Source organism: Kitasatospora sp. NPDC058478, assembly GCF_042720345.1.
In the GTDB taxonomy this organism is placed as follows: Bacteria; Actinomycetota; Actinomycetes; order Streptomycetales; family Streptomycetaceae; genus Kitasatospora.
On record NZ_JBHXML010000048.1, the window covers coordinates 1 to 56,827 of the forward strand.

A 56,827-nucleotide genomic window follows, 5' to 3' on the forward strand; every position below is an offset into this window, starting at 1 on the left:
CTGATCACCACCGTGCCGGTGCTGTTCCAGGGCGTCGGGGCCCCCCGCACCCCCCCGCGGACCCCGCGGGTGGGCCCCCCGCGGGGGGGGGGCCCCCTTCCGTCGCATCGGTGTCAGAGCTTGCGCAGCAGCGCCCGGCGGACCTTGTGGTCCGCCCCCTTCTGGAGGATCAGGGTGGCCCGGCCGCGGGTCGGCAGCACGTTCTCCAGCAGGTTCGGCTTGTTGATGGTGCGCCAGACCTGCCGGCCGTACTCCATCGCCTCCTCCTCCGGCACCTCGGTGAAGCGGCGGAAGTAGGAGTTCGGGTCCTGGAAGGCGGTCTGCCGCAGCTTGCGGAAGCGGTCCAGGTACCAGTGCTCGATGTCGTCGGTGCGGGCGTCGACGTAGATCGAGAAGTCGAAGTAGTCGGCCACCGCCAGCCGGGTGCGCCCGTCGCTGCCGGGCAGGGCCGGCTGGAGCACGTTCAGGCCCTCGACGATCAGGATGTCCGGGCGCTCCACGGTGAGCCGCTCGCCCTGCACGATGTCGTACACCAGGTGCGAGTACACCGGCGCGGTGACCCGCTCCTTGCCCGCCTTCACGTCCGCGACGAAGCGCATCAGCGCCCGGCGGTCGTACGACTCCGGGAAGCCCTTGCGGGCCATCAGGCCCCGGCGGCGCAGCTCGGCGTTGGGCAGCAGGAAGCCGTCCGTGGTCACCAGCTCGACCCGCGGATGCTCGGGCCAGCGGGCGAGCAGGGCCTGGAGCAGGCGGGCCGTCGTCGACTTGCCGACCGCGACCGAGCCGGCCACCCCGATGATGAACGGGGTGCGGGTGCGCTCGGTGTCCGGCGTGTCCAGGAAGGTGCCCAGCGTGCCGCGCAGCTCGTGCGTGGCGTGGATGTACAGGTTCAGCAGCCGGGACAGCGGCAGGTAGACGTCGCGGACCTCGTCCAGGTCGAGGGCGGTACCGAGGCCGCGTAGCCGTTCCACCTCCTCGGCGGTCAGCGGCAGCGGCGTACGCTCGCGCAGTGCGCTCCACTCGGCCCGACTGAGGTCCACGTAGGGGGACGGCGACGGGCCGGGCGTGGCGGCGCCCCGCGTACAGAGTTCGGTCAGCACATGCTCCATTGTGAGCCGTGGCGGCGTTCACCGTGGTTGTGGTGTCGGTCACGCACTGTTCGCGGGAATCGGGAAAAGGGCCTCAGAACCGCCCTTATGCTGGCACGCATGTGCGGAATTGTTGGATACGTGGGCGCGCAGTCCGCCCTCGACGTAGTAATCGCAGGCCTGCAGCGACTGGAGTACCGGGGCTACGACTCGGCCGGTGTCGCGGTGCAGGCGCAGGACTCCGACGGGCAGTGGAGTCTGGTCACCGACAAGCGGGCCGGCAAGCTCGCCAACCTGGAGAAGTCGCTCGCCGAGACCCCTCTGCCCGGCGGCACCACCGGCATCGGCCACACCCGCTGGGCCACCCACGGCGGCCCGACGGACGCCAACGCCCACCCCCACCTGGACGACCACCTCCGGGTGGCCGTGGTGCACAACGGCATCATCGAGAACTTCGCCCAGCTGCGGGCCGAGATCGCCGAGCGCGGCCACACCCTCCGCTCCGAGACCGACACCGAGGTCGTCGCCCACCTGCTCGGCGAGGCCTACGACGGCGACCTCGCGGAGGCCATGCGCGTGGTCTGCCGCCGCCTCGACGGCGCCTTCACCCTCGTCGCCGTGCACGCCGACGCGCCGGACGTGGTCGTCGGCGCCCGCCGCAACTCGCCGCTGGTGGTCGGGCGCGGCGAGGGCGAGAACTTCCTCGCCTCCGACGTCTCCGCGTTCATCGCGCACACCCGCGAGGCCGTCGAGCTGGGTCAGGACCAGGTCGTCGAGCTGCGCCGGGACGGCGTCACGGTGACCAACTTCGACGGCACCCCGGCCGACGTGCGCGAGTACCACGTCGACTGGGACGCCTCGGCCGCCGAGAAGGGCGGCTACGACTACTTCATGCTCAAGGAGATCGCCGAGCAGCCGAAGGCCGTCGCCGACACCCTCCTCGGCCGGATCGGCACCGACGGCCGGCTCATCCTCGACGAGCTGCGCATCTCCGACGCCGACCTGCGCTCGGTCGACAAGGTCGTCATCGTCGCCTGCGGCACCGCCTTCCACGCCGGCATGATCGCCAAGTACGCGATCGAGCACTGGACCCGCATCCCCTGCGAGGTCGAGGTCGCCTCCGAGTTCCGCTACCGCGACCCGATCATGGGCCCGGGCACGCTGGTCATCGCCATCTCCCAGTCCGGCGAGACCATGGACACCCTGATGGCCCTGCGGCACGCCCGGGAGCAGGGCGCCAAGGTGCTGGCGATCTGCAACACCAACGGCTCCACCATCCCGCGCGAGTCGGACGCGGTGCTGTACACCCACGCCGGCCCCGAGGTCGCCGTCGCCTCCACCAAGGCGTTCCTGACCCAGCTGGTCGCCTGCTACCTGGTCGCCCTCTACCTGGGCCAGGTGCGCGGCACCAAGTGGGGCGACGAGATCTTCGCCGTCATCAAGGAGCTCGGCGACGCGCCCAAGCAGGTCGAGCAGGTCCTGGAGACCATGGAGCCGGTGCGCGAGCTGGCCCGCTCGCTCGCCGACGCGCGCTCGGTGCTGTTCCTCGGCCGTCACGTCGGCTTCCCGGTGGCCCTGGAGGGCGCGCTCAAGCTCAAGGAGCTGGCGTACATGCACGCCGAGGGCTTCGCGGCGGGCGAGCTCAAGCACGGCCCGATCGCGCTGATCGAGGAGGGGCTGCCGGTCGTCGTGGTCGTCCCCTCGCCGCGCGGGCGGTCGATCCTGCACGACAAGATCGTCTCCAACATCCAGGAGATCCGGGCCCGTGGCGCCCGCACCATCGTGATCGCGGAGGAAGGCGACGAGGCGGTCGTCCCGTACGCGGACCACCTGATCCGCATCCCGGTCACCCCGACCCTGCTCCAGCCGCTGGTCTCCACCGTGCCGCTCCAGGTCTTCGCGTGCGAGCTGGCGACGGCCAAGGGCCACGAGGTCGACCAGCCGCGCAACCTGGCCAAGTCGGTCACCGTCGAGTAGTACGGCGTGGTGCCCCTGCGGTGGCTGTGCCCTACCGCAGGGGCGCCGTGTCGAGCGTGAAGGAGAAGGGGGCGGGCAGGTCGATCGGCTTGCCGAAGGGGACCGGATCCTTGTCGGTGTAGTCGTTGTCCTCGGGTTGGGAGAACAACGTGACCATGCCTTCGCTGCGGTCGACCAGTAGGTAGCAGGGGATGCCAGCGGCGGCGTAGCCGCGACGCTTCTGCTCGCGGTCCAGGCGCGGGCTCGTGGACGTGATTTCGAAGACGAGCAGTACGCCGTCGGCGTCGGCCCACGAACCGGCGTTCAGGAAGTGGTTGACCGGGCAGACGGTTCCATCGGGGATGAACCGTCCGGTCGGTACGATCAGGCCCTTGTTGCCGAGGAGATCCAGGTCGATCGCGGCCTTGCGGAAGAACTGCTTGGCGAGCAGGGAAAACGCGGTCTCGTGCTCTCCGTCCGGCGGTGGCGTCACGACGATTTCCCCTTCGATGAGCTCTGCCTTGTAGCCGGGCGGGGTGTCCAACTCCAGGAACGCCTGGATGAGGTTGTCCCGGCCTCGCGGGCCCTCGACAGCTGGCATGGCGACCATGGCCCTTCTCCCTCCTGTGGGTCCGTGCCGAGCCACAAGGTAGGCGCGTGGACTGACACCGGTGGGGGATCGAAGTGGTTGTCACTCGAAAGTGTCCCGCAGCTCGGCCTGCCGTGGGGCGGTGGCGCGGGCTAGCGTCGGCGGTACGTCGACTGCTGAAGGAGCCCTCGCATGCGTCATGCCCATCGGGTGGAAGTCGTCCGGGCCGCCGAGGCCGCGCTGATGGCGCGGCTGCCGGAGGGGACGCTGATGCAGCGGGCGGCCGCCGGGCTGGCGGCGACCTGTGCCCGGCTGCTGGCGGGGCGTCGGGGGCGGGTGTACGGCAGTCGGGTGGTGGTGCTGGCCGGCAGCGGGGACAACGGGGGTGACGCCCTGTACGCCGGGGCGGCGCTGGCTCGGCGGGGCGCGCGGGTGACGGCGGTGCTGCTCGCGCCGGAGCGTGCGCACGCGGGCGGGCTGGCCGCGCTGCGGGCTTCCGGCGGGCGGGTGGTGCTGGATCAGGAAGTCGGCCTGGCCGACTTCTCGCGCGCCGACCTGGTGCTGGACGGCATCGTCGGCATCGGCGGCCGGGGCGGGCTGCGGGACGGGGCCCGGCCGTACGCGCGGGCCGGGCGGCGCGGGGTCGTGGTGGCCGTGGACCTGCCCAGCGGGGTCGACGCCGACACCGGCGAGGTGCCGGGCGAGGCGCTGCGCGCGGACGTCACGGTCTGCTTCGGCACGTACAAGCCGGGCCTGCTGGTCGACCCGGGAGCCTCCTACGCGGGCGCCGTCCAACTGGTCGGGATCGGACTGGAGCCGCCCGCGCCGGAGGTGACGGCCCTGCAGCACGCGGACGTGGCGGCGCTGCTGCCGCTGCCGGGCGCCGAGAGCGACAAGTACCGGCGGGGCGTGGTCGGGGTGGCGGCTGGTTCGGCGACGTACCCGGGCGCGGCGCTGCTGGCGGTCGCCGGGGCGCTGCACGGCGGTGCGGGTGCCGTCCGGTACGTCGGCACGGCGGCCGAGGAGGTGGTGCGGCGCTTCCCGGAGGTGCTGGTCACCGAGGGCGGGCCGGCCGGGGCCGGGCGGGTGCAGGCCTGGGTGGTCGGGCCGGGCGGCGGCGAGGGGGCGCGGCAGGCGCTGGCCGAGGCACTGTCGAGCGACGTCCCGGTCCTGGTGGACGCGGACGGGCTGACCGAGCTGGCCCGGCTCGGCCCGGACGCGCTGGCCGGCCGGACGGCCCCCACCCTGCTCACCCCGCACACCGGCGAGGCCGCCCGGCTGCTCGCGGGCGCCGACGGCGCCGCGCCGCCGCCCGCCGACTCGCTGGCCGCCGCCCGGCTGGCCACCGCCCGCCGGCTGGCGGCCGCCTACCGGGCGACGGTCCTGCTCAAGGGCTCCACCACGGTGATCGCCGACCCGGGCGGCGCCGTCCGGGTCAACCCGACCGGCACGTCCTGGCTGGCCACCGCAGGCAGCGGCGACGTCCTGGCGGGCCTGGCGGGCTCCCTGCTGGCGGCCGGCCTGGCGCCGCTGGACGCCGCGTCGGTGGGCGCCTACCTGCACGGCCTGGCGGGCCGCCACGCGGCGGGCGACCCGGGCGCGCCGGTGACGGCGCCGGCGGTGGCGCAGGCGCTGCCCGCGGTGTGGCGGGCGGTGCGGGAGGCGTAGGCCCGGGGCGGGCGGTGCGGCCGGGACGGGCGGTGCGGAACCGATCGGTCCTGCGTGCGCGTCCGGAACAGGGTGACGAGCGGTGCGCCGCAGGTCGGCGCGGTGCCGGGGGCCCTGGCACCGGCCGCCGCACGGACGGGCCGTTCGGCGAGGACTCCGGGATGTCTGGGAGACTGACCCTGATGACAACTGCGAACACGACCGGCACGGCCACCCTGACCGACGGCGTAAGGGCCGAGGCGACCATCGATCTGGCCGCCCTGCGCGGCAACCTCGCCGCGCTGCGCGAGCGCGTCGGCGGCTCGGCGGTGATGCTCGCGGTCAAGGCGGACGCCTACGGCCACGGCGCCGTCGAGTGCGCCCGCGAGGCGGTCGCGAACGGGGTCGGCTGGCTCGGCTGCGCGACGCCCGAGGAGGCGCTGGCACTGCGGGCCGCGGGCATCCGCCCGGAGCAGACCCGCGTCCTGTGCTGGCTGTGGACGCCGGGCGGGCCGTGGCGGGAGGCGCTGCGCGCGGACATCGACATCTCGGTGAGCGGCCAGTGGGCGCTGGACGAGCTGCTGCCGGCCGTCCGGGAGACCGGCATCCCGGCCCGGGTGCACCTGAAGGCGGACACCGGTCTGGGCCGCAACGGCTGCCAGCCGCACGACTGGCCGCACCTGGTGGCCGCCGCCCGCCGCGCCGAGGCGGAGGGGCTGCTGACCGTGGTCGGCGTCTGGTCGCACTTCGCCGCCGCCGACGAGCCGGGCCACCCGTCGATCCAGGCCCAGCTGGACTCCTTCCACGCGGCGCTGGCCCGGGCCGAGGCCGCCGGGCTGCGCCCGGAGGTGCGGCACCTGGCGAACTCGCCGGCCACCCTGCTGCTCCCGCAGTCGCACTTCGACCTGGTCCGCACCGGCCTGGCCGCGTACGGGCTGTCGCCGGTGCCGGAGGTCGGGTCGCCGGCCGACTTCGGGCTGCGCCCGGTGATGGCGCTGACCGCGCGGCTGGCGCTGGTCAAGCACGTTCCGGGCGGGCACGGGGTCAGTTACGGCCACCACTACGTGACGCCGGGCCCGACCACGCTGGGCCTGGTCCCGGTCGGCTACGGCGACGGCATCCCGCGGCACGCCAGCGGCACCGGCCCGGTGCAGATCGGCGGCAAGTGGCGCACGATCGCCGGCCGGGTCGCGATGGACCAGTTCGTCGTGGACCTGGGCGGGGACACCCCCGCGGTCGGCGACGAGGTGCTGCTGTTCGGCAACGGCGAGCAGGGCGAGCCGACCGCCGAGGACTGGGGCCGGGCCTGCGGCACCATCTCGTACGAGATCGTGACCCGGATCGGCGCCAGGGTCCCGCGCCGCTACCTGGGCGGCAGCCGCACCGAGGGCCCGGGCGAATGACGGAGGGACCGGCCGAGAGCGGCCCGGTCGCGGCGGTGGCCAAGGCGGCCGGCGCGGCCTCCGGGGTGAGCCGGGCCGGTGTGATCGGGATCTCGGTCGGCGTGCTGGCGGCCGGGGCGGCCGCCGGGGTGGCGATCGAGCGGCTGACCGTCGGCCGGGCGACCCGCCGCCGGGCCCGGGCCGAGCTGGACGCCGAGGCCCCGTACGGCTCGCTGCGCGGGCGCCCGCGGACGGTGGCCGCGCCGGACGGCACCGAGCTGTACGTCGAGCTGGACGGCACCGGCCCCGAGCCGGACGGCGGCACCTCCAACGACGAGCCGGACGGCGGCACCTCCAACGACGAGCCGGACGGCGGCACCTCCGGCGCCGAGCCGCTGACCGTGCTGTTCTGCCACGGCTACTGCCTCAACCAGGACAGCTGGCACTTCCAGCGGGCCGCGCTGCGCGAGGGACTGCGGCTGGTCTTCTGGGACCAACGCAGCCACGGCCGCTCCGAGCGCTCCCGCTCCTTCCTGGCCGGCGAGCCGGCCAGCATCGACCAGCTGGGCGGCGACCTCAAGGCGGTGATCGACGCCGTCGCGCCGACCGGGCCGCTGGTGCTGGTGGGCCACTCGATGGGCGGCATGACGGTGATGGCGCTGGCCGACCAGCACCCGGAGCTGTTCCGGGAGAGGGTCGCCGGGGTGGCGCTGATCGGCACGCTGGCGGGGGACTGGAACGAGGTCAGCCTCGGGCTGCCGTCGGCCGGCGCGAAGCTGTTCAAGAAGGTCGCGCCCGGGGTGATGCGGCTGCTGGGCCGTCAGGTCGAGCTGGTGGAGGCGAGCCGGCGGCTGGGTGCGGACGTCGCCGCCGTCTTCTACCGGAGGTTCTCCTTCGGCGGGCGGGACGTCGACCCGGGCGTGGTGCGGTTCGCCGAGCAGCTGCTGGACGCCACCCCGATCGACGTGGTCGCCGAGTTCTACCCGGTGTTCGCCGCGCACGAGAAGTACGCGGCGCTCGCCGCCCTGAGCGGCCTGCCGACGCTGGTGCTGGCCGGTACGAAGGACCTGCTGACGCCGTCGGCGCACAGCGAGGCGATGGCCGAGCGGCTGCCCGGCGCGGAGCTGGTGCTGGTGGAGGGCGCCGGGCACCTGGTGATGCTGGAGCGCCCGGAGCTGGTCGACCACGAGCTGGTGGCGCTGCTGCGCCGGGCCGCGGGCTTCGCCGCCGCCGCGCCGCCCCCGGCGGTCCTGGACGGCCCCTGACCCCTTCCGGCGCGCGCCGGGCCGGCGATGTGGCACGGTAGCGGTGGCGGCCGGCGGTCGGCACGCCGGTACGGACCGAAGGGCAAGACACGCGCATGGGCTCGCACGCCACTCTCACCGTCCCCACCCCGGAGCGGATGGGCCGGCTCGGCCGGGAGCTGGCCGCGCTGCTGAGGCCCGGGGACCTGGTGCTGCTCTCCGGTGAACTGGGGGCGGGGAAGACCACGCTGACCCGGGGCCTGGGGGAGGGACTGGGGGTCCGCGGGGCGGTGACCTCGCCGACCTTCGTGATCGCCCGGGTGCACCCGTCGCTGGTCGGCGGCCCGGCGCTGGTGCACGTGGACGCGTACCGGCTCGGCGGGGACCTGGACGAGATGGAGGACCTCGACCTGGACGTCTCGCTGCCGGAGTCGGTGGTCGTGGTCGAGTGGGGCGAGGGCAAGGTCGAGCGGCTGTCCGAGGACCGGCTGGAGGTGCGGATCGAGCGCGCCCTCGGTGACACCGCCGACGAGGACGACCTGGACCCGCGCCGGGTGGTGCTGACCGGCCTCGGTCCGCGCTGGGCGGGTGTCGCGCTGGAGGCGCTCGGCTGAGGCCCGCGCCCGGGTGTGCGCCGTTTTGCCGACGGGCTGTCGGGAAGTGTTGCGGGCGGGGTGCCGGGCGTGGTGGGATGGGTGCTGCGGTTAGGTCTGCCTAACTAGGGAGGCGCCATGTCGAGCACCACCCCCGCCCCGAAGCGCGCCGGGCACGGCGCCGGGGCCGGAGAGTCCGCCCGCCGCGTCCAGGGGGCGCCGATGCGGGCGCTGCTGGCCGCCTGTGCGGCCGCCGAGGCGGTGTCCACCCCGCCCGAGCCGGAGCCCCGGCGGGCCGAGGAACCGGAGACGGGCACACCCCGCGCGGCCTGACACGCCCGAGCCGGGCTCAGGCGACCACGACCACCTTGGTGCCGTTCGGCGCGAAGTCCCAGAGCAACTGGCCGTCCGGGCGACCGCTGCGGATGCCGCCGGTCTTGGCGTTCGGCTCGGCGGTCGGGGTCGCGCCGTCCACGGCGGCGCTGAAGCCGAACACCACGCCGTTCTGCTGCGCGAAGCGCACCACGTGCTCGATCTGCTTGCCGTCCGTCCCGGTGGTCGTCGGGGTGCGGCTGTAGACCGAGTAACTGCCCGGAGCCGGCTCGACCGAGCCCGGGGTGACCGGGAAACCGGGCGTGACCTGCGGGTTCTTCTTCGGGTCGATCAGCCAGACGTAGTGGCTGCTGATCGAGTAGACCACCCTGGTCCCGCTGCCCGAGATGGTCGGCAGCGGCGGGACCGTCGGGGTGGCCGAGGCGCTCGGCGTCGCGGAGGCGGCCGGCCCGCTGGACGTCGTGGTGCTGGCGGTCGGCTTGGCGCCGGCCGCCCGGTCCTGAGCGCCGTTGGCCTGGAAGGCCAGCAGGCTCACCACCGCCAGGGCCCCCAGGGTCAGCCCCGTGACCACCACACCAGGACCCATCTTCGCCACGTGCCGCTCCCGCCGCCGTCCCTTTACGTACGGCCCCATCGTGCCAGGTCCGTCCGGCCGGGTCGCGGCGCCCCGGATGTGTGTTCCTGGATGGCACACCTGGTCGATCGGCCGGTCGGACGAACGTCGGTCTAACCTTGACCCGTGCTGCTGCTCGCGTTCGACACCGCTACCCCCGCCGTCACCGCCGCCGTCCACGACGGCACGGCCGTCCTCGCCGAGACCCACCAGGTCGACGCCCGGCGCCACGGCGAACTGCTCCTGCCCGCGATCGACCGGGTCCTGCGGGCGGCCGGTGTCGACAAGCACCGGCTCACCGGCATCGCGGTGGGCGTCGGCCCGGGCCCGTACACCGGCCTGCGGGTCGGCCTGGTGACCGCCGCCGCGCTCGGCCACGCCCTCGGGCTGCCGGTGCACGGCGTCTGCACCCTGGACGCGATCGCCCACCAGGCCCGCGCCGATGGCCTGGCCGGGCAGCCGTTCACGGTGGCCACCGACGCGCGCCGCAAGGAGGTCTACTGGGCCTCCTACGACGCCGACGGCCACCGCACCGAGGGCCCCGGCGTGGACCGCCCCGCCGAGCTGGCCCCGCAGCCGCGCTCGGTCGGCGCCGGCGCGCTGCTCTACCCCGAGAGCTTCCCCGGCGCGCACGGCCCCGAGCACGTGTCGGCCGGCGCCCTGGCGGGCTTCGCCGCCGCCGAGCTGGCGGCCGGCCGCGAGCTGCTGCCGAACGTCCCGCTGTACCTGCGCCGCCCGGACGCCCAGGTGCCGGCCGCCTTCAAGAATGTTCTAGGGGGCAAGGCGGTGCTCCCGGCGTGAAGCACGGCACCACCCTGCGCCCGATGCGCTGGTGGGACATAGCGCCGGTGATGGAGCTTGAGCTGCGGCTCTTCCCCGAGGACGCCTGGTCCACCGGGATGTACTGGTCCGAGCTGGCCGAGACCCACCCCGGCGGCACCCGCCACTACACCGTCGCCACCAACGCGGACGGCGCCATCGTCGGCTACGCCGGGCTGATGGCGATCGCCGGCGAGGGCGACGTCCAGACCATCGCCGTCGACCAGCGCCACCAAGGCGCCGGCCTCGGCGCGGCGCTGCTCACCGACCTGATCCGGGAGGCCGCCCGCCGCGGCTGCGCCGAACTGCTGCTGGAGGTGCGGGTGGACAACCCGCGCGCCCAGCAGCTGTACGAGCGCTTCGGCTTCCAACCGGTGGGCATCCGGCGCGGCTACTACCAGCCCGCCAACGTCGACGCGCTGGTGATGCGCCTCGACCACCCCAGCACTGACCCGAAGGACCTTAAGGACACCCGCCATGGCTGACGAACCGCTCGTCCTCGGCATCGAGACCTCCTGCGACGAGACCGGCGTCGGCATCGTGCGCGGCACCACGCTGCTGGCCGACGCGGTCGCCTCCAGCGTCAACGACCACGCCCGCTTCGGCGGCGTCGTCCCGGAGATCGCCAGTCGCGCCCACCTGGAGGCGATGGTCCCGACCATCCAGCGCGCGCTGGACACCGCCGGCGTCAAGGCGAGCGACCTGGACGGCATCGCGGTCACCGCCGGCCCCGGCCTGGCCGGCGCGCTGCTGGTCGGTGTCAGCGCCGCCAAGGCGTACGCCTGGGCGCTGGACAAGCCGCTGTACGGGGTCAACCACCTCGCCTCGCACATCTGCGTCGACCAGCTGGAGCACGGCCGGCTGCCGTCGCCGACGATGGCGCTGCTGGTCTCCGGCGGGCACTCCTCGCTGCTGCTCAGCGAGGACATCACCAGCGACGTCCGCCCGCTCGGCGCGACCATCGACGACGCGGCCGGCGAGGCCTTCGACAAGGTCGCCCGGGTGCTCGGCCTGGGCTTCCCGGGCGGCCCGGTGGTCGACCGCACCGCCCGCGAGGGTGACCCCAAGGCGATCGCCTTCCCGCGCGGCCTGAGCGGCCGCAACGACCCCGCGTACGACTTCTCCTTCTCCGGCCTGAAGACCGCCGTCGCCCGCTGGGTGGAGGCCAAGCGCCGGGCCGGCGAGGAGGTGCCGATCGCCGACGTGGCGGCGTCCTTCCAGGAGGCCGTCACCGACGTGCTCACCCGCAAGGCCGTCAAGGCGTGCCGGGACAACGGCGTCGACCACCTGATGATCGGCGGCGGGGTGGCCGCCAACTCGCGGCTGCGCGAGATGGCCCAGCAGCGCTGCGACCGGGCCGGCATCCGGCTGCGGGTGCCCCGGCCGGGCCTGTGCACCGACAACGGCGCGATGGTGGCCGCGCTGGGCTCCGAGATGGTGTGGCGTGACCGCACGCCGTCCGCGCTCGACCTGTCCGCCGACTCCTCGCTGCCGGTGACCGAGGCGCACGTGCCGGCTGCGGACGTCCGGCACGGCGACGTCCACGGCCAGGCGTACCGGGCCCTCACCGGCGGCGCCGAGTGACCGTCGCCGCGATGTGGGAGGCCCGTGCCGCCACCGGCCGCGGGGCCGAACTCGCCTCCTGGGTGCGGGAGGTGGCGCTGCCTGCGGTGCGCGGTTCGGCCGGGCTGGTCCGCACCGAGCTGCTCGGCGCGCCCGGCGAACGGGTGCTGCTGATCACCTGGTGGACCGGCGAGCCGGTGCCGGTCGCCGACCCGCCGGCCGACCTGCTCGGCCGCCCGGTGCACCGCTGGTCCTTCACCAGCGAGCACGTCGAATAGGCGCTGTCCGGGAACCGCCGCCCCGACCGCTACCGTGCATAGCTGAGAAGAAGCTGGACGGGAACCGGGAGCGCGCTGCGGTGAACAGGGACGGTCGGAGCAGGACCAGGACGTACGCGGTGGGGGCGCTGGCCCTGCTGGCCCTGGCCACCGGATGCGGCGACAACGGGGGCGGCGCCGCCCCGGCGGCGGCCGGCGGCAGCTCGGCGGCCACGTCCCAGCCCGCCGGCGGCGGCGCCGTGCCGACCAGCCCGGCCGGCGCGCCCACCACCGCGGCCCCGGCCGGCGGGGACCCGGCGGCCTGGGCGAAGTGGAACCTCAAGCCGCTGGCGCCGGCCCCCGCGCCGCCCGCGGACAAGCCCATCAAGCTCGAACGGACCGGCCCCGTACCGGTGTTCAGCGAGGTGAAGACGAGCGACAAGGTCGTCTTCATCACCATCGACGACGGCGCCGAGAAGGACCCGAAGTTCGTCGAGATGCTGACCGAGCTCAAGGTGCCGATCTCGATGTTCCTGACCCGGGACATCGTCAAGAACGACTACGGCTACTTCAAGCCGCTCCAGGCGCTCGGCAACCACATCCAGAACCACACCGTGGACCACCCGGTGATGAGCAAGATCCCGGCGGAGAAGCAGAAGTCCGAGATCTGCGACGCGCAGTCCGCGCTCACCCAGCAGTACGGCACCGCCCCGCTGCTGTTCCGCCCGCCGTTCGGGGACGGCGCCAACACCCCGACGCTGAACAACTCGGTCCAGCAGTGCGGCCCGCGCGCGATGGTGCTCTGGCGCGAGTCGATGCAGATCCACGACATGCAGTACCAGGCGGCGGACAAGAAGCTGAAGTCCGGCGACATCATCCTGGCGCACTTCCGCGGCCCGAAGGAGCTCAAGGGCGCCACGATGACCCAGATGTTCGGCGACCTGCTGGCCCGGATCCAGGAGCAGGGCTTCTCGGTGGCCCGGCTGGAGGACTACATCCAGGCGCCCGCCTCGTAGTCGGTGCGCCCGCCTCGTAGTCCGGGCGCCCGCCCCGTGGCCGCCTCAGGCGGGCCGGCCGAGCATCATCAGCGGCCCGTTGTCGGTGCGGCTGAGGATCACCGTGACGGCGTTCGGCCCGGAGGGCTTGAGCTGGCGGCGCAGCTCCTCCGGGGTGATCGCCATCCCGCGCTTCTTGATCACCACCGTGCCGACCCCGCGCTCGCGCAGCAGCGCCTTCAGCCGCTTGATGTGGAACGGCAGCACGTCGGTGAGCTCGAAGGCGTGCGCGTACGGGGTGGCGACCAGCCGGTCCGAGGTGAGGTAGGCGATCTTCGGGTCGATCAGCCGGCCGCCCACCTGCTCGGCCACCTCGGCCACCAGGTGGGCCCGGATCACCGCGCCGTCCGGCTCGTACAGGTAGCGCCCGACCGGGCCGGCCGGCGGGTCGGGCAGGTCGCCGCCGGTGAGGCTGGCGGCCTGCGGCAGCAGGGTGGCGCGGTGCGGGCGGGCGGCCCCGGTGCCGAACCAGAGCACCGCCTCCTTCACGTCGCCGTGGTCGGAGACCCACTCCGCCTCGGCGTCGGCCGGGACGGCCTCGTGCGGGATTCCCGGGGCCACCTTCAGCGCGCCGATCGGGGTCCGGCGGCCGGCCTCGATCGCCCAGGAGAGCGGCGGGGCGTACGCCTCCGGGTCGAACACCCGGCCGCGCGCCGTGCGCCGCGCCGGGTCGGTGAACACCGCGTCGTAGCCGGTGACGTCCACCTCGGCGACGTCCGCGCAGCGCACCCGGACCAGGTCGGTCAGGCCCAGCGCGGCCGCGTTGGCGGCGGTGGCGGCGCAGGCCGCCGGGTCCTTGTCGACGGCCAGCACCTCGATCCCGGCCCTGGCCAGCGCCAGCACGTCCCCGCCGATGCCGCAGCACAGGTCGGCCAGCCGGCGGACGCCCAGCTCGGCGAAGCGGCGCGCCCGCCACTCGGCCACGCTGCGCCGGGTGGACTGCTCGACGCCGTTGGGCGTGAAGTACATCAGGTCGGCGTCCGCCCCGAACTTCGCCCGCGCCCGCTGCCGCAGCCGGGCCTGCCCGAAGGCCGCCGAGACCAGCTCGGCCGGGTGCTCCCGCCGCAGCCTGGTGGCCAGCGCCAGCTCCTCCTCGGGCGTGAACTCGCGCAGTTCGGCGAGCAGGGCCTGGCCCTCGGGGGTCAGCAGGGGCTGGAGGTTCTCGGTGTCCACGGGGCCATTCTGGCGGGTTGGCCGCCCCACCGGCTCCGACGGTGCCGGCGCGGTGGGGCGGGGCGGTCGCACGGGAGTACGGCTGCGCGCCCGCGGTTCGGGACGCCAGGGCGCGCCGTTGGCACTCTGGTTGACTGAGTGCTAACACCGGCCTATGGTCGTCCTTGGCACTCCCCACTGGGGGAGTGCTAACGCGAAGACGTGTGCCTGACCCCCGCGACGGCAGGCCCGCAGGTTCGCTCCTACCCGTTAGAAACCCCGTAATCTCCGAAGGGGAGCTCGGACGTGACCACCAGCAGCAAGGTTGCCATCAAGCCGCTTGAGGACCGCATCGTGGTCCAGCCGCTCGACGCCGAGACCACCACGGCCTCCGGCCTGGTTATCCCGGACACCGCCAAGGAGAAGCCCCAGGAGGGCGTCGTCCTGGCCGTCGGCCCGGGTCGCTTCGAGGACGGCCAGCGTCTGCCGCTCGACGTCGCCGTCGGTGACATCGTCCTGTACTCGAAGTACGGCGGCACCGAGGTGAAGTACCAGGGCGAGGAGTACCTGGTTCTCTCCGCTCGCGACGTTCTCGCCATCATCGAGAAGTAAGTCGTTCCGACCCGCCCCGGATCCGTGTCCCAAGTGACAGGGGCCCGGGGCGTGGTTGTTGGTTCACGTAGTCCGGCGGCCGGTGGGCCGGCCGAAGCCCCGAGGGAATAGGGAACATGGCGAAGATCCTGCAGTTCAACGAGGACGCCCGCCGCTCGCTGGAGCGCGGTGTCAACAAGCTGGCCGACACCGTCAAGGTGACCATCGGCCCCAAGGGCCGCAACGTCGTCATCGACAAGAAGTTCGGCGCCCCGACCATCACCAACGACGGTGTCACCATCGCCCGTGAGGTCGAGCTGGACGACCCGTACGAGAACCTTGGCGCGCAGCTCGTCAAGGAGGTCGCCACCAAGACCAACGACGTCGCGGGTGACGGCACCACCACCGCCACCGTGCTGGCCCAGGCCCTGGTCAACGAGGGTCTGCGCAACGTCGCCGCCGGTGCCGGCCCGGCCGCCCTGAAGAAGGGCATCGACAAGGCCGTCGCCGCCGTCTCCGAGCACCTGCTCTCGGTGGCCCGCGAGATCGAGGGCAAGGACGACGTCGCCGCCGTCGCGTCCCTCTCCGCCCAGGACACCCAGGTCGGCGAGCTGATCGCCGAGGCGATCGACAAGGTCGGCAAGGACGGTGTCATCACCGTCGAGGAGTCGAACACCTTCGGCGTGGAGCTGGACTTCACCGAGGGCATGCAGTTCGACAAGGGCTACCTGTCGCCGTACTTCGTCACCGACGCGGAGCGGCAGGAGGCGGTCCTGGAGGACCCGTACATCCTGATCAACCAGGGCAAGATCTCCTCCATCCAGGAGCTGCTGCCGCTGCTGGAGAAGATCCTCCAGGGCGGTGCCTCCCGGCCGCTGCTGATCATCGCCGAGGACGTCGACGGCGAGGCGCTGTCCACCCTCGTGGTGAACAAGATCCGCGGCACCTTCAACGCGGTCGCCGTCAAGGCCCCGGGCTTCGGCGACCGCCGCAAGGCGATCCTCGGCGACCTGGCCACCCTGACCGGCGGCACGGTCATCTCCGAGGAGGTCGGCCTCAAGCTCGACCAGGTCGGCGTGGACGTGCTGGGCACCGCCCGCCGCGTGACCATCACCAAGGACGAGACCACCGTCGTCGACGGTGCCGGTGACACCGAGGCCGTGGCCGGCCGCGTCGCCCAGATCAAGGGTGAGATCGCCGCCACCGACTCCGACTGGGACCGCGAGAAGCTGCAGGAGCGCCTGGCCAAGCTGGCCGGCGGCGTCTGCGTCATCAAGGTCGGCGCCGCCACCGAGGTGGAGCTGAAGGAGCGCAAGCACCGCCTGGAGGACGCCATCTCGGCGACCCGTGCCGCGGTCGAGGAGGGCATCGTCGCCGGTGGCGGCGCCTCCCTGGTGCACGCCGCCAAGGTGCTGGACGGCGGCCTGGGCCTGTCGGGTGACGAGGCGACTGGTGTCGCGGTGGTCCGCAAGGCGCTGCACGAGCCGCTGCGCTGGATCGCCCAGAACGCCGGCCTGGAGGGCTACGTCATCACCTCCAAGGTCGCCGAGCTGGAGATCGGCCAGGGCTTCAACGCGGCCACCGGCGAGTACGGCGACCTGGTGAAGGCCGGCGTCATCGACCCGGTCAAGGTCACCCGCTCCGCGCTGGAGAACGCGGCCTCGATCGCCTCCCTGCTGCTCACCACCGAGACCCTCGTGGTGGAGAAGAAGGAAGAGGAGACCGAGGGTGGCCACGGCCACGGTCACGGCCACTCGCACTGACGCCTGACGGTCGACCGGAGGCCCGGCCGCGCCCCTCGGGGTGCGGCCGGGCCTCCGGCGTGTCCGGCGTTTGAGGCTTCAATCATCAGTAGAATTTTGCCATTGGCAAAGATTGCCTTATAACTAAGGCATGATCGAGGCCCGTCACCTGCGCGTCCTGCGTGCTGTCGCCCGCACCGGCTCCTTCTCCGCCGCCGCCCGCGAGCTGGGCTGTACGCAGCCCGCCATCAGCCAGCAGATGAAGGCCCTGGAGAAGTCGGTGGACACCCCGCTGGTGGTCCGCTGCGGCCGGGGCATGCAGCTCAGCGAGGCGGGGCGGGTGCTGCTCAAGCACGCCACCGGGATCCTGGCCGGGCTCTCCGCCGCCGAGGAGGAGATCGCCGCGATCGCCGGGCTGCGGGCCGGCCGGGTGCGGCTGGTCTCCTTCCCGACCGCGAGCTCCACCCTGGTGCCGCCCGCGGTCGCCCGGCTGCGGGACAGCCATCCGGGGGTGCGCGTGTCGCTGGTCGAGGCGGAGCCGCCGGAGTCGCTGGCGATGCTGCGCGGCGGCGAGTGCGAGATCGCGTTGGCCTTCCGCTACCCGCAGTCCGACGGCGGCGCCGCGCTGCCGGCGCCTGCGCACGGGACGCCGCGCGAGGCGCGGGCCGAGGCCAACCTGGAGGCGCAGCAGCTGAGTGCCGGCTCCGACTGGTCCGATCTGGTGGTCACCCCGCTGCTGGACGACCCGCTGGTGGGCCTGCTGCCCGCCGCGCACCGGCTGGCGGGGCGCGGCAGGCCGGTGGAGCTGGCCGAGCTGGCGGGGGAGCAGTGGATCGCGGGCTGCCCGCAGTGCCGGGGGCACCTGGTGGAGCTGTGTGCGGCGGCGGGCTTCGAGCCCCGGATCGACTTCGCGACCGACGACTATCCGGCGGTGGTCGGCCTGGTGGCGGCCGGACTGGGGGTGGCGGTGCTGCCCCGGCTGGCGTTGCAGTCGGTGCGCCCGGACGGGGTGTCGACGGTGCCGGTGCGGACGGCCGCGGGGGCGCCGGCGGTGCGGCAGGTGGTCGCGCTGACCCTGCCGGATCTGGCCGAGGTGCCGGCCGTGGCGCTGATGCTGGAGCGGCTGGCGGGGTCGGCCGGGCGCTGACCTCTGGGGCCTGAGCGTTCTGGACCGGGCTTGAACAGCCCGAAACGCCGCGAGGAAACGTTTCTTCACGGCGCGCCGTGGAGGCGGGGTTAGCGCCGCGCGATCGCCGGCGGGGTCAGCGGGACCTCCACCAGCCGGTGCCGCGAACGCCCCAGCATCTCCTCGCGCTCGTCCTCGGTCATCCCGCCCCAGACGCCGTACGGCTCGCGGACCGCCAGCGCGTGCGCCGCGCACTCGGTGATCACCGGGCAGCGCATGCAGACCTCCTTGGCACTGGCCTCGCGTGAACTCCGCGCGGCCCCGCGTTCGCCCTCGGGGTGGAAGAAGAGCGAACTGTCCACGCCACGGCAGGCTGCGGAGAGCTGCCAGTCCCAGAGGTCCGCGTTGGGGCCTGGGAGGCGGGAGAAATCTGCCATGGCTCATTCCCTTCAGAGGCTCGTCGGCCGTGGGCCGGCGCTCAGCGGGCTGCTGCTGGGCGGCGCGGCGGGCGTCGATGCACTGGTGTGGACACCTGGAAATATGACTTACGGCAACTCCATGGACAAGTCACCCACAGAGTGGCACAACAGTCAATGACCATACGAAAGCTATAAAAACGGGCAAAGTGGGCAAGGGGTTCGGCGGGCGCGGGCGTGGCATTCGGGTGGCCGACGGGCGCGCGACACTCCGCACCGGTGTGCGGGTCGTGCGCCCACCGCGCGCGAGCTGGGCAAAAGTGCGGCGTGTGCACCGCGATGCGGCTGATCGGTAATGGGTTGGCCACGTACAGTGGTGGAGATGGCCCCGAAGGCCGTAACTCATTCGAGTGACGGTCGTTGGAAGTGCGGAGGCGGTTAGCGGGCGCCGGACGTCGGGAACGATCGCGGGGAATTTGAGGCGATCAGCACGGACTCTGTCGCCGATCGGCCGTGTCGGAGAGGTTCGTACCAGCCAGGAGGCTCAACGTGACGCGGATCAGCTGCGGAGGACGACGGTCATGACTTCCGTTCTCGTTTGCGACGATTCCCCGCTCGCCCGCGAGGCGCTTCGCCGCGCGGTCGCGACCGTACCCGGTGTGGACCGGGTCACCACCGCGACGAACGGGGAGGAGGTCCTCCGCCGCTGGGTGGCCGACCGCTCCGATCTCGTTCTGATGGACGTCCGGATGCCCGGCCTCGGCGGGGTCGAGACGGTCCGGCGGCTGCTGTCCGCCGATCCGGGCGCGCGGATCATCATGCTCACCGTCGCCGAGGACCTCGACGGGGTCGCGCTCGCGGTGGCCGCGGGCGCCCGCGGGTACCTGCACAAGGACGCCTCGCGCGCCGAACTGCGGGCCACCGTCACCCAGGCCCTCGCCGACCCGACCTGGCGGCTCGCCCCGCGCCGGCTGCGCAGCCCCGACATGGGCGCGGCGCCCACGTTGACGGCGCGTGAGATCCAGGTGCTGGAGGGCATGAGCCACGGCCGCAGCAACGCCGAGATCGGCCGCGAGCTGTTCCTGTCCGAGGACACCGTCAAGACCCACGCCCGACGGCTGTTCAAGAAGCTCGGGGCCTCCGACCGCGCGCACGCGGTGGCGCTGGGTTTCCGCTGGGGCCTGGTCCGCTGACCGCCGGTGGCGCCGCCGGCTGCGGCGCGCCGCCGGCGGTTCCCGGGACGGGCGCCGTCCGGGCGTGTGACGTTACGGTCCCGAGGTTGCACCATGGAGTAGTGGAGCACCTCGGGGACCAGCGGACAGGCACTGCGGCGAACCACACGGCCGCAGCACATTCGGCGGACGGCGCGAAGGACGGGACCACCGACGGCGGCGGGGCGGGAGGCGGCACGGTGCAGGAGGGGCCGGTGGTGCGCGGCGGCACGCCGTACGGCACCGCAGCGCATAACGTTCCGGTGCACAACTCCGGACGCGGTGCCGCGTTTTCCCGCGCGACCAGGCACCATGGACCGATGCGTGACGACGTCGCCGGTGCGGCCGGCCAGGCGGACCCGGTGGAGGCCGAGCCCTCCGGCCCGGGTGGCGATCCGTCGTACGCCGACCCCGGCGGCCCCGGCGCGGTGCCCGGCCCCGGTCGACCGCCGGTGCTCGGCGCGGGCGGCTCCCCGCTGGTGGGCGAGCTCGTCGCGGCCGCCGTCCGCGGTGAGGGCCCGGCCATCGACGCCCTGCTCGCCTACGTCCATCCGCTGGCGCTGCGCTACTGCCGCGGCCGGCTCGTGCGGCTGCCCGGCGGCGCCCGGCACCACGTGGACGACGTCGCGCAGGAGGTCTGCGTCGCGGTGCTGTGCGCGCTGCCCCGGTACAAGGACCAGGGGCGGCCGTTCGAGGCCTTCGTCTACGGCATCGCCGCACACAAGATCGCCGATCTGCAGCGGGCCGCGATGCGCGGGCCCGGCTCGACGGTCGTCCCGCAGGACGACCTGCCGGAGGTGCCGGACGAGGCGCTCGGCCCGGAGGAGCAGGCGCTGCTGAGCAGCGACGCGGCCTGGGCCAAGGAACTGCTCTCCAACCTGCCGGCCCGTCAGCGCGAACTGGTGCTGCTGCGGGTGGCCGCCGGGCTCTCGGCGGAGGAGACCGGCGAGGTGCTGGGGATGTCCCCGGGCGCCGTCCGGGTGGCCCAGCACCGGGCGCTCAGCCGGCTGCGGGCGCTCGCGGAGGAGTCCTCCTAGGTCCTGACCGGCAAGATCGGCCGGACAGGACCTAAGTCCTGACCGGCCGGAATGAGCCACGGGGGGCCGGTGTTGTCAAGGGCACACGAGGACACATTCGCCGTGCCAGTACCATGGGGTATCGGCGCCTGGGCGGGTTGCCAAAGTTTCGCGGGTGCGCGCGGGGTTCCCCTGGAGGTTCCTCCAAAACCACCCGGCTTCGGCGGTCTGCTGCGAGTGAGCGATGAACGCGCCCCACCCTCAGGGCGTGAGCGGAATAGGCCGGCCACGGAAGGTACCCCCCAAATGTCTTACAACGCCGCAGGCGTACCCGAGAAGTTCGCCATGCTCGGGCTCACGTTCGATGACGTCCTGCTGCTGCCCGGGGCTTCCGCGGTGCTGCCGAACCAGGTCGACACCTCCTCGCGGGTCTCCCGGAACGTGCGCGTCAACATCCCGCTGCTCTCCGCCGCGATGGACAAGGTCACCGAGGCGCGGATGGCGATCTCGATGGCCCGCCAGGGCGGCGTCGGTGTGCTGCACCGCAACCTGTCGGTCGAGGACCAGGCCAACCAGGTCGACCTGGTGAAGCGCTCCGAGTCCGGCATGGTCACCGACCCGATCACGGTCGGCCCGAACACCACGCTGGCCGAGGCCGACGCGCTGTGCGCCAAGTTCCGCATCTCCGGCGTGCCGATCGCGGACGAGGCCGGCAAGCTGCTCGGCATCGTCACCAACCGTGACATGGCCTTCGAGTCGGACCGCAGCCGCCAGGTCCGCGAGATCATGACCCCGATGCCGCTGATCACCGGCAAGGTCGGCATCTCCGGGGTGGACGCGATGGCGCTGCTGCGCCGCCACAAGATCGAGAAGCTGCCGCTGGTCGACGACGAGGGCCGGATCAAGGGCCTGATCACCGTCAAGGACTTCGTCAAGGCCGAGCAGTACCCGAACGCCGCCAAGGACGCCGAGGGTCGTCTGCTGGTCGGTGCCGCCGTCGGTGCCAGCGCCGAGGCGTTCGACCGGGCCCAGGCCCTGGTCGAGGCCGGTGCGGACTTCCTGGTCGTGGACACCTCGCACGGCCACAGCCACAACGCGCTGGCCTGGATCGGGAAGATCAAGTCGGCCGTCGGGATCGACGTGGTCGGCGGCAACGTGGCCACCCGTGACGGCGCCCAGGCGCTGATCGACGCCGGCGTGGACGGCGTCAAGGTCGGCGTCGGCCCCGGCTCCATCTGCACCACCCGCGTGGTCGCCGGCATCGGCGTCCCGCAGATCACCGCCATCTACGAGGCCGCGGTGGCCTGCCAGGCGGCCGGCGTGCCGGTCATCGGCGACGGCGGCCTGCAGTACTCCGGCGACATCGGCAAGGCGCTGGCCGCCGGCGCCGACACCGTGATGCTGGGCTCGCTGCTGGCCGGCTGCGAGGAGTCCCCGGGTGAGCTGATGTTCATCAACGGCAAGCAGTTCAAGTCCTACCGCGGCATGGGCTCGCTGGGCGCGATGCAGTCCCGCGGCCAGGGCCGCTCGTACTCCAAGGACCGCTACTTCCAGGCCGAGGTGGCCTCGGACGACAAGCTCGTCCCCGAGGGCATCGAGGGCCAGGTGCCCTACCGCGGCCCGCTGTCGGCCGTGCTGCACCAGCTGGTCGGCGGCCTGCGCCAGACCATGGGCTACGTCGGCGCCGCCACCATCGCCGAGATGGAGAGCAAGGGCCGCTTCGTCCGGATCACCTCGGCGGGCCTCAAGGAGAGCCACCCGCACGACATCCAGATGACCGTCGAGGCGCCGAACTACTCCAACCGCTGAGTCCGCGCTTCCCAAGGGCCCGTCGCCGCACCGCGGCGCCGGGCCCTTCGGCGCGCCCGGGGGCGGGGACGGGCCGCCGGGGGCGGGCCCCGCGCCCCGGAGGCGAGCGCGCGAGGCAACCGGGGTGCGGGATACTGGGGGCGGCCGGGGTGACCCGGCGGGCATGAGCAACAAACCAGAAGGGCTCGAAGTGACTGAGATCGAGATCGGGCGAGGCAAGCGCGGCCGACGGGCGTACTCCTTCGACGACATCGCCGTCGTCCCCAGCCGCCGTACCCGGGACCCGAAGGAGGTCTCGATCGCCTGGCAGATCGACGCCTACCGCTTCGAGCTGCCGTTCCTGGCCGCCCCGATGGACAGCGTGGTCTCGCCGCAGCAGGCCATCGCCATCGGCCGCCTCGGCGGCCTCGGCGTGCTGAACCTCGAAGGCCTCTGGACCCGCTACGAGGACCCGCAGCCGCTGCTCGACGAGATCGCCACGATCACCGACGAGGCCGCCGCGACCCGCCGCCTCCAGGAGATCTACGCCGCGCCGATCCGCGCCGAGCTGATCAAGCAGCGGATCCAGGAGGTCCGCGACTCCGGTGTGGTCACCGCCGCCGCGCTCTCGCCGCAGCGCACCGCCGAGTTCTCCAAGGCCGTCGTGGACGCCGGCGTCGACGTCTTCGTCATCCGCGGCACCACCGTCTCGGCCGAGCACGTGTCCAGCGGCGCGGAGCCGCTCAACCTCAAGCAGTTCATCTACGAGCTGGACGTCCCGGTGATCGTCGGCGGCTGCGCCACGTACACCGCGGCCCTGCACCTGATGCGCACCGGCGCGGCCGGCGTGCTGGTCGGCTTCGGCGGCGGCGCCGCCCACACCACCCGGGGCGTCCTCGGCATCCAGGTGCCGATGGCCACCGCCGTCGCCGACGTGGCCGCCGCCCGCCGGGACTACATGGACGAGTCCGGCGGCCGCTACGTGCACGTGATCGCGGACGGCGGCGTCGGCTACAGCGGCGACATCCCGAAGGCCGTCGCCTGCGGCGCCGACGCGGTGATGATCGGTGCCGCGCTGGCCCGCGCCACCGACGCGCCCGGCAAGGGCTTCCACTGGGGCATGGAGGCCGTCCACGAGGAGCTGCCGCGCGGCAAGCGGGTGGACCTCGGCACCGTCGGCACCACCGAGGAGATCCTGACCGGTCCCTCGCACACCCCCGACGGCACCATGAACCTGTTCGGCGCGCTGCGCCGCGCGATGGCCACCACCGGCTACACCGAGCTCAAGGAGTTCCAGCGGGTCGAGGTGACCGTCAACCCGGCGCTCAACCACCGCTGAGACGCGTCGTGGTGAAGGCCCCCGTCGGTTCCGCCGGCGGGGGCCTCGGGCTGTCCGGACCGGCGTCAGCCGCGGTTGGCGGTGCGGCGGGTGAGGAGGAAGCCGCCGACCAGGGCGATGCCGTAGAAGGCGAGGTCGAGCGCGCGCAGCTCGGCGCGCCAGTGTGCCAGGGCGTCGTGCGGCAGTCCGCGCGGGCCGGGGCCGGCCGCGTGCACCCGGCGGAGCTGGCCGGTCAGCTGGCCGAGCAGCAGCGCGCAGGCCGCGAGCAGCGCGCCGAGCAGCGGCAGCACCCGGCTGCGGCCGCCGAGCCGGCCGAGCGGTAAGGCGACCAGGGCGGCGAGGGCGATGGCCAGCCAGCCGAGGCTGTCCGCGGCCCGGGCCGGCGCGCAGCCGTAGGCCAGGCCGCCGAGCAGCATGGCGAGGACGGCGAGGGTGACCGCCAGGGCGGTGCGGCGGCGCGGGCCCGTCCGGTGGGAGCGGACGGTGGGGACGTATCCGGCCACCGGGACACCGGGCATACCGGGCGCGACGTAGCCCTCGGGGGAATCCAGGGTGGGTGTGACCGAGTAGTGCTGGGCGGTGCGCGGCCGGCCCGACTGGCCGTCAGCGCCCGGTGCGGGTGCGGTCATGGGCGTCGGATCCCCCCGGAAAGACGATGAGCTGCCGAACGGTAGCAGCGCCCCGGCCAGATCTTGGCGAGTTTTCGATCACAGATCGGGCACGGAGCGCCGAGCCCGATCCGGTACGCCCCGGATCGGGTGCGGGGGTCGGGTGGTCCCGGCCCCCGGGGACAGGGGATGATGGAGACTTGGGCGTTCGGGCCTGAGGCCGGGCCGACACGCCGTCACCACGACCGCCAGCAGCACATGGGGGAACGTTCCGAATGACCCAGGCGCAGGGTTCCACCGGCCGCCTCCTGGCCGGCCGCTACCGGCTGAACGGCGTGCTCGGGCGCGGCGGCATGGGCACCGTCTGGCGCGCCGAGGACGAGATGCTGGGGCGGACCGTCGCGGTCAAGGAACTGCGGATGAACGCCAGCGTCGAGGAGGAGGAGAAGCACCGGCTGATCGTCCGGACGCTGCGCGAGGCCAAGGCCACCGCGCGGATCCGGCACAACTCGGCGGTCACCGTCTTCGACGTGGTCGACGAGGACGACCGGCCGTGGATCGTCATGGAGCTGGTCGAGTCCCGCTCGCTGGCCGACGTCATCCGGGAGGACGGGCCGCTGGCCCCCGCCCGGGCCGCCGAGATCGCGCTCGACGTGCTCGGCGTGCTGAGCGCCGCGCACGCGCTGGGCATCCTGCACCGGGACGTCAAGCCGTCCAACGTGCTGATCGGCGACGACGGCCGGGTCGTGCTCACCGACTTCGGCATCGCCAGCGTGGAGGGCGACGCCTCGGTCACCTCCACCGGCATGCTGGTCGGCGCCCCCTCGTACATATCCCCGGAGCGGGCCCGCGGGCAGAAGCCCGGGCCGCCGGCCGACCTGTGGTCGCTGGGCGGCACGCTGTACGCGATGGTCGAGGGCCGGCCGCCGTACGACCGGGGCTCGGCGCTGGCCACCCTGACCGCGGTGATGACCGAGGAGCTGACCGCCCCGGTGAACGCCGGGGCGCTGCAGCCGGTGATCGAGGGGCTGCTCGCCAAGGACCCGGCCGAGCGGCTGGACGCCTCGCAGACCCGGTCGATGCTGAAGCGGGTCGTCGCGGAGGCCACCTCGAAGGCCGAGTCGACCACCGTGCACGCGCTGCCGGTCGAGAGTCCGGCCGCCGCCGCGGAGCCCGAGGAGGCCCCGGCCGAGGCCGAGGAGGGCCGCAAGCGGTCCATCGGGGGGCTGCTGGGGACGGTCCGGGTGGGCAGCCGGGCCAAGGACGAGGAGCCCGCCGCCGTGGCGGAGCCCGTCGTGGAGCCGGCGCCCGAGCCCGCCTCGCCGTCCTCGGACGTGGCGTCGGGCTCGGCTTCGGGTCCGCTCGCGGCGTCGGGTTCGGCTCCGGCGGCCGAGCCGATCCGGCCGGTGACCAGCGAGTGGACCCTGGGCGCCACGCAGGCGGCCGGCGCCGACCCGCGCAACGGACGGCGGCGGCTGGCCGTCGTCACCGTGGTGCTGGTCCTGCTGCTGATCGCCGGGGTGGTCGCGGTGCTCCAGGCCGTCGGCAACGGGGACGACTCGTCGGCGAACGGCGCGGGCGCCACCTCGTCGGTCTCGACCAGCTCCGAGGCCGGGCCGAGCGGGACCCCGGCCGCCTCCGTTCCGGCGGCGGAGCCGGAGCCGGGCACCGACAAGCCCGCCCCGGACAAGCCGGCCACCGACACACCGGCCCCCGACAAGCCGGCCGACACGCCCGGCCCCTCTGCGGCGAACCCGCCGGCCGCCGGCGCGCCCGCCACCACCCCCGCGCAGAGCCCGACCCCGCCGGGGGCCGCCGTCCCGGCCGGTTACCACGAGTACAAGGACCCGACCGGCTTCTCGGTCGTCCTGCCGGACTGGCTCCAGCCGGCCGGTTCGGAGGGCGTCCGCCGGATCTTCAAGGGCAACGGCAGTACCCTGACCATCGAGTGGACCACCACCCCCGGCCCCAGCGCCGTCGCCGACTGGCAGGACTCCGAGCCGGGCCTGCGTTCGAAGGTCACCAACTACCAGCGGGTCAACCTGGCCGCGATCAACTACCGGCAGTGGAGCAACGCGGCCGACTGGGAGTGGATCAGCGGCACGCCGCGCACGCACTCGCTCAACCGGGGCTTCGTCACCGGGAACCCGGCCAAGTACGGCTACGCGATCTACTGGATCACCCCGGACGCGGACTGGGGTGCCCCGGCCAACTCCCAGGCCCGGGACACGGCCTTCGCCAGCTTCCAGCCCGCGCCGTAGGGCGCTAGGCCTAGCCGATCAGGCGGGCCTTGGCCCGGGTGAACTCCTCGTCGGTGAGCGCGCCGGAGGCGTGCAGGGCGGCCAACCGCTCAAGCTGGCCGAGGAGTTGGTCGCCCGCGCTGAGGTCGGCGGGGGCGGTGTCGGCCGCCGGCCCGGCGGCCGACGCGGCCTTGCGGGCGAGCCGGGCGGCCTCCCGGAGCTGCTCGGCGAAGACGTCGGCCTTGGCCACGTCCTCGAACCGGTGCGAGCCGGTCAGTGCGACGATCGTGAGCACGTCGCCGTTGAGCTTGGTCCTGGCCACGGTCGCGTCCGTGACCGCCGTAAGCGGAACCGGGACCGGCGGTTTACCGTCCTTGAGAAAGAGCAGTCGGTGGGTGGTGAGAACGAGCACGCCCTTGCGGAAGTGGTCGGGATGGCGCCCGGCCGTCGAGGCGACCGGATTCTCGCCGTCGATGACGACCGCCTCCACCGTGCGCACGGCCTCGGCCTGATTGGCTTGGCTGTTGTTTCCCGCCACCTTGAAGGCGGTGTCGATCAGATCGGTCCAGTCCATGGGACCGAGCGTAAAGGAGCCGCTCAGTAGGCTGCTCGGCGAGCGAGAGGAACTGGCATGCGAGGCGGCCCGGAGCAGTTGCTGGCGGGGCGGTACCGGCTGACGGACCGTCCCGAACTCCTGCGGGCCCTGGCGGTGGACGACCGCACCGGGGAGTCCGTGCTGCTGCGAGCCCTGGAGCTGCCGGCGCTGCTGACCACCGGTCAGGACCTGGACGGCGAGGTGCCCGCGCACGCCGACCGGCTGGTCCGCCGGGTGGCGGCGGTCGGCTCGGCCGCGCCGACCGGGCACCCCCGGCTGCTGCGCGGGCTCGGTGCCTTCGTCGAGGGCGAACTGCTGTGGACGGTGGAGGAGCGGTCGGGCGCCATGACGCTGGCGGACCTGGCGGCGGTCGGACCGGTGCCGCCCTACCGGGCGGCGGAGCTGGCGGCGGACCTGGCCGGCGCGCTGCGGGCGCTGCACGAGGACGGACTCGTCCACGGCAACCTGACCGCCGAGTCCGTGCTGGTCTGCGAGGACGGCGCGGCGATGCTCGGCGGGCTGCTGTCCGGGGTGGCGCAGGAGGCGCTGGCCGAGGACCTCGGGGGCCCGGGCGGGCGCCGCCGGTACGAGGTGCGGGCCACCCTGGTCGGCCCGGTGGCGGAGCGCTGGCCGCTGGACGGCGGCCCGGCGGGCGACTGCTGGGCGCTCGGGGTGCTGGTGCAGCGGCTGGTCACCGGCCGCTCGCCGTTCCCGGACGGTGGCGTGCCGGAGCTGGTGTCGGCGGTCCGGGACGGGCGGCGGGAGCCTGCGGCGGCCTGCGGGCCGCTGGCGCCGCTGGTCGAGCGGCTGCTGCAGCCCGACCCCTCGCTGCGGCCGACCGCCGAGGAGGCCCGCCGGGAGTTGGCGGCGCTGCTCGCGGGCGCGCCGGAGCCGGTCGACGAGGAGTGGGCGGCGCGGGCGCTGGTGCTGAGACCGGAGGCCCCGCTGGTGCGGCGCCGGCGGGGGCGGGGTGGTGGACGAGGGCGGTCGGAGGTGGTCGTGGGCGCGAACGCCGGGGCGGGCGCCGGGCGGCCGGACGAGGTGCGGCCGCCGCGGATACCTCCGGCGCTGTTCGGCCCGCTGCTGGTGGGGGGCGTGTTCCTGCTGCTGGTGCTCGGGGTGGCCGCGGTGGTGCTGTTCGCAGGCTGACGGCCCCGGAGTGTCCCGGACCGTCGGTCCGACGGGTGAGCGTGATTACCGGGGCTGGCAAGGTGCGCCTAATGTGTGCGTGGGATTTGTTCGAACAGTGGTCTGCACCAGGCCCTCCGTCGCTGTGACGGCAGACGGATGTGAGGGGGAGTGGTCGCCGATGGGCGTGCAGGACCGGCCGGAGACGGCCGAGACGGAGCGGCTGCTGGCCGGGCGGTACGAGCTGGGCGACCGGCTCGGCCGCGGCGGGATGGGGACCGTCTGGCGGGCCTGGGACCGGATGCTGAACCGCGAGGTCGCGGTGAAGGAACTGACCGTCAACCACCTGCCCGAGGACGAGCTGCAGATCCTGCACGCCCGGATGAAGCGGGAGGCCAGCGCGGCCGCCCGGATCAAGCACCCCGGCGTGATCACGGTGCACGACGTGCTGGAGCAGGACGGCCGGCCGTGGATCGTGATGGAGCTGGTCGACGGCCGCTCGCTGGCCGACGTGATCAGCCAGGACGGCACCCTGCAGCCGCGCGCCGTCGCCGAGGTCGGCAGCCAGGTGCTCGCCGCACTGCACCGCGGCCACCAACTCGGCGTCCTGCACCGCGACGTGAAGCCGGCCAACGTGCTGCTGGAGCGCGGCACCGGGCGGGTGGTGCTGCTGGACTTCGGCATCGCGACGTACGAGGGCTCGGCCGAACTGACCCGGCCGGGTGACCTGGTCGGCTCGCCGGACTACCTGGCGCCGGAGCTCGCCCAGGGCGAGCGGCCCGGGCCGGCCTCCGACCTGTGGGGCCTCGGGGCGACGCTGTACGCCGCGGTGGAGGGCCAGTCGCCGTTCCGCCGGACCTCGCCGATCACCACGCTGGCCGCCGTGGTGGGCGAGCCGCTGCCGGAGCCGGTCCGGGCCGGGCCGCTGGGCCCGGTGCTGGCCGCGCTGATGGCCAAGGACCCGGCCGAGCGACCGAACGCGGACGAGGCCGCCCGGATGCTGGCCGAGGTGCAGGCCGGGCACACGATCGGCCTGAAGCCGGTCGCGCCGCTGCGCGCGCCCACCCAGTCGGTGCCGGTGGTGGACCGCAGCGAGCGCCCGGCGGCGGAGGAGGACCCCGAGGAGGAGGACGCGCCGGGGGCGACGGCGGCGGAGGCCGAGGAACCGACCGGGGCGCGCTCGGGGGCCGTTCCGGACACCACCGGGGGCGTGGCCGCCGAGGCGGCAGCGCCCACCGCCGAGGTCGCGCCGGTGGCGCACCCCGTCACGCCCGCGCGCGGGCCGGCCAAGCGCCGCAGCACCCTGAAGATCGTCGTGATCGCGGTGGCCGTCGGCCTGCTGGCGGCCGGCGCGACCTTCCTCGCCACCCGGCACACCACCACCGGGCACGTCGCCGCCTCCACGGCCGACGATCCCGTCCCGACCGCCTCCGTCAGCCCGGACCCGACCAGTGACGCCAGCCCGGGACCGGCGGCGCCCAACGGCTACCACTGGGTCGACGACCCGGCCGGCTTCCGCTTCCCGCTGCCCTCGGTCAGCCCGGCCTGGCAGCGCAGTGCCACGCCCGACAACCAGGTCTACTACAGCCCCGACAACAAGGTGCACTACCTGCAGTTCGCGGTCACCGTCGGCCAGTCGGTCAAGCCGCTGGAGCACCTGCGGCAGATGGAGGCCACCGTCTCCAAGAACCTGAAGGACTACAAGCAGCACAAGATGACCGGCGTCGCGGTGAACGGTCACGAGGCGGCCGTCTGGGAGTTCAGCTACCTCGCCAAGGAGGGTGGCCGGCGCCGGGCGGTCGAGGCCGAGTTCATCGACGACGACGGCACCAGCTACGCGATCTACTCGTCCAGCCCGGACCGGGGCAACGAGTGGAACGAGGCGGAGCAGCGCTTCAACGCGGTGCTGCACTACTTCACGCCGACCCGCTGACCGGGGGCGCCCGCTCCGCCCGGCCGCGGCAGATTCTTGTTACCGACGGGTACCGGACCGGCCGCCGAGCGCCTAGGCTGCGCCGTATGTCGGACCTCACAGCAGGCGCAGCGGCCACCGAACACCCCGCGACCGGGAACCCGCCCGCCCCCGGCGGGGGCCGGACCGTCGCGGCGGCCGTCCCGCCGTCCCTGGTCGCCCGGTTGGCCGCCGGCGTCACCGCCACCGGCGAGCCCAGCCTGGTGGAGACCGTCGCCCCGCTGACCGGCGAGCGGCTGGCGAGCCTGCCGCAGTCCACCCCGGCCGACGTCGAGGTCGCCTTCGAACTGGCCCGCCGCGCCCAGCCGGCCTGGGCCGCGCTGCCGGTGCGCCGCCGCGCGGCCGTCCTGCTGCGCTTCCACGACCTGCTGCTCAAGCGGCAGGACGAGGTGCTGGACCTCGTCCAGGCCGAGACCGGCAAGGCCCGGCTGCACGCCTTCGAGGAGGTGCTGGCCACCGCCATGGCCGCCCGGCACTACGGGCGGGCCGCGCACGGCTACCTCCGGGACAAGCGGCGCGGCGGGGCGCTGCCGGTGCTCACCCACGCGGTCGAGGCCCGCCGGCCCAAGGGCGTGATCGGCCACATCTCGCCCTGGAACTACCCGCTGGAGCTGTCCGTCGGCGACGTCCTGCCCGCCTTCGCGGCCGGCAACGCCGTGGTCAACAAGCCGGACACGCAGACCGCGCTGACCGCGCTGTGGGCCCGCGAGCTGCTGATCGAGGCCGGGCTGCCGGCCGACCTGTGGCAGGTCGTGCTCGGCGACGGCCCGGTGATCGGCCCCGCCGTGGTGGAGCACGCCGACTACGTCTCGTTCACCGGCTCCACCCGCACCGGCCGCGAGGTCGCCCAGCGCGCCGCCGCCCGGCTGGTCGGCGCCTCGCTCGAACTCGGCGGCAAGAACGCCATGCTGGTCCTCGCCGACGCCGACCTCGACCGGGCCGCCGCGGGCGCCGTGCGGGCCTGCTTCTCCTCCGCCGGGCAGCTGTGCATCTCGATCGAGCGGCTGCTGGTGCACCGCTCGGTGGCCGACGACTTCCTGGAGCGCTTCGCCGCCCGCACCCGGGCGCTGCGCCTCGGCGGCGGCCTCGCCTACGGCGCCGACATGGGCTCGCTGGTCTCCGTCCGCCAGCTGGAGACCACCACCCGGCACGTGGAGGAGGCGGTCAAGGCGGGCGCCACCGTGCTGGCCGGCGGCCGGGCCCGGCCCGACCTCGGCCCGTACTTCTTCGAGCCGACCATCCTCGACGGGGTGACCCCGGACATGGCGGTCTGCGGCGAGGAGACCTTCGGCCCGGTCGTCTCCGTCTACCGCTTCGACACCGACGACGAGGCGGTGGCCGCCGCCAACTCCACGCCGTACGGCCTGAACTCCAGCGTCTGGACCAGGGACACCCGGCGCGGCCGGGCGGTCGGGGCCCGGCTGCGCACCGGCACGGTCAACGTCAACGAGGCCTACGCGGCCGCGTACGGCTCGATCGGCTCGCCGATGGGCGGCATGGGCGACTCCGGGCTCGGCCGCCGCCACGGTGCCGAGGGCATCCTGCGCTTCACCGAGGCGCAGACCGTCGCGACCCAGCGGCTGATGCCGATCGCGCCCTCGTTCGGCCTGGACGACCGGCAGTTCGCCGCGGTGATGACCGGCGGGCTGCGGGTGCTGAAGGCGCTGCGGTTCAAGTAGCCGTCCCGGACCGGGGGTCCAAGCAGCCTTCCCGGCCCGGGGGTTCGCCCCCGTGGTCGGAGCCGGCCCGGCCGGTGGTCCGATCCGCCCGTCCTGTAACCAGGTTCGCCCGTCCCGTAGTCAGTTCGCGTCCCGAAGGAGCAGTGGCAGATGGTGGAGTCCGGCGGTGCGGCGGAGTTCGACTACGACGTGGTCGTGGTCGGCTCCGGCTTCGGTGGTTCGGTCGCCGCGCTGCGGCTGACCGAGAAGGGCTACCGGGTCGCCGTCCTGGAGGCCGGCCGGCGCTTCGAGCGGGACGAACTGCCCAGGAACTCCTGGGACCTGCCGAACTACCTGTGGGCGCCGAAGATCGGTCTCTACGGCATCCAGCGGATCCACCTGCTGGCCAACGTGCTGATCCTGGCCGGCGCCGGGGTCGGCGGCGGCTCGCTGAACTACGCCAACACCCTGTACGTGCCGCCGAAGGCCTTCTTCGAGGACCGACAGTGGCGCCACATCACCGACTGGCAGGAGGAGTTGGCGCCGTTCTACGACCAGGCGCAGCGGATGCTCGGGGTCCGGCTCAACCCGACCTTCACCCCCTCCGACGTGCACCTCAAGGCCGCCGCCGAGCAGATGGGGGTGGGCGACACCTTCCACATGGCGCCGGTCGGGGTCTTCTTCGGGGACGGCCAGGACGCCGGCGGCCGGGCCGAGGCGGCGCCCGGGGACGAGGTCGCCGACCCGTACTTCGGCGGCGCCGGGCCGGCCCGCAAGGCCTGCGTGGAGTGCGGCGAGTGCATGACCGGCTGCCGGCACGGAGCGAAGAACATGCTCACCGAGAACTACCTGCACCTGGCCGAGCGGGGCGGCGCCGAGATCCACCCGCTCACCACGGTGGCCCGGATCCGGGAGCTCCCCGGCGCCGACGGGAGCCGCGGCTACGCGGTGGACGTGCGCCGGACCGACTCCCGCTCCCGCACCGACCGGGTGAAGGCGGGCGCGCGGACCATCACCGCCGCCCGGGTGGTGGTCGCGGCCGGGACGTACGGCACCCAGTCGCTGCTGCACCGGATGCGTGACGGGGGGCACCTGCCCCGGATCTCCGGCCGGCTCGGCGAGCTGACCCGCACCAACTCCGAGGCGCTGGTGGGCGCGCAGACCACCGACCGGCGCTACGGCACCCGGGTGGACTTCACCAAGGGCGTGGCGATCACCTCCTCGATCCACCCGGACGCCAGCACCCACATCGAGCCGGTCCGCTACGGCAAGGGCTCCAACGCGATGGGCGCGCTGTCGATAGCCCAGGTCAAGGGCGGCGGACGGGCCCCGCGCTGGCTGCGCTACCTGGGTGGGTCGGTGCGCCACCCGGTGACCTTCGCCCGCTCGATGAACCAGCACCGCTGGTCCGAGAAGACGATCATCGGCCTGGTGATGCAGTCGCTGGACAACTCGATCACCGTCTCGCTGAAGAAGGACCTGCTCGGCAAGAGCCGGCTCACCTCCGCCCAGGGCCACGGCGCCCCCAACCCGACCTGGATCCCGGCCGCCGAACAGGGCGCCCAGGCGCTGGCCGAGCAGATCAACGGCTTCGCGGGCAGCAGCGCCGGCGAGATCTTCGACATCCCGATGACCGCCCACTTCCTCGGCGGCTGCCCGATCGGCGACGCCCCCGAGACCGGCGTGGTCGACCCCTACCACCGGCTGTACGGCCACCCGGGGATCAGCGTGGTCGACGGCGCGGCCGTCTCCGCCAACCTCGGGGTGAACCCCTCGCTGACGATCACCGCGCAGGCCGAGCGCGCCATGTCGATGTGGCCCAACAAGGGCGAGGCGGACCGCCGCCCGGCCCAGGGCGAGGCCTACCGGCGGGTCGCCCCGGTGGCGCCGGCCCGGCCGGCCGTCCCGGAGGACGCGTTCGGCGCGCTCCGACTGCCGCTGCTGCCCGTCCCGGAGGTCCCGAAGAAGCGCGGCTGAGCAGGCCCCGACGGGCCAACCCTCCCGGCCCGGTACCCGGTTGACATTCGTTCGGATCCGATGGGATAAACGGGCTTTCTGGGGGACCAGGAACTCGTCGAGCGGGGGGAAACCGGTCCATGGCCATCTGCGCATCGTGCGGCGCGGCATCGGTGGAAGGGGCGCCCGCGTGCGTCTCGTGCGGGCGGCCGCTGACGCCCCCGCCGACGGCCGCCATGCCCGCGGTACCTCCCGTCGTGCCGCCCGCCGTTCCGCCTGCCGTACCGCCCCCGCCGGCGTACGGTCCGCCGTCCGCCGCGCCCGGGTACCCGCCGCCGCCGCCTTCGCCGCCCGGCTACGGGCCGCCGCCGCCCGCGCCCGGCTACGGCCCGCCGCCCGGGTACGGCCCGGGCCACCCGCAGCCCGCCGGGCCGCCCACGCTGGGCAGTTGGGGCGCCGGGCAGCCGTACGACCCGCGGGCCGGCCGGCCGAACGTGCTGAGCCGGCTGGTCGGCGCGGACTGGCGCCCGGCGCTCCTGGTCGCCATCGCCCCGACCGCCGTGCTGCTGCTGGCGGCGCTGATCGTGGCGGTCCCGAGCGACTACCAGTACGCCTACCTGGTCCGGGCGCCCGGGTTCGGCGAGCGCTTCGGCGCCGCCCTGTCGATGGCGCTGAGCGCGCTCGGTGCGCCGTTCAAGCTCGGGTACACCACCGCGCTGCGACGCGGCGACGCGGCGGGCATGGACGCGCTGCTCCGGGCGGTGCCGCTGACGGTCACCGTGCTGTGGGCGCTGGCGCTCTGGCTCGGCCTGCGGACCGCGGCACGCCGCCGCCGGGCCGCCGGCCTCCAGCTCACCCGGGCCCAGGCCGCGGGCGAGGCGCTGCGCACCGCGGTGGTCCTGGCCGCGGTGACCGCGCTGCTCGGGCTGGCCGGCGGGACGTCCTGGGAGCCGCAGCGCACCGGCCTCGTCGGCCGCGCCCTCGGGGTGACGTACACCGTGGACTCCGGCTGGCTGGAGGCGACCGGCTGGACGGCCCTGCTCGCCGCGCTGACGGCCTTCGCCGTCCACGGCACCGACGCGCTGCGCTGGGCCGCCTGGCGCAGCCGGGCGGTGCGCGGCTGGGCGGTCGCCGCGCTCACGGCCGGCCGGGCGCTGGCACTGTCACTGGGCCTGGCCTCGGTGACGGGCTTCGTGCTGGTCGCCGTCAACAGCGACGAGGGCTGGCAGACCCCGGTCTCGGTGGCCTTCCTGCCCAACCTCGGCCTGGGCCTGCTCGGCCTGGGCTCGGGGGCGACCTTGCAGGCGTTCAACGGGGCGAGCGGCGGGGCGGGCGACGCGGCGGTCGCGATCGGCGGCGACTGGCAGGACACCCCCGACAGGGGGGAAATCTCCTTCTTCGACCTGCACGACCAGACCGCCGACTGGCGCTGGACCGGCCTGCTGGCCCTCGCCACGGCGGGCGTCCTCGGCTGGTCGGCGTACCGGCGGCGGCTGGACGCGGCCGACCGGCTCCGGCTGGCGGCCGTCCACGCCGTGGCGCTCACCGCGCTGATGGCGGTGGGCGGTGCGCTGATGACGACCTCGACGTCCTCGGCGGTCGCGGGGTGGGACACCTTCACCAACCAGACGGAGGTGTCCCGGGACACCTCGATCAACCTGGGCTTCGCCAGCGTGCTGGTGGCCAACCTGGTCTGGGCGGCGATCGGCGCGCTGCTGGTGCCGCCGCTGCTGGCGGCCGTCCGCGGCCGGGGCGCGGTGGCCCGCGAGGACGCCTACGGCGCTCCGCCGTACGGTGCGGTGCCGCACGGTGCGGTGCCGCCGCCGGGGGCGCCGTACGAGGCCGGGCCGGAGCCGCAGCCGTACGCCCCCGGGGCGGGGGTGGGCGACGTGGTCGGCTCGGACGACGCGCCGCTGGTGCCGCCGCCCGGGGCGTCGGCCGAGGAGCCGGTCGATCCGAGCGTCTGGCGCAAGCAGCCCTGAGCCGGGCAGCCGTGGGCGGAGCGGTCTGGGCGGAGCGGCCCTGAGCCGGGTGGCCCGGACAGGGCAAAGGGCCCCGCGGGGGAACGGGGCCCTTTGTCGCTCAGCACGCGGCGTCAGGGCTGCGCCGGTGCTGGGGGTGACGGCGCCGGGGGAGGGGCGCCGTCGGGTCGGTCGGCTTCGGGGTCGCGCCGTCGCGGCCCGGCGTGGGTGGCCGGTGGCGCGGGGCGCGCACGCTCGCGGTGCGGCGGGTCGGCGCGCAGGTCTGCGCCGGGCCTTCGCTCACGGAGCGTGAGGTGACGTACGGGGCTGCCGCCCAGTGCGGCGGCATCGGTCGGGGCCTCCACGGTGAGCCTGCCGGCCGCCGGGAGAACCGCTTCCACGCAGCATCGTGCTGGACGAAGGGCTTGCTCTGCAACCGATTCGGCACAGTTCGGCCCGGCGCATTTGGTGCGGGTGCCGACTCCCGGGTGTGGCCCGGGCGCGGGTGCAGGCCTCGTTCCGCCTTGTCGGGCGGTTGTGGGCAGGTGTCGACACGAGGCGTCGATGATCACGGTGCGTAGTGGTGTGGGTGGCTGCGGCGCACGGGGACGCGCGTAGCGGCGCGGGACGGGAAAGGGTGTGCGCCCGGGCGTGCCCGGCTCGCGACGGGGGTGCGACGACCGGCCCGGGCGTCCCCGGGGACCGGCCGTCCCACCTCTCGGTCCAGTCGCGGCCGGGGTCGCTGTCCCCTGCTGTCCGGCCGCGGCACCCGCGCACGGTCCCACGGCGCCGCACTTCCGGCGGGGCCGGGGCGGCGGCGCCACATGCGCCGGTGGACTGGGATGAAGCTCCACGCGTGGTCCTGCAAGTCCGTACGGCGGCGCCCCTGGCCGGGGCGAAGGCGGCGCGTCTGGCGGGCGCGGCGCGGTCGTACGGTCGTCTGAAGCAACGAAAGGCGGCCCCGCCCGGTCACGGTCGTTTGGACGGGCAGACGAGTGAAACCGGACAGCCCGGTAGAATCGGTGTCCAGACACCCCCACCCGTCGCCGCCGCGGCCCCCGCCGGGGAAGCGGTTCGGTGTGACACCTCTCGTACCGCTGCCGGAAGGCCGTCTGTGTCCTCTGCAATTCCCGTCCAGTCCGCGCCGGACAACGACACCGTCCTGGTGGTCGACTTCGGCGCCCAGTACGCCCAGCTCATCGCCCGTCGGGTGCGTGAGGCGCGGGTCTACAGCGAGATCGTGCCGAGCAGCATGCCGGTCGCCGAGATGCTCGCCAAGAACCCCAAGGCGATCATCCTCTCCGGCGGTCCGTCGTCGGTCTACGAAGAGGGCGCGCCGCAGCTCGACCGCGCGATCTTCGAGGCCGGGGTCCCGGTCTTCGGCATGTGCTACGGCTTCCAGCTGATGGCCAAGACCCTCGGCGGCACGGTCGACAACACCGGCGCCCGCGAGTACGGCCGCACCCCGCTGACCGTCAGCCGCACCGGCTCCACCCTGTTCGAGGGCGTTCCGGCGGAGCACTCGGTGTGGATGTCGCACGGCGACGCCTGCTCCGCCGCCCCGGAGGGCTTCACCGTCACCGCGTCCACCGCGGTGGTCCCGGTCGCGGCCTTCGAGAACGACGAGGCCCGCCTCTACGGCGTGCAGTACCACCCCGAGGTGCTGCACTCCGACCACGGCCAGCAGATCCTGGAGCACTTCCTCTACCGCGGCGCCGGCCTCGCCCCGACCTGGACCACCGGCAGCGTGGTCGAGGAGCAGGTCGCGCTGATCCGCGCCCAGGTCGGCGAGAAGCGCGCGATCTGCGGCCTCTCCGGCGGTGTGGACTCCGCGGTCGCGGCGGCCCTGGTCAACAAGGCCATCGGCTCCAAGCTGACCTGCGTGTACGTCGACCACGGCCTGATGCGCAAGGGCGAGACCGAGCAGGTCGAGAAGGACTTCGTGGCGGCCACCGGCGTGCAGCTGAAGGTGGTCGACGCCGCGGAGCGCTTCCTGAACGCGCTGAAGGGGGTCACCGACCCCGAGGAGAAGCGCAAGATCATCGGCCGGGAGTTCATCCGGGTCTTCGAGCAGGCGCAGGCCGAGATCGTCGCCGAGGCCGGCGAGCACGGCGAGTCGGTCGACTTCCTGGTCCAGGGCACCCTGTACCCGGACGTGGTGGAGTCCGGTGGCGGCACCGGCACCGCCAACATCAAGTCCCACCACAACGTCGGCGGCCTGCCCGAGGACCTCCAGTTCCAGCTGGTCGAGCCGCTGCGCAAGCTGTTCAAGGACGAGGTCCGGATGGTCGGCCAGGAGCTGGGCCTGCCGGAGGAGATCGTCCAGCGCCAGCCGTTCCCGGGCCCGGGCCTGGGCATCCGGATCGTCGGCGAGGTCACCCAGGAGCGGCTGGACCTGCTCCGCGACGCCGACGCGATCGCCCGCGAGGAGCTGACCGCGGCCGGCCTGGACCGCGAGATCTGGCAGTGCCCGGTCGTGCTGCTCGCCGACGTGCGCAGCGTGGGCGTGCAGGGCGACGGCCGCACCTACGGTCACCCGATCGTGCTGCGCCCGGTCTCGTCCGAGGACGCCATGACCGCCGACTGGTCGCGCCTGCCGTACGACGTGCTGGCCAAGATCTCCACCCGGATCACCAACGAGGTCCGCGACGTGAACCGCGTCGTCGTCGACGTCACCAGCAAGCCGCCGGGCACCATCGAGTGGGAGTGAGCACTCCCGCCGGCCGCTGAGCCGCTGCTGAACGGCCGTGCCGTCGTTCCCGTACCAGGGAGCGGCGGCACGGCCGTTCGCGGTGGGGCGGCCGCCCGGGTGGGGACCTCCCACCGAAAGCGATCGGGAGCGGGCAGAATGCGGACCGGACCTGTCAGGGAATGGCGGGCCGCGAGGGAAGGTGTGAGCGATGTCGGAGGCTGGCAACTCCGTGGCGGGTGACGGGGAAGCGGGCGTCGGGGAAGCGGGCGTCGGGGGAGCGGGTGTCGGGGGAGCGGCCGGTCTGGCCGACCGGGCGGCGCAGTGGCGGGCGTCCGCGTCCCGGTACGCGCTGCTGCCGCTGCGGCTCTTCCTCGGCGTCACCTTCGTGTACGCCGCCCTCGACAAACTGTCCGACGCGCACTACCTGGCCGGGGCGGCCGACCCGGCGTCGTTCGTCTCGCAGGCCCAGGCGGTCAAGGGCGGCAGCCCGATCTCCTTCCTGCTCGGCGCCGCCCTGGACGCGCCCACCCTGTTCGCGCTCGCCGTCGCCTTCGGTGAGCTGGCGGTCGGCCTCGGCACCCTGCTCGGCCTCTGGGGCCGGGTCGCGGCGCTCGGCGGCGCGATGATCAACCTCAGCCTCTGGCTGTCCATCAGCTGGAGCGTCTCGCCGTACTACCTGGGCAACGACCTCGGCTACCTGATGGCCTGGACACCGCTGCTGCTGGCCGGCACCCCGGACCTGTCGGTGGACGGCTACCTCGCCCGGCGGGCCGGCCGGGACCGGGGGCGCGGGCTGGGCGAGGACCGCGTCAGGCGCCGGGCGCTGGTGGACGGCGGGATCGCCGCCGTCGCGATCGGCGGCGCCGGGCTGCTCACCGGCTCGCTCACCCGGACCTTCGGCCGGGCCAAGCACTCCGCGCCCAAGCAGTCCGCGGCCCCGGCCACCACCCAGGCGCCGTCCGGACCGGCCCCCTCGGTGGCCGCCGCGAGCGTGCCGGTCGGCGGCTCGGCCCAGGTCAAGGACCCGGCCACCGGGGACGCCGTCTACATCGTGCAGCCCAAGGCGGGCCAGTACTGCGGCCTGTCCGCGGTGTGCACCCACTCCGGCTGCGCGGTCGACGCCCCGAAGAACGGCCAGCTGTACTGCCCCTGCCACGGCTCCCGGTTCGACGCCGCCACCGGCGCGGTGGTCAACGGGCCGGCGGTCAAACCGCTGCCGAAGTACACCGTCACCCAGGCCGGCGACAAGCTGAACCTCGGGCCGCTGCAGAGCTGAGCCTGATCGGGCGCGTTCAGTCCCGGCGGTCGGTGCGGCCGCGTCGGGTGACCGCCGCGACCGCGCCGGCCAGGCCGCCGAGGCCGAGCACGATGAAGGTGACCGGGATGACGATCCGGCCGTTCACCGCCTGGTCGTTGAGCGCCGCGACCAGGTAGACCACCGCGATCGTGCTGAACAGCGCCCCCGCGATCAGCGAGAACAGGTCGAGCCGGTGCTTCCTCACTGCTGGACCACCTTGATGTTGCCGATCCCGACCGCGAGTTCGAGATCGAATGTGCCCTTGGACGGATGGCCGCTGCCGGGTGGCAGCAGGTAGGTGTGGCGGCCGGTGCCGTCGTTGCGGTCACCGGGGGCGGAGACGTCGCCGAGGCCCACCCGGGCCACCAGGTTCACCGTCACGTCCGGCGGCAGGATGACGGTCAGCTCGCCGGCGCCGAGTTCGACCTTGCTGGTGAGGGTGGTCCCGGCCGGGTCGAGCCCGCTCAGGTCCAGCCGGAGCTGGCCGGCCCCCAGGGAGTACCGGGGCTGGAGGTCGGCCGAGGCGATGACGGTGAAGTCGCGCTGGCCGACGGCGTTGCGCATGGAGTCCGGGGAGTGTCCGACGAAGACCAGCGCCAGGGTGAGCATCAGGCCCGTCACCGCGAGCTTGCGGGCCCGGCCGAACTTCGAGCCGATCAGCAGCGTCAGGCCGATCACCAGCAGCGCGGTGGCCAGCACGGTCGCACTCAGCACGGTGACGCTGGTGTGGCCGGCCGAGACGGACCAGACCGCGGCACCCGCGCCGATCGCCAGCAGCAGGCCGAAGAAGCCGAGCGCGGACCGCTCCCGGGGGTGCCGGGCGGCGGCGGGCCGGGGCCGGCAGGCCGGGCCGTCCTTGCGCAGCGGGTCGCCCGCGGGCAGGTCGACGCGCTGCCACCAGGGCTGGGCCGGGCCGCCCGCCGGCGGCACCGGGGTGCCGAACGGCGGGGTGGGGCCGGCGCCGTACGGGTTGCGCTCGGGGTGGCGCGGGTCCCACAGGTAGCCGGTCGGGCCGGGGGCCGGGGAGTCGGCGGGCACCGTTCCGGCGGCGCGCTCGGCCGCGTGCCGGGCGCGGGCGGCCTCGTCGTCCTCCGCCCCGGACCACGGGGACGGGCCGTACTGCTCCCCGTCGGGGTGGTGGCGGTCGTACGGGCCGCCGGGGCGGCGTCGGCGCGCCCGGCCGCGGCGGCGGTCCGGGTCGTAGCGCACCGCCAGGAAGACCAGTCCGGCGAGCAGCAGCAGCGGGAACAGCTGGTCGTCCTGGCCCATCGAGGAGAAGAACACCCCGGTACCGATCACGGCCAGCAGCACCGCGCCGACCGACTGGCCGTCCACCCGGCCGGTGAGCACCCGCTGGAGTTCGGTGCGCCCGTGCCGGGTGCCGCCCCGGCCGTCCGGCACCGGCTCGGTGGGGACGATCAGCCAGGCCAGGCCGTACAGGAACAGCCCGAGGCCGCCGGAGAGGCAGAGCACCACGGTGACCACCCGGAAGACCACCGGGTCGATGTCCAGGTGCCGCCCGAGGCCGCCGCAGACGCCGGCCACCACGCGATGGTGCTCGGTCCTGGTCAGCGGGGGGCGTTCCGGTTCCGGCGGGGCGGCGGGCCCGGTCTCCTGGATGCGGTGGTCGTCGGTCATGGGCACCATCCTCCCGGCTGCCCCGGCCCGGCCCAACCGGTGCGAGCCCTGCCCGGACCCTGACTTGTCCCTGAGAAGGGGTCAGGGACACACCCTGATGCGTCCGCGTGCGCGGGCGTGGAACCATCGGTGGCGTGGCAGCACCCGGTTCCGACCCCCGACCCCTCGCCCCCGACGCCGTGCCGACGGGCGGCACCGACCCGACCGCGCCCGACGGCGGGCGGCCGCCGTACCGCCGGCTCTACCGCAGCCCGCAGGGGCGGATGCTCGGCGGCGTCGCGCAGGGGCTCGCGGTGCACCTCGGGCTCCCGGTGCGGTGGGTGCGGCTCGCGTTCGTGCTGCTGTTCTTCGCGCAGGGGATCGGCACCCTGCTGTACGCGGCGTTCTGGTTCGTGGTGCCGATCGGCATCGGCGAGCCCGCGCAGCGCGGCGCCGCCCACTGGGTGTACGTCAACGGCGTCTTCGTCCCGACCGGGTCGGGGCAGCAGCCGGGCGGCGCGCTGAGCAAGGGCCGCGGCGGCTGGCTCGGCCGGCTGCGCGAACTGCTCCAGCACGCCCTCCAGGGCGAGCCGGCCGCGGCCCCCGCGGAGGGGGAGGACAGCGCGGCCGGCAAGACCGGGCAGGGCGGCCTCGGCCAGCTCGCCGCCCTGGTGATGATGGTGATCGGCATCACCGCCCTGCTCAACGCGCTCGGCCTGCAGACCGCCAAGCCGTACACCTGGCCGCTGCTGGCGATCGGCGTCGGCGTCGCGCTGGTCTGGCGGCAGGCCGACGACTCGCGCTGGCAGCGCTGGTTCGGCCTGGAGGAGGGCGACAAGCGGCGCGGCGCCTACACCCGGGTCGGCGCCGGCGTGCTGCTCGTGGTGGCCGGCACCATCGCCTTCCTCGCCATGCAGGGCAGCGGCTCGACGCTCGGCTCGGTGGTCGAGGCCTCGCTCGCGGTGCTCGCCGGGGTGCTGGTGCTGCTCGGCCCGTACGGGCTGCGCCTGTGGCAGGACCTCGGTGCCGAGCGCACCGCCCGCATCCGCGCCCAGGAGCGGGCCGAGATCGCCGCGCACGTCCACGACTCGGTGCTGCACACCCTGACCCTGATCCAGCGCCGGGCCGAGGACCCCAAGGAGGTGCTGCGGCTGGCCCGTGCCCAGGAGCGCGAGCTGCGGCTGTGGCTGTACCGCCCGGAGGCCGCCGCCGAGGCCGCTCCCGACACCATGGCGGAGAGCCTGCGCGCCGTCGTCGCCGAGGTCGAGGACCGGCACGGCGTCCCGGTCGAGGTCGTGATCGTCGGCGACTGCCCGATGGACGACCGGATCGCGGCCCAGATGCAGGCCGCGAGGGAGGCGACCGTCAACGCGGCCAAGTACGGTGGCGGGGGACCGGTCCAGGTCTACGCCGAGGTGGAGGGGAAGACGGTGTCGGTGTTCGTCCGCGACCACGGTCCCGGCTTCGACCCCGACACGGTGCCCGAGGACCGGATGGGCGTACGGGAGTCGATCATCGGCCGCATGAAGCGCAACGGCGGCACCGCACGGGTGCGGCCCGCGCCGGACGGCGGGACCGAGGTCGAGCTGGAGATGGAGAGAACGAATGACTGAGGCAGCGCCGGAGCGCACCGCGAGAGTCGTCCTGGTGGACGACCACCGGATGTTCCGCACCGGGGTCCGGGCCGAGATCGGCCGCACCGAGGCGACCGGCATCGACGTGGTCGGCGAGGCCGACGACGTCGAGTCGGCGGTGCGGGTCGTCGCCGAGACCCGGCCGGACGTGGTGCTGCTCGACGTCCACCTGCCCGGCGGCGGCGGTGTCGAGGTGCTGCGCCGCTCGGCCGGGCTGATGGGAGAGCAGGGCGGGGTCAAGTTCCTCGCCCTGTCGGTGTCGGACGCCGCCGACGACGTGATCGGCGTCATCCGCGGCGGCGCGCGCGGCTACGTCACCAAGACCATCACCGGCACCGACCTGGTCAACGCGATCTTCCGGATCGCCGACGGCGACGCGGTGTTCTCGCCCCGGCTGGCCGGCTTCGTCCTGGACGCCTTCGCCGCCACCGACACCCCGCCGGTCGACGAGGACCTGGACCGCCTCACCCAGCGCGAGCGCGAGGTGCTCCGCCTGATCGCGCGCGGCTACGCGTACAAGGAGATCGCCAAGCAGCTCTTCATCTCGGTGAAGACGGTCGAGAGCCACGTCTCCGCCGTCCTGCGCAAGCTCCAGCTGAGCAACCGGCACGAACTGACCCGCTGGGCCACCGCCCGCCGGCTGGTCTGAGCCCCGGCCCGGGCGGCCGAGCCCATGTGCTGCTGAGCCCCGGTCGCGAGCCCGTCCGGTCCGGTTCTCTCCGGGCCGGGCGGGCTTGTCGGTGGGTGGCCATAGACTCGGAGTGCCATGAGTAGCCTCTTTGACGACCTCCCGCTCCCCGGTTTCGAGGCACCCGCCGCCGGGTCGAAGCAGCCCGCCGTGCCCCTCGACGAGGAGCCCCCGCCGTACGAGGACGACGCCCCGTACGAGGCCTACGAGGAGGCCATCCCGGAGGGGCTGTTCCAGACCGACCACGCCGCCGAGACCGCGCGGGACGCCTGGTACCGCAACGGCGCCGCCCGCACGGTGGTGGATCCGGCACAGCTGCTGGAGGGCATGAACGACCCGCAGCGCGAGGCGGTGCTGCACGCGGGCTCGCCGCTGCTCATCGTGGCCGGCGCCGGCTCCGGCAAGACCCGGGTGCTGACCCACCGGATCGCCCACCTGCTGGGCGCCCGCGGCGTGCAGCCGGGCGAGATCCTGGCGATCACCTTCACCAACAAGGCCGCCGGCGAGATGCGCGAGCGCGTCGAGGCGCTGGTCGGCCCGCGGGCCCGGGCGATGTGGGTGTCGACCTTCCACAGCGCGTGCGTGCGGATCCTGCGCCGCGAGTCCAAGGTGCTGGGCTTCACCTCCAGCTTCTCGATCTACGACTCGGCCGACTCGCAGCGGCTGATGTCGCTGGTCTGCCGCGACCTCGACCTGGACCCGAAGCAGTTCCCGCCGAAGTCCTTCACCGCGAAGATCAGCAACCTGAAGAACGAGCTGATCGACGAGGAGACCTTCGCCGACCAGGCCGCCAACCCGATGGAGAAGAAGCTCTCCGAGGCGTACACGCTCTACCAGCGGCGCCTGCGCGAGGCCAACGCGCTGGACTTCGACGACATCATCATGACGACGGTGAACCTGCTCCAGGCCTTCCCCGACGTCGCGGAGCACTACCGGCGCCGGTTCCGGCACATCCTGGTCGACGAGTACCAGGACACCAACCACGCCCAGTACATGCTCGTCCGCGAGCTGAGCGGCGGATCCGTCGCGGCCGCGCCGAAGCGCACCGTGGACGGGGAGTTCGTGAACCCGGCCGCCGGGCGCCTGTCCGAGGTGCCGCCGGCCGAGCTGTGCGTCGTCGGTGACGCGGACCAGTCGATCTACGCCTTCCGCGGCGCGACGATCCGCAACATCCTCCAGTTCGAGGAGGACTACCCGAACGCGACCACGATCCTGCTGGAGCAGAACTACCGTTCCACGCAGACCATCCTGAGCGCCGCCAACGCCGTCATCGAGCGCAACGCCAACCGGCGCGAGAAGAAGCTCTGGACGGCCGGCGAGCACGGCGAGAAGGTCGTCGGCTACGTCGCGGACGACGAGCACGGCGAGGCCCAGTTCATCGCCGACGAGATCGACCGGCTCACCGACGCGGGCGACGCCAAGCCCGGCGACGTCGCGATCTTCTACCGGACGAACGCCCAGTCCCGCGTGTTCGAGGAGGTGTTCATCCGGGTCGGCCTGCCGTACAAGGTGGTCGGCGGGGTGCGCTTCTACGAGCGCAAGGAGGTCCGGGACGTCCTGGCGTACCTGCGGGTGCTCTCCAACCCGGAGGACACCGTGCCGCTGCGCCGGATCCTCAACGTGCCCAAGCGCGGCATCGGCGAACGGGCCGAGGCGATGGTCGACGCGCTGGCCGCACGGGAGCGGATCTCCTTCGCCCAGGCGCTGCTGCGCGTCGACGAGGCGTACGGGATGGCCGCGCGCTCGGCCAACGCGGTGAAGAAGTTCAACGTCCTGATGGCCGGGCTGCGGCAGGTCGTCGAATCGGGCGCGGGCCCGGCCGCGGTGCTGGAGGCCGTCCTGGAGGAGACCGGCTACCTGGCCGAACTCCAGGCCTCCACCGACCCGCAGGACGAGACCCGGGTGGAGAACCTCCAGGAACTCGCCTCCGTCGCCCTGGAGTACGAGCAGGACCCGGGCGAGCGGCCCGACGCCGACGAGGAGGGCACCCCGCCGGTCGGCTCGCTCCCCGACTTCCTGGAACGGGTCGCGCTCGTCGCCGACTCCGACCAGATCCCGGACGACGAGGAGGGCCGGGGCGTCATCACGATGATGACCCTGCACACCGCCAAGGGCCTGGAGTTCCCGGTGGTCTTCCTGACCGGCATGGAGGACGGGATCTTCCCGCACATGCGGGCGCTCAACCAGGTCAAGGAACTGGAGGAGGAGCGGCGGCTCGCCTACGTGGGGCTCACCCGGGCGCGGCAGCGGCTCTACCTGACCCGCTCGGTGCTGCGCAGCGCCTGGGGGCAGCCCGCGTACAACCCGGCCTCGCGGTTCCTGGAGGAGATCCCGGAGGACCTGGTGGAGTGGAAGCGGAGGGGGGCGGCGCAGGCGCCGGCCGCGCGCGGCTTCTCCTCGGGGTCGTCCTGGGGCAAGTCCTCGTCGGGGGGCGGCGGTTCGCGCTCCTCGTCGGGTTCTTCGGGCTCGTCGGCCTCGTCGAAGCCGAAGGCGGGCTGGGGGCAGTCGGCGCGACGCGGCGGCCAGGCCGTCGAACGGGACGCCGTCTCGCTCGCGGTCGGGGACCGGGTCACCCACGACACCTTCGGGCTGGGCACGGTGGTGGGCGTCACCGGCGTCGGCGACCGGGCGCAGGCCACGGTCGACTTCGGCTCGGAGGGCCGCAAGCAGCTGCTGCTGCGCTACGCGCCGGTGGAGAAGCTCTAGCTTTCCCTAGCGGGGGTCGAGCCCGTTCGAGAGGAACCACGGCAGCGGGTCGACCGGCCCGCTGCCGGCCGGGCGGATCTCGAAGTGCAGGTGCGGCCCGGTGCTGTTGCCGCTGCTGCCGACGAAGGCGATGACGTCGCCCTGCTTCACCGGCCCCTTGCGGACCTTGTACGCCCGCAGGTGGCAGTACCAGGCCTCGGTGCCGTCGGGCATCTTCAGCACCGTCATGTAGCCGTACGACGGGTTCCACTGGGTGCGGATCGTGCCGTCGGTGACGGCCATCACCTCGGAACCGCCGTCCACCGGGAAGTCGATGCCGGTGTGGCGGTTGGCCCAGTGGGTGCCGGCCTCGCCGAACAGCTCGCCGAGGCCGTGCCGGGCGACCGGCATGACCACCTTGGGCTTGACGGGCTCGGCGCTCGGCTGCGCGCCCGGGGTGCCCTGGGCGCCCGGGGTGCCCTGGGCGCCCGGGGTGCCCTGGGCGTCGGCGGGCTGGGCGCCGGCCAGCGGCTGGCGGGCGTCGCCGCGGGAGGCCTGGGCCGGGTCGCCGGCCGCGACCGCCTGCCGGGCGGCCGTCTTGGCGGCCTCGGCGCCGCCGTCGGCCGGGTTGTCCGGGCTGTTCGGGTTGTTCGGGTTGCCTTGGGCGTCCGGGGCGTCGACCGCCGTCCGTGCCGTCCGGCCGGCCGCCTGGGCGTGCTGATCGGCCTCGCCCCGCACGGTGACGGCCGCCGCGGCGGCGACCCCGAGCGCGGCCACCGACGGCAGCGCGACCCGCAGCAGTGCGGTTCTGGTGGCGGCCTTGGCGGCGCCGCGGCGCTGGGTGCGGGACTGCTCGCGGGCGGCGAGGCGCAGCTCCGCACGGGTCGGGCGGGCGGCTGCGTCGGGAGCCATCGGGGGCTGCCTCCTCGGTGGGCCTGGGGCGCGTCGTCGGGCAGGGGGAGCGGCGGGGAAAGCGGCAGGGAAAAGCGGTACGGGGGAAGCGGGGAGAAATCAGCCGAGACTGTAGCCGCAAGGCCGACGCCCCGGAAAAACCTCCGGTTGTCAAGAGGTCGGCCGGGGGTCTGTGCGGTGGCCGGGTGGACGGGCGTACCCACTGGTAGCAAGGCCGGGGGCTGTGACTTTGCCCTCCTCTTGGGAGGTGGCGCGGCCAACCGGGCCGGGTGGCGCTAACCTCCCCTCAGGTTGGTTATTGGCCGTTAACCGCACCCGTGGCCCGCGAGGTCCGGTCGGATGGTGGACGACGAGGTCCAGGAGGCAGTCATGAGTGTGTCGGGGCCGATCCGTGTGGTGGTCGCCAAGCCGGGGCTCGACGGTCACGACCGTGGCGCCAAGGTCATTGCGCGTGCCCTGCGCGACGCCGGTATGGAGGTCATCTACACCGGGCTGCACCAGACGCCCGAGCAGGTCGTCGACACCGCGATCCAGGAGGACGCGGACGGCATCGGGCTGTCGATCCTCTCCGGTGCCCACATGACGCTGTGCGCACGGGTGTTGGAGCTGTTGAAGGAACGCGACGCGGCGGACATCAAGGTCTTCTGCGGCGGGATCATCCCGGACGACGACATCGCCGAGCTCAAGGCGATGGGCGTCGCGGACATCTTCACCCCGGGCACGTCCACCCGGGACGTCGTGGCCTGGGTCGCGGCCAACCTGCGGGCGGCCGGCTGAGGTTGACGGTGCGGGACGGGCCGGCCCCAGGCTTCGGCGGGGCCGGCCCGTTCCGTCGTTCCGTCGTTCCGTCGTTCTGCCGCCTCGGGAGCGGGCGCCAGGTGCCAGGCGTCGGACGTCAGGCGTCGAGTTCGGCGAGCATCGCGGCCCGGAAGCGCAGCGTCCCGGCCAGCCGGGCGAAGGTCTCCGACCAGGCGGAGTCGGGCGCGGCCCCGGCGGCCAGCTCCTCCACGGCGGCCGCCGTCTCCGGGGCGAGCGCGCGTTCCGTCATCCCGAGCACCCCGCTGTGGCTCCACGGGTACGCGCCGGAGCCGGCGGCGCGGGCCAGGGCCGTCACCACGGCGGTGGACAGCGGCGGCGTCCACGGCGTGCCGCAGGCGCCGAGCAGTTGGAAGGCCTCGCCCAGGCCGTGCACCTCGATGAACGCGGCCGTCCAGGCGGCCCGCTCCTCGGGTGGGAGGACGGCGAGCAGCTTGGCGGGGGCGCCGGTGACGCGGGGGGCGCGGGCCCGTCCGGCGCCGCGGGCGGGCGGTGCGGGCGCCGGGCCGAGCAGCGCCCGGGCCCAGTCGGCGTCGTGCTGGCGGACGGCGGCGCGCGCCCAGGCCTCGCGCAGGTCGTCGGCCCAGCTGCTGCTGGTCTCGTCGATGCTGTCGCCGACCCGCAGGGCGAGCAGCTGCTCGGGTGTCAGGCCGGTGCTCTCGGGCCAGAGTCGCAGCGGTGCGGCGGCGATCACTTCGCCGAACCACCAGGCCCGTTCGCCGCGTCCGGTGGGGGACTTGGGCGGTATGCCGTCGCGCTGCATGGCCGCGTCGCACTCGGCGGGCGGGGTGACCAGTAGGTGCGTCCCGGCCGCGGCGAGGCGGACGGCGGTCCTCGCCCGCTCGGCCATCCGCCGGGCGAGGGCCGAGCCGGGCAGGGTGGAGAGCAGTTCGGCGGCGGTGGCGCGGACGTTCTTGCTGCGGTCGCCGAGGGCGGCCTCCAGGAAGGGTTCGTCGGCGGCGGAGAGGCCGTCCTGGAGGGCGTCCAGGAAGAGCAGACGGTCCTCGGCGCGCTCGGTGGACCAGGTGCCGCTCAGCAGCTCCAGGCCGGCGGCCGGATCGCGGCGGCGCAGCAGGGTGAGGTGGGTGACCCGCTCGGCGAACAGGCCCTCGTGCCACAGCTGGTGGTCGACGGGCCCGCCGGGCTGCTCGGCCGGGTCGGGGGCGGCTGTGCGCAGCACGAAGCGCCAGTCGGGGTTCTGTTCGGCCAGCCAGCGGCCCAGTGGTCCGGTCAGCGCGACGGCGTCGGAGCGCAGTTCGCTGCGGGCGCGGGCGGCGTCGAGCAGGCCGGGTATCAGCGCGCCGGGCGGGCGCAGGCCCCGGGCGCGGGCGGTGGCGAGCCACTGCGGGAGCAGTTCGGCGAGGTTGGCCAGGGTGGCGCCGCCGCTGCCGCCGGACCGGCCGGCCAGCAGGACGGTGAGCCGGCGGGCGGCCGCCGCGGGCAGCTCGGGGCGCCGGTCCTCGGGCGCGGGCGGGCCGGGTGGTCCGGCGGCGGGGACGGGCAGGGCGCCGGCCCGGCGGCGGACGGTGGCGAGGGCGGCCAGCTCCAGCAGCGCGGTGGCCGGGTCGGCCTGGTCGACGGTGTCGGCGAGCGGCAGGGTGGTGGCCGGGAGCGGGCGGCGGTCGGTGCCGAGCAGGGCGGTGGTGTGCAGGGTCTCCCACGGGTCCTGGGTGATCGTCATCTTCGGTGCTCCTGATGTGTTCTGGACGCTAGACGGTGGTGAGGCCGATCGGGCGGTCGTGGCCGGCCCAGGCCGTGACCGGGGCGAAGCCCTGGTGGCCGTACTCGCCGAAGACCGTCAGCGGGCGGCCGGTGGAGACCGCGGCCAGCCGCCACAGGGCCGCCTCCGGGAGGGCCGAGGTGCGGACGGGCAGGGTGTGGTGGCCGTCCGTCAGGTACCAGCCGTCCGGGGTGCGGACGGGCACGGCGCCGGTGAGGACGGTCGGCCAGCTGTCCAGCCACGGGTCGTCGGCGACGGCGGTGCCGTAGCCGGCGACCGCCTCGGCGACGGTGAGGCCGTCGGGCGGGCCGGCCGGGCCGGGCTCGGGGGCGCCGTAGCGGGTGCCGAGGGCGGCGCGCAGCGGGCGGGCGCCGGGGTGGAAGGCGAGGTCGGCCTCCAGCAGGTGGCCGGTGGGCAGGGCGAGGTCGGGGGCCTGGCCGGGGCGGCCGAAGGCGAGCAGCAGGGCGGGGCGGCCGGTTTTGGCGCCGCGCAGCCAGACCCGGCGGGTGGTGAGCCGTTCGTCGGCGGAGTCGCGGCTGCCGAGCACCTGCCAGCGGTCGCGCACGGTGGGGCCGGCCAGGATCTCGGTGGTGTCGGTGGGGTAGCCGACCCGGGTGCGGACGGTGGCGGCCAGTTCGGCCGGCAGTTCGTCGACGCGGGTGGCGGCGGTGGCGAGCAGGTGCAGCATCGCGTACTCCTCCAGGAGCCGGTCCTGCGGGGCGGCGTCGAGTTCGCGGACCCGGGTGGCCAGGCCGGGGGCCTGGGCGTCGACCATTCGGGCGGCGACCTCCTCCCAGGGCCCGGCGGTGGACTGGTCGGCCAGGCCGTGCCGGATCCGGTCGGCCAGGCGCAGCCGCAGCTCGGCCGCGCCGGCCGCCACCCGGGCACCGCGCCGCTCGGCCCGGCGGCGGGCGGCGGCCGGGTCGGCGGGGGGCGCGGCGCGCTTCTCGGCGCGCTCCTCGCGGGAGGTGAGCCAGTCGGCCGCCCATGCGGCGGGTTCGGCGGCCGGGACGGCCTCCGGGGCGCCGCTCCACAGCAGGAGGAGCCCGAGCGCGTGCTTGCACGGGAACTTCCGGCTGGGGCAGCTGCACTGGTAGGCGGGCGTGGCGAGTTCGATCACGGTGCGGTACGGCGTGCTGCCGCTGCCCTTGCACTCGCCCCAGAGCGCGGTGCCGTCGGTGCCCGCCCCGGACCAGGGCGCGGGCGAGGAGAGCTTGCCGGCGGCCTTCTGCGACGCGGCGTCAGGTGCCAGGGACAGGACGTGTTCGGTGCTCCAGCGTTCCTCCATGCGACCGACGGTAGGCGGCGGCACTGACATCGGCTGACCGCCCGTCGGGAGCGCCCCGGGGTTTGTCAGTGCCGGGGTGCAGGGTGGTTCCCACAGGCCGGGACGCCGGCCCCAGCTCCCCCCGATCACCCTGCCGCCGAGGGCACCCGTGTGCCCGGCGGCCGACCCGAAGGAGCCCCCGTGACCGACGTTCTGCGGCAGCATGCCGAGGACGCCTTCGCCGGTGAACTGGCCGCGCTGGCCGCGCAGGACGACCGTCCGCGCCCGGAGCGCTGGAAGCTCTCGCCGTGGGCCGTGGCGACGTACCTGCTCGGCGGCGAACTGCCCGACGGCACCCCGATCACCCCCAAGTACATCGGCCCGCGCCGGGTGGTGGAGGTCGCCGTCACGACCCTGGCGACGGACCGCGCGCTGCTGCTGCTCGGCGTGCCCGGCACCGCGAAGACCTGGGTGTCCGAGCACCTGGCCGCGGCGATCAGCGGCGACTCCACCCTGCTGGTGCAGGGCACCGCCGGCACCCCGGAGGAGGCCGTCCGGTACGGCTGGAACTACGCCCGGCTGCTCACCGACGGCCCGAGCCGGGACGCCCTGGTGCCCTCGCCGCTGATGCGGGCGATGGCGGACGGCAAGCTCGCCCGGATCGAGGAGCTGACCCGGATCCCGGCCGACGTGCAGGACAGCCTGATCACCATCCTGTCCGAGAAGACGCTGCCGGTGCCGGAGTTGGGCGGCGAGACGCAGGCGGTGCGCGGCTTCAACGTGATCGCCACCGCGAACGACCGCGACCGCGGCGTCAACGAGCTGTCCAGCGCGCTGCGCCGGCGGTTCAACACCGTCGTGCTGCCGCTGCCGGGCTCGCTGGAGGAGGAGGTCGACATCGTCACCCGCCGGGTGAACCAGCTCGGCCGCTCCCTGGAGCTGCCCGAACTGCCCGGCGGCGCCGAGGAGATCAGGCGGGTGGTCACCGTGTTCCGCGAGCTGCGGGCCGGGATCACGACGGACGGGCGGACGAAGGTCAAGAGCCCGAGCGGCACCCTCTCCACGGCGGAGGCGATCTCGGTGGTGGCCAACGGCCTCGCCCTGGCCACCCACTTCGGGGACGGCGTGCTGCGCGCCGGGGACGTGACGGCCGGCATCCTCGGCGCCGTCGTCCGGGACCCGGTGGCGGACCACGCGGTGTGGCGCGAGTACGTCGAAGGGGTGGTGCGCGAGCGCGACGGTTGGAAGGACTTCTACCGGGCCGCCCGCGAGGAGGTGCGATGACCGCGGACGTCGCGCTGCTCGGCATCCGGCACCACGGTCCGGGCTCGGCCCGGGCGGTGGCCGCCGCGCTGGAGCGGTGGCGGCCGGACGCGGTGCTGATCGAGGGCCCGCCGGAGGCCGACGGCATCGTCCACCTCGCGGCCGGGAACGGCCTGGTGCCGCCGGTCGCGCTGCTGGCCCACGCGGTGGACGACCCGGCGAGGGCCGCGTTCTGGCCGTACGCCGAGTTCTCCCCGGAATGGGTGGCGATCCGCTACGGCGTCGAGCGGGAGCTGCCGGTCCGCTTCATCGACCTGCCCGCCGGGTACGGCCTCGGACCCGCCGCCGAGGCGGGGGAGGCCGGGGAGCCGGGGGAGCCCGCCGGGCCGGTCGCCGACCCGCTGGCGCTGCTCGCCGAGGCGGCCGGGTACGACGACCCGGAGCGCTGGTGGGAGGACGTGGTCGAGCACCGCGCGCCCGGTGCGGACGGCGCGGACGACCCGGACGGGCTGGCGCCGTTCGCCGCCGTCGCGGAGGCGATGGCGGCGCTGCGCGCGGAGGGCCTCGGCGAGTCCCGGCGGGACGACCTGCGCGAGGCGTACATGCGCCAGCAGATCCGGGCCGCCCGCCGCGCCGGGCACCGCCGGATCGCTGTGGTGTGCGGGGCCTTCCACGTGCCCGCGCTGGCGGTGCTGCCGACGGTCGCGCACGACCGGGCGCTGCTCGCCGCACTGCCGCGGAAGGTGCGGACGGACATCACCTGGGTGCCGTGGACGCACCGCCGGCTCTCCCAGGCCACCGGCTACGGCGCGGGCGTGCAGTCACCGGGCTGGTACCACCACCTGTTCGGCACCGAGGGCGATCCGGTGCCGCGCTGGCTCGCCCGGGCCGCCGAACTGCTGCGCGCCGAGGACCACCCGGTCTCCTCCGCCCACGTCATCGAGGCGGTCCGGCTCGCCCGCACGCTGGCGGTGCTGCGCGGCCGCCCGCTGGCCGGGCTGACCGAGACCCTGGACGCCGTCCGCGCGGTGCTCTGCGAGGGTTCGGACGTCGCCCTGGAGCTCGTCCGGGACCGCCTGGTGGTCGGCGACGCGCTCGGCGAAGTCCCGGACGCGGCACCGGCGGTGCCGCTCCAGCGGGACCTCACCCGCTGGCAGCGCACGCTGCGGCTCAAGCCCGAGGCCGCGCCGAAGGACCTCGACCTCGACCTGCGCAAGGACACCGACGCGGCCCGCTCGCGGCTGCTGCACCGGCTGCGGCTGCTGGGCGTCGACTGGGGAGTGCCGGCCCGCTCGGCGGTCAACTCGACCGGGACGTTCCGGGAGAGCTGGCGGCTGTGCTGGCAGCCCGAGTTCGCGGTCCGGATCGCCGAGGCCGCCCAGTGGGGCACCACGGTGGAGGAGGCGGCGACCGGCAAGGCCGTCGGCACCGCCCGCGCCGCCGCCGAACTCGCCGAGCTGACCGGGCTGGTGGAGACCTGCCTGCTGGCCGGGCTGGCTGGCGCGCTGCCCGCCGTGATGCGGGTGCTCGCCGACTGCGCCGCGCTGGACACCGACGTCGCGCACCTGGCCGGGGCGCTGCCCGCGCTGGTCCGGGCGCTGCGCTACGGCGACGTGCGCGGCACCGACCACGGCGCGCTCGGCGAGGTCGCCACCGGCCTGGCCGACCGGATCTGCGTCGGGCTGCCGCCCGCCTGCGTCGGGTTGGACGCCGAGGGGGCGGCGGCGATGCGCGGCCGGCTCGACGAGGTGCACGGCGCGATCGGCCTGCTCGGCCCGGCCGCCCGTCCGGAGCCGGACGCCCCGGACGGATCAGCGGGCCCGGACGCCCCGGCAGCCTCCCTGGGCCCGGACGGTTCCGAGGCCCTGGCCGACCGCTGGGCCGCCGCCCTGCGCTCGTTGGCCCGCCGCGAGCCGGCCGGCGGCCCGGCCACCGGAGCCCCCGGCCTGCTGCGCGGGCGCGCCGTCCGGCTGCTGCTGGACGACGGGCGGCTCGACTCCGAGGAGGCCGCCGGCCGGCTGCGGCTGGTCCTGTCCACCGCCAACGCCCCGGCGGACGCGGCCGGCTGGATCGAGGGCTTCCTCACCGGCGGCGGCGCCCTGCTGCTGCACGACCCGCGCCTGCTCGCCCTGCTCGACGAGTGGCTGACCGGCGTGCCCGGCGAGGTCTTCACCGACGTCCTGCCGCTGCTGCGCCGCACCTTCGCCGGGCTGGAGGCGGGCGTCCGCAGCACCATCGGCGGCCGGGTCGCGGCCGGCCCGCTCGGCGAGGCCCCGGCGGCCCCGACCCCGGGCGGCACCCTCGACCCGGCCCGGGCCGACGCCGCCGTCCCGGTGGTGGCCCTGCTGCTCGGCGCCCGCCCCCGGATCCCTCGGCAGGCCGCCGGCCGCAACACCTGACACCCGTGAAGGAGGACCTGATGGCGACCACGACCGACGAACGGCTGCGCCGCTGGCGGCTGGTGCTCGGCGGCGAGGCCGACGGCACCGGCTGCGCCCTGCGCGGCCGGGACGCCGCGATGGACGGCGCGCTGGCCGCGCTCTACCGCGGCGCGCCCGAGGAGGGCGGCCGGGGGGCCCGCGGCGGCCGGCGCAGCGCGGGGCTGGGCGGCTCGGCCCCGCAGGTGGCGCGCTGGCTGGGCGACATCCGCGAGTACTTCCCGTCCACCGTCGTCCAGCTGATGCAGCAGGACGCGATCGCCCGGCTCGGCCTGGAGCGGCTGCTGCTGGAACCCGAGATGCTGGAGGCCGTCGAACCGGACGTGCACCTGGTCGGCACCCTGCTGTCGCTCAAGCACGCGCTGCCCGAGACCACCCGGGAGACCGCCCGGGCCGTGGTCGGCAAGGTGGTCGCCGATCTGGAGCGCCGGCTCGCCGACCGCACCAGGGCCACCCTGGGCGGCGCCCTCGACCGCAGCGCCAAGGTCAACCGGCCCCGCCACCGCGACATCGACTGGGACCGCACCATCCGGGCCAACCTGAAGAACTACCTGCCCGAGCACGGCACCGTCGTGCCCGAGCGGCTCGTCGGCTACGCCCGCGCCCAGCGCGCGGTGAAGAAGGACGTCATCCTCTGCATCGACCAGTCCGGCTCGATGGCCCCGTCGGTGGTGCACTCGGCGGTGTTCGGCGCGGTGCTCGCCTCGATGCGCACGCTGGACACCCGGCTGGTCGTCTTCGACACCTCGGTGGTCGACCTCACCGAACAGCTCACCGACCCGGTCGACGTCCTGTTCGCCACCCAGCTCGGCGGCGGCACCGACATCAACCGCGCGCTCGCCTACTGCCAGTCGAGGATCACCCGGCCGTCCGAGACCGTGGTGGTGCTGATCAGCGACCTCTACGAGGGCGGCATCCGGGACGGCATGCTCAAGCGCGTCGCCGCGATGAAGGCGGCCGGCGTCCAGTTCATCGCCCTGCTGGCGCTCTCCGACGAAGGTGCGCCTGCCTACGACCACGCCCACGCCGCCGCCCTGGCCGCCCTGGGGGCCCCGGCCTTCGCCTGCACCCCGGACGCCTTTCCGGAGATCATGGCCGCGGCGATCGAGAAGCGCCCGCTGCCGGTGCCTGACCAGGGAGTGTGAGGATTCACCCGGACGTGCGAACCGGCCGACCGGCGGACGGGGGTGCGCCGACCGCCCCCGTAGGCTGTCTGTGACGGTTCTCACCACGGACGGGCAGGCCCCGGGCGAAACAGTCCCGTCGTACGGGGATAACCTGCCAGACGGACGTGACGCGCGTGTTGATTGACGTGTGCGCCCGTGGCTGTGTGGGCCGCAAGGCCGTACCTCTGCGTACCCGCACCGCCCCGACGACCCGCAGCGAAGATCCTGCCGTGGCACGCTCGTAGAGACACAATCCGCGACCACGAACAAGGACAAACACGTGGACCTGTTCGAGTACCAGGCGAGGGACCTCTTCGCCAAGCACGGTGTGCCCGTGCTTGACGGTGATGTGATCGAGACCGCCGCAGACGCTGCCGCCATCGCGGAGCGCTTCGGCGGCCGCGCCGTCGTCAAGGCTCAGGTGAAGGTGGGTGGCCGAGGCAAGGCCGGTGGCGTGAAGCTCGCCTCCGACCCGGCTGACGCCGTCGCCAAGGCCGAGGCGATCCTCGGCATGGACATCAAGGGCCACACCGTCCACAAGGTGATGCTGGCCCAGACCGCGGACATCAAGGACGAGTACTACGTCTCGTTCCTGCTGGACCGCACCAACCGCACCTTCCTGGCGATGGCCAGCGTCGAGGGCGGCGTGGAGATCGAGGTCGTCGCCGAGGAGAACCCCGACGCGCTCGCCAAGATCCCGGTCGACGCCAACGAGGGCTGCACCCCGGAGAAGGCCGCCGAGATCGTCGCCGCGGCGAAGTTCCCGGCCGAGATCGCCGACCAGGTTGCCGACGTCCTGCAGAAGCTGTGGAAGGTCTTCATCGCCGAGGACGCGCTCCTCGTCGAGGTCAACCCGCTGATCAAGTCCGGCGAGGGCAAGATCATCGCGCTTGACGGCAAGGTCTCGCTGGACGAGAACGCCGAGTTCCGCCAGCCCGAGCACGAGGCCCTGGAGGACAAGGCCGCGGCCAACCCGCTGGAGGCCGCCGCCAAG

46 protein-coding genes and 1 pseudogene (1 of these 47 cut by a window edge) are annotated in these 56,827 nt (G+C 74.3%); 35 read left to right on the forward strand and 12 right to left on the reverse strand.

Translation table 11 applies throughout. The features are described 5' to 3' along the window. Positions 1-113: 113 nt before the first annotated feature. Positions 114-1,109, reverse strand: coding sequence for a type I pantothenate kinase (gene coaA, locus ACFWPT_RS25330; protein ID WP_063348983.1), 996 nt, complete (start codon positions 1,107-1,109; stop codon positions 114-116). Positions 1,110-1,208: 99 nt separating this feature from the next. Here coaA and glmS point away from each other — a divergent pair, with 99 nt between their 5' ends. Continuing rightward, positions 1,209-3,065, forward strand: a complete 1,857-nt coding sequence (gene glmS / locus ACFWPT_RS25335; protein WP_380369534.1) for a glutamine--fructose-6-phosphate transaminase (isomerizing) — start codon at positions 1,209-1,211, stop codon at positions 3,063-3,065. 31 nt (positions 3,066-3,096) lie between these two features. On the opposite strand, the gene ACFWPT_RS25340 is transcribed toward glmS, so the two are convergent. After that, positions 3,097-3,654 carry a Uma2 family endonuclease gene (locus ACFWPT_RS25340; protein ID WP_380369531.1) on the reverse strand — a complete coding sequence of 186 codons (558 nt, stop codon included), beginning with the start codon at positions 3,652-3,654 and terminating at the stop codon, positions 3,097-3,099. Between the two features lie 171 nt (positions 3,655-3,825). Between ACFWPT_RS25340 and ACFWPT_RS25345 the strand changes: the two genes are divergently transcribed. The 5 genes from ACFWPT_RS25345 (at position 3,826) to ACFWPT_RS25365 (ending at position 8,832) form a co-directional block, all read left to right on the forward strand. Then, a complete protein-coding gene (locus ACFWPT_RS25345) occupies positions 3,826-5,301 on the forward strand; it encodes an NAD(P)H-hydrate dehydratase (RefSeq protein WP_380427733.1) in 1,476 nt (491 codons plus the stop codon). A 182-nt stretch (positions 5,302-5,483) separates the two neighbouring features. Further along, positions 5,484-6,683, forward strand: coding sequence for an alanine racemase (gene alr / locus ACFWPT_RS25350; protein ID WP_380484464.1), 1,200 nt, complete (start codon positions 5,484-5,486; stop codon positions 6,681-6,683). Continuing rightward, positions 6,680-7,927, forward strand: a complete 1,248-nt coding sequence (locus tag ACFWPT_RS25355) for an alpha/beta fold hydrolase (RefSeq protein WP_380369524.1) — start codon at positions 6,680-6,682, stop codon at positions 7,925-7,927. Before alr ends, ACFWPT_RS25355 begins: the two co-directional genes overlap by 4 nt. A gap of 95 nt (positions 7,928-8,022) precedes the next feature. After that, positions 8,023-8,520: a tRNA (adenosine(37)-N6)-threonylcarbamoyltransferase complex ATPase subunit type 1 TsaE gene (gene tsaE / locus ACFWPT_RS25360; RefSeq protein ID WP_063348988.1), complete on the forward strand. Its 498-nt coding sequence runs from the start codon at positions 8,023-8,025 to the stop codon at positions 8,518-8,520. A gap of 117 nt (positions 8,521-8,637) precedes the next feature. After that, a complete protein-coding gene (locus ACFWPT_RS25365) occupies positions 8,638-8,832 on the forward strand; it encodes a hypothetical protein (RefSeq protein ID WP_063348989.1) in 195 nt (64 codons plus the stop codon). A 16-nt stretch (positions 8,833-8,848) separates the two neighbouring features. On the opposite strand, the gene ACFWPT_RS25370 is transcribed toward ACFWPT_RS25365, so the two are convergent. Next, positions 8,849-9,418, reverse strand: coding sequence for a hypothetical protein (locus ACFWPT_RS25370; protein ID WP_363369404.1), 570 nt, complete (start codon positions 9,416-9,418; stop codon positions 8,849-8,851). Between the two features lie 153 nt (positions 9,419-9,571). Between ACFWPT_RS25370 and tsaB the strand changes: the two genes are divergently transcribed. The 5 genes from tsaB (at position 9,572) to ACFWPT_RS25395 (ending at position 13,100) form a co-directional block, all read left to right on the forward strand. Continuing rightward, entirely contained in the window at positions 9,572-10,246 is a 675-nt protein-coding gene (gene tsaB / locus ACFWPT_RS25375; protein WP_380484466.1) for a tRNA (adenosine(37)-N6)-threonylcarbamoyltransferase complex dimerization subunit type 1 TsaB, read from the forward strand. Between the two features lie 23 nt (positions 10,247-10,269). Beyond that, the gene (gene rimI / locus ACFWPT_RS25380; RefSeq protein ID WP_380369708.1) at positions 10,270-10,749 is read left to right on the forward strand and encodes a ribosomal protein S18-alanine N-acetyltransferase; all 480 of its coding nucleotides are present in this window, start codon (positions 10,270-10,272) and stop codon (positions 10,747-10,749) included. Next, a complete protein-coding gene (gene tsaD, locus ACFWPT_RS25385; protein WP_380369516.1) occupies positions 10,742-11,848 on the forward strand; it encodes a tRNA (adenosine(37)-N6)-threonylcarbamoyltransferase complex transferase subunit TsaD in 1,107 nt (368 codons plus the stop codon). The genes rimI and tsaD overlap by 8 nt, the downstream gene beginning before the upstream one ends. 11 nt (positions 11,849-11,859) lie before the next feature. Further along, a complete protein-coding gene (locus tag ACFWPT_RS25390; RefSeq protein ID WP_244293442.1) occupies positions 11,860-12,105 on the forward strand; it encodes a hypothetical protein in 246 nt (81 codons plus the stop codon). Between the two features lie 80 nt (positions 12,106-12,185). After that, entirely contained in the window at positions 12,186-13,100 is a 915-nt protein-coding gene (locus tag ACFWPT_RS25395) for a polysaccharide deacetylase family protein (protein WP_380484468.1), read from the forward strand. Positions 13,101-13,145: 45 nt separating this feature from the next. Here ACFWPT_RS25395 and ACFWPT_RS25400 read toward each other — a convergent pair whose 3' ends face one another. Next, complete coding sequence (locus ACFWPT_RS25400) at positions 13,146-14,312, reverse strand: SAM-dependent methyltransferase (RefSeq protein ID WP_380484470.1); 1,167 nt, start codon at positions 14,310-14,312, stop codon at positions 13,146-13,148. Positions 14,313-14,597: 285 nt separating this feature from the next. On the opposite strand from ACFWPT_RS25400, the gene groES reads away from it, so the two are divergent. The 3 genes from groES (at position 14,598) to ACFWPT_RS25415 (ending at position 17,771) form a co-directional block, all read left to right on the forward strand. Continuing rightward, on the forward strand, positions 14,598-14,903 hold the full coding sequence (groES, locus tag ACFWPT_RS25405; protein WP_014136232.1) for a co-chaperone GroES: 306 nt from the start codon (positions 14,598-14,600) through the stop codon (positions 14,901-14,903). 116 nt (positions 14,904-15,019) lie between these two features. Next, positions 15,020-16,645 (forward strand): chaperonin GroEL, encoded by a 1,626-nt coding sequence (groL, locus tag ACFWPT_RS25410; RefSeq protein WP_363369284.1) that lies wholly within the window; start codon positions 15,020-15,022, stop codon positions 16,643-16,645. Positions 16,646-16,775: 130 nt separating this feature from the next. Next, on the forward strand, positions 16,776-17,771 hold the full coding sequence (locus tag ACFWPT_RS25415) for a LysR family transcriptional regulator (protein WP_063348996.1): 996 nt from the start codon (positions 16,776-16,778) through the stop codon (positions 17,769-17,771). Positions 17,772-17,860: 89 nt separating this feature from the next. Here ACFWPT_RS25415 and ACFWPT_RS25420 read toward each other — a convergent pair whose 3' ends face one another. Then, positions 17,861-18,187, reverse strand: a complete 327-nt coding sequence (locus ACFWPT_RS25420) for a WhiB family transcriptional regulator (protein WP_063348997.1) — start codon at positions 18,185-18,187, stop codon at positions 17,861-17,863. Between the two features lie 560 nt (positions 18,188-18,747). On the opposite strand from ACFWPT_RS25420, the gene ACFWPT_RS25425 reads away from it, so the two are divergent. The 4 genes from ACFWPT_RS25425 (at position 18,748) to ACFWPT_RS25440 (ending at position 23,520) form a co-directional block, all read left to right on the forward strand. Then, the gene (locus ACFWPT_RS25425; RefSeq protein WP_014136228.1) at positions 18,748-19,359 is read left to right on the forward strand and encodes a response regulator transcription factor; all 612 of its coding nucleotides are present in this window, start codon (positions 18,748-18,750) and stop codon (positions 19,357-19,359) included. 338 nt (positions 19,360-19,697) lie between these two features. Further along, positions 19,698-20,414, forward strand: coding sequence for an RNA polymerase sigma factor ShbA (shbA, locus tag ACFWPT_RS25430; protein ID WP_079135824.1), 717 nt, complete (start codon positions 19,698-19,700; stop codon positions 20,412-20,414). A 285-nt stretch (positions 20,415-20,699) separates the two neighbouring features. Further along, a complete protein-coding gene (guaB, locus tag ACFWPT_RS25435) occupies positions 20,700-22,202 on the forward strand; it encodes an IMP dehydrogenase (RefSeq protein WP_063348998.1) in 1,503 nt (500 codons plus the stop codon). A gap of 190 nt (positions 22,203-22,392) precedes the next feature. Further along, entirely contained in the window at positions 22,393-23,520 is a 1,128-nt protein-coding gene (locus tag ACFWPT_RS25440; RefSeq protein ID WP_063348999.1) for a GuaB3 family IMP dehydrogenase-related protein, read from the forward strand. Between the two features lie 65 nt (positions 23,521-23,585). Here the strand turns inward: ACFWPT_RS25440 and ACFWPT_RS25445 are convergent, their stop codons facing one another. Continuing rightward, positions 23,586-24,149: a hypothetical protein gene (locus tag ACFWPT_RS25445; protein WP_380484473.1), complete on the reverse strand. Its 564-nt coding sequence runs from the start codon at positions 24,147-24,149 to the stop codon at positions 23,586-23,588. A gap of 254 nt (positions 24,150-24,403) precedes the next feature. On the opposite strand from ACFWPT_RS25445, the gene ACFWPT_RS25450 reads away from it, so the two are divergent. Continuing rightward, a complete protein-coding gene (locus ACFWPT_RS25450) occupies positions 24,404-26,389 on the forward strand; it encodes a protein kinase (RefSeq protein ID WP_380484475.1) in 1,986 nt (661 codons plus the stop codon). Positions 26,390-26,399: 10 nt separating this feature from the next. On the opposite strand, the gene ACFWPT_RS25455 is transcribed toward ACFWPT_RS25450, so the two are convergent. Continuing rightward, positions 26,400-26,942: an SHOCT domain-containing protein gene (locus ACFWPT_RS25455; protein WP_380484477.1), complete on the reverse strand. Its 543-nt coding sequence runs from the start codon at positions 26,940-26,942 to the stop codon at positions 26,400-26,402. A gap of 57 nt (positions 26,943-26,999) precedes the next feature. Here ACFWPT_RS25455 and ACFWPT_RS25460 point away from each other — a divergent pair, with 57 nt between their 5' ends. From ACFWPT_RS25460 to ACFWPT_RS25495, 8 genes and pseudogenes are all read left to right on the forward strand, one after another. Beyond that, positions 27,000-28,112: a protein kinase gene (locus ACFWPT_RS25460; RefSeq protein WP_380484479.1), complete on the forward strand. Its 1,113-nt coding sequence runs from the start codon at positions 27,000-27,002 to the stop codon at positions 28,110-28,112. Positions 28,113-28,272: 160 nt separating this feature from the next. Next, positions 28,273-30,024 (forward strand): serine/threonine-protein kinase, encoded by a 1,752-nt coding sequence (locus ACFWPT_RS25465; RefSeq protein WP_380484481.1) that lies wholly within the window; start codon positions 28,273-28,275, stop codon positions 30,022-30,024. Between the two features lie 86 nt (positions 30,025-30,110). Then, positions 30,111-31,742 carry a succinic semialdehyde dehydrogenase gene (locus ACFWPT_RS25470; RefSeq protein WP_380426835.1) on the forward strand — a complete coding sequence of 544 codons (1,632 nt, stop codon included), beginning with the start codon at positions 30,111-30,113 and terminating at the stop codon, positions 31,740-31,742. Between the two features lie 150 nt (positions 31,743-31,892). Continuing rightward, positions 31,893-33,698: a GMC oxidoreductase gene (locus tag ACFWPT_RS25475; protein ID WP_380484484.1), complete on the forward strand. Its 1,806-nt coding sequence runs from the start codon at positions 31,893-31,895 to the stop codon at positions 33,696-33,698. 215 nt (positions 33,699-33,913) lie between these two features. Next, positions 33,914-35,659: a hypothetical protein gene (locus tag ACFWPT_RS25480; RefSeq protein ID WP_380484486.1), complete on the forward strand. Its 1,746-nt coding sequence runs from the start codon at positions 33,914-33,916 to the stop codon at positions 35,657-35,659. 1,093 nt (positions 35,660-36,752) lie between these two features. Beyond that, a complete protein-coding gene (gene guaA / locus ACFWPT_RS25485) occupies positions 36,753-38,348 on the forward strand; it encodes a glutamine-hydrolyzing GMP synthase (protein WP_063349008.1) in 1,596 nt (531 codons plus the stop codon). A 190-nt stretch (positions 38,349-38,538) separates the two neighbouring features. Continuing rightward, positions 38,539-39,114 (forward strand): annotated as a pseudogene (locus ACFWPT_RS25490) (DoxX family membrane protein); the annotation flags it as partial. A gap of 207 nt (positions 39,115-39,321) precedes the next feature. Continuing rightward, the gene (locus tag ACFWPT_RS25495; RefSeq protein WP_279634955.1) at positions 39,322-39,606 is read left to right on the forward strand and encodes a Rieske (2Fe-2S) protein; all 285 of its coding nucleotides are present in this window, start codon (positions 39,322-39,324) and stop codon (positions 39,604-39,606) included. Between the two features lie 16 nt (positions 39,607-39,622). On the opposite strand, the gene ACFWPT_RS25500 is transcribed toward ACFWPT_RS25495, so the two are convergent. Beyond that, positions 39,623-39,832 (reverse strand): hypothetical protein, encoded by a 210-nt coding sequence (locus ACFWPT_RS25500; RefSeq protein WP_063349010.1) that lies wholly within the window; start codon positions 39,830-39,832, stop codon positions 39,623-39,625. Beyond that, positions 39,829-41,265, reverse strand: a complete 1,437-nt coding sequence (locus ACFWPT_RS25505) for a PspC domain-containing protein (RefSeq protein ID WP_380484488.1) — start codon at positions 41,263-41,265, stop codon at positions 39,829-39,831. The genes ACFWPT_RS25500 and ACFWPT_RS25505 overlap by 4 nt, the downstream gene beginning before the upstream one ends. Positions 41,266-41,528: 263 nt before the next feature. On the opposite strand from ACFWPT_RS25505, the gene ACFWPT_RS25510 reads away from it, so the two are divergent. From ACFWPT_RS25510 to pcrA, 3 genes are all read left to right on the forward strand, one after another. Continuing rightward, complete coding sequence (locus tag ACFWPT_RS25510; protein ID WP_380370278.1) at positions 41,529-42,857, forward strand: PspC domain-containing protein; 1,329 nt, start codon at positions 41,529-41,531, stop codon at positions 42,855-42,857. Next, positions 42,850-43,527, forward strand: coding sequence for a response regulator transcription factor (locus ACFWPT_RS25515; RefSeq protein WP_063349012.1), 678 nt, complete (start codon positions 42,850-42,852; stop codon positions 43,525-43,527). Before ACFWPT_RS25510 ends, ACFWPT_RS25515 begins: the two co-directional genes overlap by 8 nt. Before the next feature lie 117 nt (positions 43,528-43,644). Continuing rightward, positions 43,645-46,272 (forward strand): DNA helicase PcrA, encoded by a 2,628-nt coding sequence (pcrA, locus tag ACFWPT_RS25520; protein WP_380484490.1) that lies wholly within the window; start codon positions 43,645-43,647, stop codon positions 46,270-46,272. A 6-nt stretch (positions 46,273-46,278) separates the two neighbouring features. On the opposite strand, the gene ACFWPT_RS25525 is transcribed toward pcrA, so the two are convergent. Then, on the reverse strand, positions 46,279-47,163 hold the full coding sequence (locus tag ACFWPT_RS25525) for a peptidoglycan DD-metalloendopeptidase family protein (protein ID WP_380484492.1): 885 nt from the start codon (positions 47,161-47,163) through the stop codon (positions 46,279-46,281). Positions 47,164-47,532: 369 nt separating this feature from the next. Between ACFWPT_RS25525 and ACFWPT_RS25530 the strand changes: the two genes are divergently transcribed. Beyond that, positions 47,533-47,940: a cobalamin B12-binding domain-containing protein gene (locus tag ACFWPT_RS25530; protein WP_063351339.1), complete on the forward strand. Its 408-nt coding sequence runs from the start codon at positions 47,533-47,535 to the stop codon at positions 47,938-47,940. A gap of 118 nt (positions 47,941-48,058) precedes the next feature. On the opposite strand, the gene ACFWPT_RS25535 is transcribed toward ACFWPT_RS25530, so the two are convergent. Both ACFWPT_RS25535 and ACFWPT_RS25540 read right to left on the reverse strand, forming a co-directional pair. Further along, positions 48,059-49,660: a DUF5691 domain-containing protein gene (locus ACFWPT_RS25535; RefSeq protein WP_380484494.1), complete on the reverse strand. Its 1,602-nt coding sequence runs from the start codon at positions 49,658-49,660 to the stop codon at positions 48,059-48,061. 28 nt (positions 49,661-49,688) lie between these two features. Next, on the reverse strand, positions 49,689-50,987 hold the full coding sequence (locus ACFWPT_RS25540; protein WP_380370170.1) for an SWIM zinc finger family protein: 1,299 nt from the start codon (positions 50,985-50,987) through the stop codon (positions 49,689-49,691). A 150-nt stretch (positions 50,988-51,137) separates the two neighbouring features. On the opposite strand from ACFWPT_RS25540, the gene ACFWPT_RS25545 reads away from it, so the two are divergent. The 4 genes from ACFWPT_RS25545 to sucC form a co-directional block, all read left to right on the forward strand. Further along, positions 51,138-52,250, forward strand: coding sequence for an AAA family ATPase (locus ACFWPT_RS25545; RefSeq protein WP_063349017.1), 1,113 nt, complete (start codon positions 51,138-51,140; stop codon positions 52,248-52,250). Continuing rightward, on the forward strand, positions 52,247-54,628 hold the full coding sequence (locus ACFWPT_RS25550) for a DUF5682 family protein (RefSeq protein ID WP_380484497.1): 2,382 nt from the start codon (positions 52,247-52,249) through the stop codon (positions 54,626-54,628). The genes ACFWPT_RS25545 and ACFWPT_RS25550 overlap by 4 nt, the downstream gene beginning before the upstream one ends. Positions 54,629-54,648: 20 nt before the next feature. Further along, positions 54,649-55,812 carry a VWA domain-containing protein gene (locus ACFWPT_RS25555; protein ID WP_063349019.1) on the forward strand — a complete coding sequence of 388 codons (1,164 nt, stop codon included), beginning with the start codon at positions 54,649-54,651 and terminating at the stop codon, positions 55,810-55,812. 301 nt (positions 55,813-56,113) lie between these two features. Next, positions 56,114-56,827, forward strand: the 5' portion of a protein-coding gene (sucC, locus tag ACFWPT_RS25560; RefSeq protein WP_063349020.1) for an ADP-forming succinate--CoA ligase subunit beta. 459 nt of this gene lie beyond the right edge of the window; the window shows 714 of its 1,173 coding nt (coding positions 1-714); the start codon lies at positions 56,114-56,116; the stop codon falls past the right edge of the window.

Excerpts from the sequence above, each read along its gene's own strand:
- coaA (WP_063348983.1), bottom strand. The coding sequence starts at position 1,109 with ATGGAGCATGTGCTGACCGAACTCTGTACGCGGGGCGCCGCCACGCCC.
- glmS (WP_380369534.1), top strand. The coding sequence starts at position 1,209 with ATGTGCGGAATTGTTGGATACGTGGGCGCGCAGTCCGCCCTCGACGTA.
- ACFWPT_RS25340 (WP_380369531.1), bottom strand. The coding sequence starts at position 3,654 with ATGGTCGCCATGCCAGCTGTCGAGGGCCCGCGAGGCCGGGACAACCTC.
- ACFWPT_RS25345 (WP_380427733.1), top strand. The coding sequence starts at position 3,826 with ATGCGTCATGCCCATCGGGTGGAAGTCGTCCGGGCCGCCGAGGCCGCG.
- alr (WP_380484464.1), top strand. The coding sequence starts at position 5,484 with ATGACAACTGCGAACACGACCGGCACGGCCACCCTGACCGACGGCGTA.
- ACFWPT_RS25355 (WP_380369524.1), top strand. The coding sequence starts at position 6,680 with ATGACGGAGGGACCGGCCGAGAGCGGCCCGGTCGCGGCGGTGGCCAAG.
- tsaE (WP_063348988.1), top strand. The coding sequence starts at position 8,023 with ATGGGCTCGCACGCCACTCTCACCGTCCCCACCCCGGAGCGGATGGGC.
- ACFWPT_RS25365 (WP_063348989.1), top strand. The coding sequence starts at position 8,638 with ATGTCGAGCACCACCCCCGCCCCGAAGCGCGCCGGGCACGGCGCCGGG.
- ACFWPT_RS25370 (WP_363369404.1), bottom strand. The coding sequence starts at position 9,418 with ATGGGTCCTGGTGTGGTGGTCACGGGGCTGACCCTGGGGGCCCTGGCG.
- rimI (WP_380369708.1), top strand. The coding sequence starts at position 10,270 with ATGCGCTGGTGGGACATAGCGCCGGTGATGGAGCTTGAGCTGCGGCTC.
- tsaD (WP_380369516.1), top strand. The coding sequence starts at position 10,742 with ATGGCTGACGAACCGCTCGTCCTCGGCATCGAGACCTCCTGCGACGAG.
- ACFWPT_RS25390 (WP_244293442.1), top strand. The coding sequence starts at position 11,860 with ATGTGGGAGGCCCGTGCCGCCACCGGCCGCGGGGCCGAACTCGCCTCC.
- groL (WP_363369284.1), top strand. The coding sequence starts at position 15,020 with ATGGCGAAGATCCTGCAGTTCAACGAGGACGCCCGCCGCTCGCTGGAG.
- ACFWPT_RS25415 (WP_063348996.1), top strand. The coding sequence starts at position 16,776 with ATGATCGAGGCCCGTCACCTGCGCGTCCTGCGTGCTGTCGCCCGCACC.
- ACFWPT_RS25420 (WP_063348997.1), bottom strand. The coding sequence starts at position 18,187 with ATGGCAGATTTCTCCCGCCTCCCAGGCCCCAACGCGGACCTCTGGGAC.
- ACFWPT_RS25425 (WP_014136228.1), top strand. The coding sequence starts at position 18,748 with ATGACTTCCGTTCTCGTTTGCGACGATTCCCCGCTCGCCCGCGAGGCG.
- shbA (WP_079135824.1), top strand. The coding sequence starts at position 19,698 with ATGCGTGACGACGTCGCCGGTGCGGCCGGCCAGGCGGACCCGGTGGAG.
- guaB (WP_063348998.1), top strand. The coding sequence starts at position 20,700 with ATGTCTTACAACGCCGCAGGCGTACCCGAGAAGTTCGCCATGCTCGGG.
- ACFWPT_RS25445 (WP_380484473.1), bottom strand. The coding sequence starts at position 24,149 with ATGACCGCACCCGCACCGGGCGCTGACGGCCAGTCGGGCCGGCCGCGC.
- ACFWPT_RS25450 (WP_380484475.1), top strand. The coding sequence starts at position 24,404 with ATGACCCAGGCGCAGGGTTCCACCGGCCGCCTCCTGGCCGGCCGCTAC.
- ACFWPT_RS25455 (WP_380484477.1), bottom strand. The coding sequence starts at position 26,942 with ATGGACTGGACCGATCTGATCGACACCGCCTTCAAGGTGGCGGGAAAC.
- ACFWPT_RS25460 (WP_380484479.1), top strand. The coding sequence starts at position 27,000 with ATGCGAGGCGGCCCGGAGCAGTTGCTGGCGGGGCGGTACCGGCTGACG.
- ACFWPT_RS25465 (WP_380484481.1), top strand. The coding sequence starts at position 28,273 with ATGGGCGTGCAGGACCGGCCGGAGACGGCCGAGACGGAGCGGCTGCTG.
- ACFWPT_RS25470 (WP_380426835.1), top strand. The coding sequence starts at position 30,111 with ATGTCGGACCTCACAGCAGGCGCAGCGGCCACCGAACACCCCGCGACC.
- ACFWPT_RS25475 (WP_380484484.1), top strand. The coding sequence starts at position 31,893 with ATGGTGGAGTCCGGCGGTGCGGCGGAGTTCGACTACGACGTGGTCGTG.
- ACFWPT_RS25480 (WP_380484486.1), top strand. The coding sequence starts at position 33,914 with ATGCCCGCGGTACCTCCCGTCGTGCCGCCCGCCGTTCCGCCTGCCGTA.
- ACFWPT_RS25505 (WP_380484488.1), bottom strand. The coding sequence starts at position 41,265 with ATGACCGACGACCACCGCATCCAGGAGACCGGGCCCGCCGCCCCGCCG.
- ACFWPT_RS25510 (WP_380370278.1), top strand. The coding sequence starts at position 41,529 with ATGCTCGGCGGCGTCGCGCAGGGGCTCGCGGTGCACCTCGGGCTCCCG.
- ACFWPT_RS25515 (WP_063349012.1), top strand. The coding sequence starts at position 42,850 with ATGACTGAGGCAGCGCCGGAGCGCACCGCGAGAGTCGTCCTGGTGGAC.
- pcrA (WP_380484490.1), top strand. The coding sequence starts at position 43,645 with ATGAGTAGCCTCTTTGACGACCTCCCGCTCCCCGGTTTCGAGGCACCC.
- ACFWPT_RS25525 (WP_380484492.1), bottom strand. The coding sequence starts at position 47,163 with ATGGCTCCCGACGCAGCCGCCCGCCCGACCCGTGCGGAGCTGCGCCTC.
- ACFWPT_RS25530 (WP_063351339.1), top strand. The coding sequence starts at position 47,533 with ATGAGTGTGTCGGGGCCGATCCGTGTGGTGGTCGCCAAGCCGGGGCTC.
- ACFWPT_RS25535 (WP_380484494.1), bottom strand. The coding sequence starts at position 49,660 with ATGACGATCACCCAGGACCCGTGGGAGACCCTGCACACCACCGCCCTG.
- ACFWPT_RS25540 (WP_380370170.1), bottom strand. The coding sequence starts at position 50,987 with ATGGAGGAACGCTGGAGCACCGAACACGTCCTGTCCCTGGCACCTGAC.
- ACFWPT_RS25550 (WP_380484497.1), top strand. The coding sequence starts at position 52,247 with ATGACCGCGGACGTCGCGCTGCTCGGCATCCGGCACCACGGTCCGGGC.
- ACFWPT_RS25555 (WP_063349019.1), top strand. The coding sequence starts at position 54,649 with ATGGCGACCACGACCGACGAACGGCTGCGCCGCTGGCGGCTGGTGCTC.